The 57,059-nt window shown below is 59.7% G+C and carries 57 protein-coding genes, 6 tRNA genes and 3 rRNA genes (2 of these 66 running past the window's edge); 10 read left to right on the forward strand and 56 right to left on the reverse strand.

Annotated elements, in window-relative coordinates; all coding sequences use genetic code 11:
- The 52 genes from PPGU16_RS15060 to PPGU16_RS15315 form a co-directional block, all read right to left on the reverse strand.
- Window positions 1-127 carry the beginning of a DNA-directed RNA polymerase subunit alpha gene (locus tag PPGU16_RS15060; RefSeq protein ID WP_007730697.1) on the reverse strand. The gene continues 851 nt to the left of window position 1, outside the view, so the window shows 127 of its 978 coding nt (coding positions 1-127); its start codon is at window positions 125-127; its stop codon lies off the left edge, out of view.
- Between the two features lie 124 nt (window positions 128-251).
- Window positions 252-875: a 30S ribosomal protein S4 gene (gene rpsD / locus PPGU16_RS15065; RefSeq protein ID WP_180720759.1), complete on the reverse strand. Its 624-nt coding sequence runs from the start codon at window positions 873-875 to the stop codon at window positions 252-254.
- 146 nt (window positions 876-1,021) lie between these two features.
- The gene (gene rpsK, locus PPGU16_RS15070; protein ID WP_006052224.1) at window positions 1,022-1,426 is read right to left on the reverse strand and encodes a 30S ribosomal protein S11; all 405 of its coding nucleotides are present in this window, start codon (window positions 1,424-1,426) and stop codon (window positions 1,022-1,024) included.
- A 28-nt stretch (window positions 1,427-1,454) separates the two neighbouring features.
- On the reverse strand, window positions 1,455-1,820 hold the full coding sequence (gene rpsM / locus PPGU16_RS15075; RefSeq protein WP_006052223.1) for a 30S ribosomal protein S13: 366 nt from the start codon (window positions 1,818-1,820) through the stop codon (window positions 1,455-1,457).
- Window positions 1,821-1,861: 41 nt separating this feature from the next.
- Complete coding sequence (rpmJ, locus tag PPGU16_RS15080) at window positions 1,862-1,978, reverse strand: 50S ribosomal protein L36 (protein ID WP_004199844.1); 117 nt, start codon at window positions 1,976-1,978, stop codon at window positions 1,862-1,864.
- Window positions 1,979-1,998: 20 nt separating this feature from the next.
- Window positions 1,999-2,217, reverse strand: coding sequence for a translation initiation factor IF-1 (gene infA, locus PPGU16_RS15085; RefSeq protein ID WP_004521905.1), 219 nt, complete (start codon window positions 2,215-2,217; stop codon window positions 1,999-2,001).
- A gap of 8 nt (window positions 2,218-2,225) precedes the next feature.
- The gene (gene secY / locus PPGU16_RS15090; protein WP_012402182.1) at window positions 2,226-3,572 is read right to left on the reverse strand and encodes a preprotein translocase subunit SecY; all 1,347 of its coding nucleotides are present in this window, start codon (window positions 3,570-3,572) and stop codon (window positions 2,226-2,228) included.
- A gap of 46 nt (window positions 3,573-3,618) precedes the next feature.
- Window positions 3,619-4,053 (reverse strand): 50S ribosomal protein L15, encoded by a 435-nt coding sequence (gene rplO, locus PPGU16_RS15095; protein WP_180720761.1) that lies wholly within the window; start codon window positions 4,051-4,053, stop codon window positions 3,619-3,621.
- 30 nt (window positions 4,054-4,083) lie between these two features.
- A complete protein-coding gene (gene rpmD / locus PPGU16_RS15100; RefSeq protein ID WP_007730608.1) occupies window positions 4,084-4,266 on the reverse strand; it encodes a 50S ribosomal protein L30 in 183 nt (60 codons plus the stop codon).
- A 10-nt stretch (window positions 4,267-4,276) separates the two neighbouring features.
- Window positions 4,277-4,795: a 30S ribosomal protein S5 gene (gene rpsE / locus PPGU16_RS15105; RefSeq protein ID WP_007730604.1), complete on the reverse strand. Its 519-nt coding sequence runs from the start codon at window positions 4,793-4,795 to the stop codon at window positions 4,277-4,279.
- A 14-nt stretch (window positions 4,796-4,809) separates the two neighbouring features.
- Entirely contained in the window at window positions 4,810-5,175 is a 366-nt protein-coding gene (gene rplR, locus PPGU16_RS15110; RefSeq protein ID WP_008923336.1) for a 50S ribosomal protein L18, read from the reverse strand.
- 12 nt (window positions 5,176-5,187) lie between these two features.
- Entirely contained in the window at window positions 5,188-5,718 is a 531-nt protein-coding gene (gene rplF / locus PPGU16_RS15115; protein ID WP_180720763.1) for a 50S ribosomal protein L6, read from the reverse strand.
- Between the two features lie 19 nt (window positions 5,719-5,737).
- Entirely contained in the window at window positions 5,738-6,133 is a 396-nt protein-coding gene (rpsH, locus tag PPGU16_RS15120; protein ID WP_007730595.1) for a 30S ribosomal protein S8, read from the reverse strand.
- Window positions 6,134-6,147: 14 nt separating this feature from the next.
- Entirely contained in the window at window positions 6,148-6,453 is a 306-nt protein-coding gene (rpsN, locus tag PPGU16_RS15125; RefSeq protein ID WP_109478343.1) for a 30S ribosomal protein S14, read from the reverse strand.
- Between the two features lie 7 nt (window positions 6,454-6,460).
- Window positions 6,461-7,000 (reverse strand): 50S ribosomal protein L5, encoded by a 540-nt coding sequence (rplE, locus tag PPGU16_RS15130; RefSeq protein WP_006052214.1) that lies wholly within the window; start codon window positions 6,998-7,000, stop codon window positions 6,461-6,463.
- Window positions 7,001-7,016: 16 nt separating this feature from the next.
- Window positions 7,017-7,325, reverse strand: coding sequence for a 50S ribosomal protein L24 (gene rplX, locus PPGU16_RS15135; protein WP_180720765.1), 309 nt, complete (start codon window positions 7,323-7,325; stop codon window positions 7,017-7,019).
- 9 nt (window positions 7,326-7,334) lie between these two features.
- Window positions 7,335-7,703 (reverse strand): 50S ribosomal protein L14, encoded by a 369-nt coding sequence (rplN, locus tag PPGU16_RS15140; protein WP_012402188.1) that lies wholly within the window; start codon window positions 7,701-7,703, stop codon window positions 7,335-7,337.
- A 292-nt stretch (window positions 7,704-7,995) separates the two neighbouring features.
- Window positions 7,996-8,268 (reverse strand): 30S ribosomal protein S17, encoded by a 273-nt coding sequence (gene rpsQ, locus PPGU16_RS15145; RefSeq protein ID WP_007730563.1) that lies wholly within the window; start codon window positions 8,266-8,268, stop codon window positions 7,996-7,998.
- Entirely contained in the window at window positions 8,265-8,459 is a 195-nt protein-coding gene (rpmC, locus tag PPGU16_RS15150; protein WP_007180130.1) for a 50S ribosomal protein L29, read from the reverse strand. Before rpmC ends, rpsQ begins: the two co-directional genes overlap by 4 nt.
- Before the next feature lie 10 nt (window positions 8,460-8,469).
- The gene (rplP, locus tag PPGU16_RS15155) at window positions 8,470-8,886 is read right to left on the reverse strand and encodes a 50S ribosomal protein L16 (protein ID WP_007730545.1); all 417 of its coding nucleotides are present in this window, start codon (window positions 8,884-8,886) and stop codon (window positions 8,470-8,472) included.
- 2 nt (window positions 8,887-8,888) lie between these two features.
- Entirely contained in the window at window positions 8,889-9,683 is a 795-nt protein-coding gene (rpsC, locus tag PPGU16_RS15160; RefSeq protein ID WP_012402193.1) for a 30S ribosomal protein S3, read from the reverse strand.
- Between the two features lie 11 nt (window positions 9,684-9,694).
- The gene (gene rplV, locus PPGU16_RS15165; RefSeq protein WP_004199272.1) at window positions 9,695-10,024 is read right to left on the reverse strand and encodes a 50S ribosomal protein L22; all 330 of its coding nucleotides are present in this window, start codon (window positions 10,022-10,024) and stop codon (window positions 9,695-9,697) included.
- Window positions 10,025-10,036: 12 nt separating this feature from the next.
- Window positions 10,037-10,312, reverse strand: coding sequence for a 30S ribosomal protein S19 (gene rpsS / locus PPGU16_RS15170; protein ID WP_006998484.1), 276 nt, complete (start codon window positions 10,310-10,312; stop codon window positions 10,037-10,039).
- A 10-nt stretch (window positions 10,313-10,322) separates the two neighbouring features.
- Window positions 10,323-11,150, reverse strand: coding sequence for a 50S ribosomal protein L2 (rplB, locus tag PPGU16_RS15175; protein ID WP_035988807.1), 828 nt, complete (start codon window positions 11,148-11,150; stop codon window positions 10,323-10,325).
- A 2-nt stretch (window positions 11,151-11,152) separates the two neighbouring features.
- Window positions 11,153-11,467: a 50S ribosomal protein L23 gene (rplW, locus tag PPGU16_RS15180; protein WP_007730525.1), complete on the reverse strand. Its 315-nt coding sequence runs from the start codon at window positions 11,465-11,467 to the stop codon at window positions 11,153-11,155.
- Window positions 11,464-12,084 (reverse strand): 50S ribosomal protein L4, encoded by a 621-nt coding sequence (gene rplD / locus PPGU16_RS15185; protein ID WP_007730523.1) that lies wholly within the window; start codon window positions 12,082-12,084, stop codon window positions 11,464-11,466. The genes rplW and rplD overlap by 4 nt, the downstream gene beginning before the upstream one ends.
- Entirely contained in the window at window positions 12,084-12,743 is a 660-nt protein-coding gene (rplC, locus tag PPGU16_RS15190) for a 50S ribosomal protein L3 (protein ID WP_180720767.1), read from the reverse strand. The genes rplD and rplC overlap by 1 nt, the downstream gene beginning before the upstream one ends.
- A gap of 188 nt (window positions 12,744-12,931) precedes the next feature.
- Complete coding sequence (gene rpsJ / locus PPGU16_RS15195; RefSeq protein WP_006998489.1) at window positions 12,932-13,243, reverse strand: 30S ribosomal protein S10; 312 nt, start codon at window positions 13,241-13,243, stop codon at window positions 12,932-12,934.
- Window positions 13,244-13,370: 127 nt separating this feature from the next.
- On the reverse strand, window positions 13,371-14,561 hold the full coding sequence (tuf, locus tag PPGU16_RS15200; protein WP_028371383.1) for an elongation factor Tu: 1,191 nt from the start codon (window positions 14,559-14,561) through the stop codon (window positions 13,371-13,373).
- Window positions 14,562-14,609: 48 nt separating this feature from the next.
- Window positions 14,610-16,712, reverse strand: coding sequence for an elongation factor G (gene fusA / locus PPGU16_RS15205; protein ID WP_180720768.1), 2,103 nt, complete (start codon window positions 16,710-16,712; stop codon window positions 14,610-14,612).
- 130 nt (window positions 16,713-16,842) lie between these two features.
- Window positions 16,843-17,313 (reverse strand): 30S ribosomal protein S7, encoded by a 471-nt coding sequence (gene rpsG / locus PPGU16_RS15210; protein WP_006053291.1) that lies wholly within the window; start codon window positions 17,311-17,313, stop codon window positions 16,843-16,845.
- Window positions 17,314-17,498: 185 nt separating this feature from the next.
- Entirely contained in the window at window positions 17,499-17,879 is a 381-nt protein-coding gene (gene rpsL, locus PPGU16_RS15215; RefSeq protein ID WP_006053290.1) for a 30S ribosomal protein S12, read from the reverse strand.
- 219 nt (window positions 17,880-18,098) lie between these two features.
- On the reverse strand, window positions 18,099-19,946 hold the full coding sequence (gene recQ / locus PPGU16_RS15220; protein WP_180720770.1) for a DNA helicase RecQ: 1,848 nt from the start codon (window positions 19,944-19,946) through the stop codon (window positions 18,099-18,101).
- Between the two features lie 213 nt (window positions 19,947-20,159).
- Entirely contained in the window at window positions 20,160-24,401 is a 4,242-nt protein-coding gene (gene rpoC, locus PPGU16_RS15225; RefSeq protein ID WP_180720772.1) for a DNA-directed RNA polymerase subunit beta', read from the reverse strand.
- Window positions 24,402-24,422: 21 nt separating this feature from the next.
- Entirely contained in the window at window positions 24,423-28,529 is a 4,107-nt protein-coding gene (gene rpoB, locus PPGU16_RS15230; protein ID WP_180720774.1) for a DNA-directed RNA polymerase subunit beta, read from the reverse strand.
- A 369-nt stretch (window positions 28,530-28,898) separates the two neighbouring features.
- Complete coding sequence (gene rplL / locus PPGU16_RS15235; protein ID WP_035988792.1) at window positions 28,899-29,276, reverse strand: 50S ribosomal protein L7/L12; 378 nt, start codon at window positions 29,274-29,276, stop codon at window positions 28,899-28,901.
- Between the two features lie 75 nt (window positions 29,277-29,351).
- Window positions 29,352-29,849, reverse strand: coding sequence for a 50S ribosomal protein L10 (rplJ, locus tag PPGU16_RS15240; protein WP_035988790.1), 498 nt, complete (start codon window positions 29,847-29,849; stop codon window positions 29,352-29,354).
- A 302-nt stretch (window positions 29,850-30,151) separates the two neighbouring features.
- On the reverse strand, window positions 30,152-30,850 hold the full coding sequence (gene rplA, locus PPGU16_RS15245; protein ID WP_007578362.1) for a 50S ribosomal protein L1: 699 nt from the start codon (window positions 30,848-30,850) through the stop codon (window positions 30,152-30,154).
- Entirely contained in the window at window positions 30,851-31,282 is a 432-nt protein-coding gene (gene rplK / locus PPGU16_RS15250) for a 50S ribosomal protein L11 (protein ID WP_007578363.1), read from the reverse strand.
- Window positions 31,283-31,432: 150 nt separating this feature from the next.
- On the reverse strand, window positions 31,433-31,990 hold the full coding sequence (gene nusG, locus PPGU16_RS15255; RefSeq protein WP_007578364.1) for a transcription termination/antitermination protein NusG: 558 nt from the start codon (window positions 31,988-31,990) through the stop codon (window positions 31,433-31,435).
- Window position 31,991: 1 nt separating this feature from the next.
- Complete coding sequence (gene secE, locus PPGU16_RS15260) at window positions 31,992-32,372, reverse strand: preprotein translocase subunit SecE (protein ID WP_180720776.1); 381 nt, start codon at window positions 32,370-32,372, stop codon at window positions 31,992-31,994.
- A gap of 35 nt (window positions 32,373-32,407) precedes the next feature.
- Window positions 32,408-32,483 (reverse strand) — tRNA-Trp (locus PPGU16_RS15265).
- A gap of 62 nt (window positions 32,484-32,545) precedes the next feature.
- Window positions 32,546-33,736 carry an elongation factor Tu gene (gene tuf / locus PPGU16_RS15270; protein WP_028371383.1) on the reverse strand — a complete coding sequence of 397 codons (1,191 nt, stop codon included), beginning with the start codon at window positions 33,734-33,736 and terminating at the stop codon, window positions 32,546-32,548.
- Window positions 33,737-33,801: 65 nt separating this feature from the next.
- A tRNA-Thr gene (locus PPGU16_RS15275) sits at window positions 33,802-33,876 on the reverse strand.
- 20 nt (window positions 33,877-33,896) lie between these two features.
- Window positions 33,897-33,970: transfer RNA gene (locus PPGU16_RS15280), tRNA-Gly, on the reverse strand.
- Between the two features lie 46 nt (window positions 33,971-34,016).
- A tRNA-Tyr gene (locus PPGU16_RS15285) sits at window positions 34,017-34,102 on the reverse strand.
- Window positions 34,103-34,244: 142 nt separating this feature from the next.
- A 5S ribosomal RNA gene (gene rrf / locus PPGU16_RS15290) occupies window positions 34,245-34,358 on the reverse strand.
- 207 nt (window positions 34,359-34,565) lie between these two features.
- A 23S ribosomal RNA gene (locus tag PPGU16_RS15295) occupies window positions 34,566-37,446 on the reverse strand.
- 308 nt (window positions 37,447-37,754) lie between these two features.
- A tRNA-Ala gene (locus PPGU16_RS15300) sits at window positions 37,755-37,830 on the reverse strand.
- A 62-nt stretch (window positions 37,831-37,892) separates the two neighbouring features.
- A tRNA-Ile gene (locus tag PPGU16_RS15305) sits at window positions 37,893-37,969 on the reverse strand.
- Between the two features lie 65 nt (window positions 37,970-38,034).
- Window positions 38,035-39,565: ribosomal RNA gene (locus tag PPGU16_RS15310) — 16S ribosomal RNA — on the reverse strand.
- The 16S, 23S and 5S rRNA genes sit together here with 5 tRNA genes alongside, the layout of an rRNA operon.
- Window positions 39,566-40,012: 447 nt before the next feature.
- Window positions 40,013-41,281, reverse strand: coding sequence for an SGNH/GDSL hydrolase family protein (locus PPGU16_RS15315; RefSeq protein WP_180720778.1), 1,269 nt, complete (start codon window positions 41,279-41,281; stop codon window positions 40,013-40,015).
- A gap of 164 nt (window positions 41,282-41,445) precedes the next feature.
- Here PPGU16_RS15315 and paaA point away from each other — a divergent pair, with 164 nt between their 5' ends.
- From paaA to PPGU16_RS15355, 8 genes are all read left to right on the forward strand, one after another.
- Window positions 41,446-42,444 carry a 1,2-phenylacetyl-CoA epoxidase subunit PaaA gene (gene paaA / locus PPGU16_RS15320; protein WP_180720780.1) on the forward strand — a complete coding sequence of 333 codons (999 nt, stop codon included), beginning with the start codon at window positions 41,446-41,448 and terminating at the stop codon, window positions 42,442-42,444.
- 39 nt (window positions 42,445-42,483) lie between these two features.
- On the forward strand, window positions 42,484-42,768 hold the full coding sequence (gene paaB / locus PPGU16_RS15325) for a 1,2-phenylacetyl-CoA epoxidase subunit PaaB (protein ID WP_007733491.1): 285 nt from the start codon (window positions 42,484-42,486) through the stop codon (window positions 42,766-42,768).
- Between the two features lie 9 nt (window positions 42,769-42,777).
- Window positions 42,778-43,581 carry a 1,2-phenylacetyl-CoA epoxidase subunit PaaC gene (gene paaC, locus PPGU16_RS15330; RefSeq protein WP_180720782.1) on the forward strand — a complete coding sequence of 268 codons (804 nt, stop codon included), beginning with the start codon at window positions 42,778-42,780 and terminating at the stop codon, window positions 43,579-43,581.
- Window positions 43,582-43,609: 28 nt separating this feature from the next.
- A complete protein-coding gene (paaD, locus tag PPGU16_RS15335) occupies window positions 43,610-44,173 on the forward strand; it encodes a 1,2-phenylacetyl-CoA epoxidase subunit PaaD (protein ID WP_180720784.1) in 564 nt (187 codons plus the stop codon).
- Between the two features lies 1 nt (window position 44,174).
- Window positions 44,175-45,263: a 1,2-phenylacetyl-CoA epoxidase subunit PaaE gene (gene paaE / locus PPGU16_RS15340; protein WP_180720786.1), complete on the forward strand. Its 1,089-nt coding sequence runs from the start codon at window positions 44,175-44,177 to the stop codon at window positions 45,261-45,263.
- Window positions 45,264-45,466: 203 nt separating this feature from the next.
- A complete protein-coding gene (locus PPGU16_RS15345; protein WP_180720788.1) occupies window positions 45,467-46,282 on the forward strand; it encodes a DUF1835 domain-containing protein in 816 nt (271 codons plus the stop codon).
- 17 nt (window positions 46,283-46,299) lie between these two features.
- Window positions 46,300-46,926: a TetR/AcrR family transcriptional regulator gene (locus tag PPGU16_RS15350; RefSeq protein ID WP_180720790.1), complete on the forward strand. Its 627-nt coding sequence runs from the start codon at window positions 46,300-46,302 to the stop codon at window positions 46,924-46,926.
- Window positions 46,927-47,187: 261 nt separating this feature from the next.
- On the forward strand, window positions 47,188-47,853 hold the full coding sequence (locus PPGU16_RS15355; RefSeq protein ID WP_180720792.1) for a GNAT family N-acetyltransferase: 666 nt from the start codon (window positions 47,188-47,190) through the stop codon (window positions 47,851-47,853).
- Window positions 47,854-47,935: 82 nt separating this feature from the next.
- Here PPGU16_RS15355 and PPGU16_RS15360 read toward each other — a convergent pair whose 3' ends face one another.
- Window positions 47,936-48,451 carry an Lrp/AsnC family transcriptional regulator gene (locus PPGU16_RS15360; protein WP_180720794.1) on the reverse strand — a complete coding sequence of 172 codons (516 nt, stop codon included), beginning with the start codon at window positions 48,449-48,451 and terminating at the stop codon, window positions 47,936-47,938.
- Window positions 48,452-48,602: 151 nt separating this feature from the next.
- Here PPGU16_RS15360 and hppD point away from each other — a divergent pair, with 151 nt between their 5' ends.
- On the forward strand, window positions 48,603-49,700 hold the full coding sequence (gene hppD / locus PPGU16_RS15365) for a 4-hydroxyphenylpyruvate dioxygenase (RefSeq protein WP_180720796.1): 1,098 nt from the start codon (window positions 48,603-48,605) through the stop codon (window positions 49,698-49,700).
- Window positions 49,701-49,851: 151 nt separating this feature from the next.
- Here the strand turns inward: hppD and PPGU16_RS15370 are convergent, their stop codons facing one another.
- Window positions 49,852-50,037 (reverse strand): hypothetical protein, encoded by a 186-nt coding sequence (locus PPGU16_RS15370; protein WP_091778999.1) that lies wholly within the window; start codon window positions 50,035-50,037, stop codon window positions 49,852-49,854.
- Between the two features lie 344 nt (window positions 50,038-50,381).
- Here PPGU16_RS15370 and PPGU16_RS15375 point away from each other — a divergent pair, with 344 nt between their 5' ends.
- Window positions 50,382-53,987, forward strand: a complete 3,606-nt coding sequence (locus PPGU16_RS15375) for an indolepyruvate ferredoxin oxidoreductase family protein (protein WP_180720798.1) — start codon at window positions 50,382-50,384, stop codon at window positions 53,985-53,987.
- A 70-nt stretch (window positions 53,988-54,057) separates the two neighbouring features.
- On the opposite strand, the gene PPGU16_RS15380 is transcribed toward PPGU16_RS15375, so the two are convergent.
- Complete coding sequence (locus tag PPGU16_RS15380; RefSeq protein ID WP_180720801.1) at window positions 54,058-56,343, reverse strand: NADP-dependent malic enzyme; 2,286 nt, start codon at window positions 56,341-56,343, stop codon at window positions 54,058-54,060.
- Window positions 56,344-56,640: 297 nt separating this feature from the next.
- On the reverse strand, window positions 56,641-57,059 hold the final stretch of the coding sequence (locus tag PPGU16_RS15385) for an MFS transporter (protein WP_180720803.1). The gene runs 814 nt beyond the window's last position; the window shows 419 of its 1,233 coding nt (coding positions 815-1,233); its start codon lies beyond the right edge, outside the window; its stop codon occupies window positions 56,641-56,643.

A 57,059-nucleotide genomic window follows, 5' to 3' on the forward strand; every position in this document is an offset into this window, starting at 1 on the left:
CACGCCGAAGCGCGTTACCCAAGGTGTGGCCGTAACCGCGTTCAAACGGTTCCATGACCACTTTCGCGTGGCTTTCACCAAGCGATTCAACAGCGATGATCTTGGGCTTCAACAAACTGGTTTGCATAGGTTTTCCTTTTCAATACCCTCGGCTCGTTACACCGATAAGGCTGACCGGTAACAACCTGAAAATAAACAGCCGAGGCGCCCCCTTGCCTAACGCAATCAGGGAACCTCGGCCGTTAATCCGATTACCGCGAATACAATTCGACGATCAGGCTTTCGTTGATGTCGCCAGCGATGTCGCTGCGTTCCGGCATTGCCTTGAACGTGCCTTCGAACTTCTTCGAATCGACAGCAACCCACTGCGGCAGACCGCCTTGTTCGGCGAGCGACAGCGCTTCGAGAATACGCGCCTGCTTCTTCGCCTGTTCGCGCACTGCAACGACGTCACCAGCCTTGACTTGCAGCGACGGGATGTTCGCGACGACGCCGTTCACCGTGATCGACTTGTGGCTCACGAGCTGACGCGCTTCTGCGCGCGTCGAGCCGAAGCCCATGCGATACACGACGTTGTCCAGACGTGACTCGAGCAGCTTCAACAGGTTTTCGCCCGTGTTGCCCTTGCGACGGTCGGCTTCAGCGAAGTAACGGCGGAACTGGCGCTCGAGCACGCCGTAGATGCGCTTCACTTTTTGCTTTTCGCGCAGCTGCGTGCCGTAATCGGACGTACGTGCGCCCGAGGTGCGGCCATGTTGACCCGGCTTGCTGTCAAGCTTGCACTTGTCAGCGAGCGAACGACGGGCGCTCTTCAGGAAGAGGTCGGTGCCTTCACGGCGAGACAGCTTGGCTTTAGGGCCGATATAACGTGCCACTTTGCATTCCTTCTGTGATTGATCACGTGAACTTTCATTCACGCTAGTCCGAACCCTTTGGGTCGAACGGTGGGCTTAGTCAATTCAATAACGCAAGCAGCCTGTTACCGCCGTTAGCGGCAACAGGCGCAAGCGGCGCGAGCGTCTTAGATACGACGACGCTTCGGCGGACGGCAGCCGTTGTGCGGAACCGGCGTCACGTCGGAGATCGCGGTGATCTTGATACCAAGACCATGCAGCGCGCGCACCGCGGACTCACGGCCAGGGCCAGGGCCCTTGATCCGCACTTCGAGGTTCTTCACGCCGTATTCCATCGCCACGCGACCAGCCGATTCAGCGGCAACCTGAGCTGCAAACGGGGTCGACTTACGCGAACCCTTGAAGCCCTGGCCACCCGACGTCGCCCAGGCCAATGCATTGCCTTGACGATCGGTGATCGTGATGATGGTGTTGTTGAACGACGCGTGAACGTGAACCACGCCCTCGGCGACGTTCTTCTTGACCTTCTTGCGAACGCGTTGCGCCGCGGAGTTGTTCGAAGCCTTAGCCATTACGTTTTCCTGTAACTGTCAGTCCCGCTTACTTCTTCAGCGATTGCGCTGCACGACGCGGACCCTTGCGCGTACGGGCATTCGTACGCGTGCGCTGACCACGCAGGGGCAGGCCCTTGCGATGACGCACGCCACGATAGCAGCCCAGATCCATCAGGCGCTTGATGTTCATCGTCGTTTCACGGCGCAGATCGCCTTCAACGATGAACTTGCCGACTTCTTCACGCAGCTTTTCGAGGTCTGCGTCGTTCAGGTCCTTGACCTTCTTCGAAAATGCCACACCAGCTGCGACGCAGATGTCGCGCGAGCGCGTGCGGCCGATACCGTAAATTGCCGTCAAGCCGATTTCGGTATGCTGGTGATTCGGGATGTTAACCCCTGCGATACGAGCCATTGTTTTTCCTCAAACAAAAAGCGCAAACAAAAGCGCGGCGTTCAGCCTTGACGCTGCTTGTGGCGCGGATCAGAGCTGCAAATCACGCGAACGACGCCCTTGCGCTTGATGATCTTGCAATTGCGGCAAATGCGCTTAACCGATGCCATCACTTTCATGATATTACCCTTTTTTCAAATCACTTCGCCCGGAACACGATCCGCGCACGCGACAGATCGTAAGGCGTCAATTCAACCGTAACCTTGTCGCCCGGAAGGATACGGATGTAGTGCATCCGCATCTTGCCGGATATGTGTCCCAATACGACATGGCCGTTTTCCAGCTTCACCCGAAAGGTAGCATTGGGGAGGTTTTCGATAACCTCGCCTTGCATCTGGATTACATCGTCTTTGGCCATAAGTCCTTTCAACGCATCGGGACGCCGCCGCCCTTGAAGTTAGCCTTCTTCAGCAGCGACTCATACTGTTGCGACATAACGTACGACTGCACCTGCGCCATGAAATCCATTGTGACGACGACAATGATCAGCAGCGACGTTCCACCAAAATAAAACGGCACATTCCAGCGCAGCACCAGAAACTCGGGCAGCAAGCAAACGAACACGATGTAGATCGCACCAGCCAGCGTAAGACGCGTCAGGATGCGGTCGATATAGCGTGCCGTCTGGTCACCCGGACGAATACCCGGGACGAATGCACCACTCTTCTTCAGGTTGTCGGCCGTCTCCCTGCTGTTGAACACCAGCGCGGTGTAGAAGAAGCAGAAGAATACGATCGCCAACGCATACAGCAACACGTACACCGGTTGACCGGGCTTGAGCGCTTCAGCCACGTTGTGCAGCGTGTCCGCGAACCAACCAGTCCGCGACCCCGAACTGAACCAGTTCAGGATAGTTGCCGGGAACAGGATGATCGACGATGCGAAGATCGGCGGAATCACACCCGACATGTTCAACTTCAGCGGCAGATGCGACGACTGTCCACCGTAAATCTTGTTGCCAACTTGCCGCTTCGCGTAGTTCACAAGAATCTTGCGCTGGCCGCGTTCGATGAACACCACCAGATACGTCACAGCTGCAATCAGCGCGACCACGATGATCGCCGAAATGATGCTCATCGAGCCAGTACGAACCAGTTCGAAGAGACCACCGATCGCATTCGGGAAACCCGCTGCGATACCGCCGAAAATAATGATCGAAATGCCGTTACCGAGACCACGTTCCGTGATTTGCTCACCGAGCCACATCAGGAACATCGTACCGGTCACGAGCGTCACAACCGTCGTCAGCCGGAAGACCATGCCAGGATCGATCACCAGTGCCGGCTGATTCTCCAGCGCAACAGCGATACCGAAAGCCTGGAACGTCGCCAGAACCACCGTAAAGACACGCGTGTACTGCGTAATCTTCCGTTGACCTGCCTGACCTTCCTTCTTCAACGCTTCGAGCTGCGGCGAGACGATCGCCAGCAACTGCATGATGATCGACGCCGAGATGTACGGCATGATCCCAAGCGCGAAAATCGTGAACCGCGAAAGTGCGCCACCCGAGAACATGTTGAACATGCCAAGGATGCCGCCCGACTGGCTCTGGAACAACTTTGCCAGCTGGTCCGGGTCGATACCCGGCACCGGAATATGCGCGCCAATACGGTAGACGACCAGCGCCAGCAGCAGGAACACTGCACGCCGACGCAGATCGCCAAACTTCGCCGCGCTTCGACCGGGTTTTGCGAGACTCGGGCTGTTAGCCAAGAACCTTCTCCGATGCAAATGCTAGTGACGGCAATCGACTTGCACGTTACTCGGCGAAAGAACCGCCAGCTGCTTCGATCGCAGCGCGCGCGCCCTTCGTCGCACCCAGTCCCTTCACAACGACCTTGCGCTTCAACTCGCCCGTCGCAATGATCTTCGCGCTGGTCATCAGCTCGCCGATCAGACCGGCTTGCTTCAGTGCCAACAGATCGATCTCGTCGACCGGCAGCTTTTCCAGATCACCGAGACGCACTTCACCAACGAATTCCTTCGTCAGCGAGGTAAAGCCACGCTTCGGCAGACGGCGTTGCAGCGGCATCTGACCGCCTTCGAAGCCGACCTTGTGGAAGCCACCCGAACGCGATTTTTGACCCTTGTGACCACGGCCAGCGGTCTTGCCGAGGCCAGAGCCGATGCCGCGACCAACGCGACGCTTTGCGTGCTTCGCGCCTTCAGCCGGCTTCAGGTTATTCAATTCCATTATCAACTCCTTGAGTGCCCGAACGGCCGCTTAGCCGATGACCTTAACGAGGTACGAGACCTTGTTGATCATGCCGCGCACAGCCGGCGTGTCCTGCAGCTCGCTAACCGAGTTCAGACGACGCAGGCCAAGACCGCGCACCGTGGCGCGGTGCGATTCGCGGGTCCCAATCAGGCTCTTGACGAGCTGAACCTTGACAGTTTTATCAGACATGGTGACCACCTTAGCCCAGAATGTCTTCGACGGACTTACCACGCTTCGCGGCGATGTCAGCCGGCGTCGACTGCTTGCGCAGACCATCCAGCGTCGCACGAACGAGGTTGTACGGGTTCGTCGAACCGTGGCTCTTGGCCACAACGTTTTGCACGCCCATCACGTCGAACACTGCACGCATCGGGCCACCAGCGATCACGCCGGTACCGTCCTTCGCCGGAGCGAGGAGAACCGTCGATGCGCCGTGCTTGCCGTGCACTTCGTGTTGCAGCGTACCGTTCTTGAGCGGCACCTTGAACATGTTGCGGCGGGCTTGTTCCATTGCCTTCTGAACAGCGACCGGGACTTCCTTGGCCTTGCCCTTGCCCATGCCGACGCGGCCATCACCGTCGCCAACCACGGTCAGTGCGGCGAAACCGAGAATACGGCCACCCTTCACGACCTTGGTCACGCGGTTGACCGAAATCATCTTTTCGCGGAGGCCGTCGTCGCGTTCGTCAGCCTGAACTTTCGCTTGCATCTTTGCCATGACGAATTCCTTCCTTAGAACTTGAGCCCGGCTTCGCGCGCCGCATCAGCCAGCGCTTTCACGCGGCCGTGGTAGCGGAAACCCGAGCGGTCGAAGGCGACGGATTCGATGCCGGCAGCCTTAGCCTTTTCTGCGATGCGCTTGCCGATCAGGGTCGCAGCGGCAACATTGCCACCCTTGCCCGACTGGTCGGCCAGTTGCGCACGCACTTCGGCTTCGAGCGTCGACGCGCTGGCGAGCACCTTGGTGCCGCACGGCGAGAACACTTGCGCATAGATGTGCGTGTTCGTGCGATGCACGGCCAGACGCGCGACTTGCAGCTCAGCGATCTTGATACGCGTCTGACGAGCGCGGCGCAGGCGTGATTGAGTCTTATCCATGATTGCGCACCCTTACTTCTTCTTCGTTTCTTTGAGGATCACAACCTCGTTGGCATAGCGCACGCCCTTGCCCTTATAGGGCTCCGGCGGACGATAGCCGCGCACTTCTGCAGCGACCTGGCCAACTTGTTGCTTGTTGATCCCCTTGATCACGATTTCGGTTTGCGACGGGGTTTCGGCCTTGACGCCTTCCGGCATCTGGTGCACCACCGGGTGCGAGAAACCCAGCGACAGGTTCAGCTTGTCGCCTTGCGCTTGCGCACGATAACCAACGCCAACCAGCGTCAGCTTGCGCTCGAAACCCTTGGTCACGCCTTGCACCATGTTCGCGACCAGCGCGCGAATCGTGCCCGACATCGCATTTGCTTCGCGGCTTTCGTCAACCGGCTCGAACTTCAGCGTGCCGTTGTCGTTCACCACTTTCACCAGGCGGTTCGCGTTCTGCGAAATCGTACCCAGCGGGCCCTTGACGGTAATGCGCTCGTCGCTCAGGGCCACTTCTGCGCCTTGCAGCGCGATCGGGCTTTTACCTACTCGAGACATGTTTCTTCTCCCTTCGGTCTTAAGCGACGTAGCAGATGACTTCGCCGCCCACGCCAGTAGCGCGCGCCTTGCGGTCGGTCATCACACCCTTCGGCGTCGAAACGATCGCAACGCCCAGGCCATTCATCACCTGAGGAATGTCGTTGCGGCCGCGGTACACACGCAGACCAGGCTTCGAGACGCGTTCGAGACGCTCGATAACCGGACGGCCAGCGTAGTACTTCAACGCGATGTTCAATTCCGACTTCGCACCTTCAGCCTTCACTGCGAAATCGTCGATATAGCCTTCATCCTTCAGGACTTGCGCGATCGCAACCTTGACTTTCGACGAGGGCATCGTCACCGAAACCTTCTCAACCATCTGCGCGTTGCGGATGCGAGTCAGCATATCGGCGATAGGATCACTCATGCTCATTTACGTTTCTCCTATTACCAGCTCGCCTTGGTCAGGCCAGGGATCTCGCCGCGGAACGCGATTTCGCGAATCTTGTTACGCGCCAGCCCGAATTTACGGAACGTGCCACGCGGACGACCAGTGATAGCGCAACGGTTGCGCTTGCGGGTCGGGTTCGAATTGCGCGGCAGTTGCTGCAGTTCGAGGCGAGCTGCATAACGCTCTTCTTCCGACTTGCTTTGGTCGTCGATGACAGCCTTCAGCTCAGCACGCTTCGGTGCGAACTTTGCAGCCAGGCGCGCACGCTTCTTTTCACGTTCGATCAGTGCCAGTTTAGCCACGGTAACCTCAGTTTCTGAACGGGAACTTGAAGCTGGCGAGCAGTGCCTTTGCTTCGTCGTCAGTCTTCGCAGTCGTCGTGATGCTGATGTTCAGCCCACGCAGCGCGTCGATTTTGTCGTAGTCGATTTCGGGGAAAATGATCTGCTCTTTCACACCGATGTTGTAGTTGCCACGACCGTCGAATGCACGGCCCGACACGCCACGGAAGTCACGCACACGCGGGAGCGCAACCGTCACGAAACGATCGAGAAATTCGTACATTGCCTGGCCACGCAGCGTGACCATCGCACCGATCGGGTAACCCTGACGGATCTTGAAGCCCGCGATTGCCTTGCGTGCCTTCGTGATGACCGGCTTCTGGCCCGCGATCTTCGTCAGATCGCCAACGGCGTTCTCGATGATCTTCTTGTCAGCGACGGCTTCGCCAAGACCCATGTTCAGGGTGATCTTGGTGATGCGCGGCACTTCCATCACGGACTTGTAACCGAACTTCTCGATCAGGCCGGGAACAACCTTCTCTTTATAAAATTCTTGCAAACGTGCCATTTTTTACTCCGCAGCGTCAGGCGCTCAGCACAGCACCGGTCGTCTTGAGGAAACGTACTTTCTTTTCCCCTTCGACCTTGATGCCGACACGCGACGGCTTGCCATTCGCGTCGACCAGCGCGACGTTCGAAATTTGCAACGGCATTGCCTTCGCTTCCACGCCGCCCGTCGTACCCTTCATCGGGTTCGGCTTCACATGCTTCTTGGCGATATTGAGGCCTTCGACAGTCACACGGTCATCAGCAACAGCCAGCACAACACCACGCTTGCCCTTGTCTTTGCCGGTGATGACGATAACTTCGTCACCCTTGCGAATCTTGTTCATTTCGGCTCCTTACAGCACTTCCGGCGCGAGCGAAACGATCTTCATGAAACGTTCGCTGCGCAGCTCACGCGTAACCGGCCCGAAAATGCGGGTGCCGATAGGCTCAAGCTTGGTATTCAAAAGCACGGCTGCGTTACCGTCGAACTTGATCAGCGAGCCGTCTTGACGACGCACACCCTTGGCGGTGCGAACCACCACGGCGTTGTAGATTTCGCCTTTCTTCACGCGCCCGCGCGGCGTTGCCTCTTTGACGCTCACCTTGATGATGTCGCCAATGTTGGCATAACGACGCTTCGAGCCGCCGAGCACCTTGATGCACATGACTTCACGCGCACCCGTGTTGTCGGCCACTTCGAGCCGAGTTTCGGTCTGGATCATGGTTTATCTTTCCCAACTTAATCCGGTTGCACCACCATGATGCACTCGGTCAGTCTTGGTCCCGTCAGCCAACGGCTGCTTGGGTATGAACAGCAGCGACGGCAAACGAAACCCGCCATCGCAATCCGGTGATTCTGTCGACATGGACTGGCGCCCAAGTCGCTTCCCCCACCTACGACTTCGCCCGCGATGGGGCTCCCACAAAGAGGGAAGACCGAGATTATAACAAATAACCTCGGTCTTGCAAGCGAAATCTACTGCGATTTCAACTACTTCTTACAGCTCAGCCGCTTTAGATGATTCGAGCAGCTTCGATCAGACGCGACACCGCCCAAGCCTTCGTCTTCGACACCGGACGAGTTTCCTGGATTTCAACGAGGTCACCCTCGTTATAGGTGTTCGCTTCGTCGTGAGCGTGGTACTTCTTCGAACGTACGACGTACTTGCCGTAGATCGGGTGCTTCACGCGGTGCTCGACCAGCACGGTAACCGTCTTGTCCATCTTGTTGCTGACGACCTTGCCGACCAGCGTCCGCTTGAGCGAGGTTTTTACGCTATCGTTCATTTCTGGTTCGCCTTCTCAGTCAGGACGGTCCGTACACGTGCGATGTCGCGACGAACCTTCTTCAGCTGGCTCGTGTTCGTGAGCTGCTGGGTCGCGAGTTGCATGCGCAGGCCGAATTGCGCCTTCAACAGGTCCGACAGCTCCTTGTTGAGCGCGGCCTGATCTTTCTGGTGAAGTTCGGATGCCTTCATCATTCACTCCTTAGGCGCCGAGCTGGCGAACCATGAACGTCGTCTTGAGCGGCAGCTTGGCTGCAGCCAGACGGAACGCTTCACGTGCCAGTTCTTCGGTCACACCATCCATTTCGTACAGCATCTTGCCCGGCTGAATCTCGGCGACGTAGTACTCAGGGTTACCCTTACCGTTACCCATACGCACTTCCGCCGGCTTTTGCGAGATCGGCTTGTCCGGGAAAATGCGGATCCAGATACGGCCGCCGCGCTTGATGTGACGCGTCATTGCACGACGCGCTGCTTCAATCTGACGCGCGGTCAGGCGGCCGCGACCGATAGCCTTCAGACCGTACTCACCGAACGACACCGCGTTACCACGCGTTGCGACGCCCGTGTTACGACCCTTCTGCTCTTTGCGATACTTCCTGCGTTTCGGTTGCAGCATCGTTATTCTCCAGTCTTACCGTCGCCGGCACCGCCACGGCGCGGAGCACCACGGCGAGCACCTGCCGGTGCACCTTCACCATCGCGACGCGGGCGGCGATCGCCCGGACGTGCGTTGCGGCGCGGACGCTTTTCTTCGGCAACTTCTTCAACCACCGGAGCGTCGTTGCGGCCGAGCGTGTCGCCCTTGTAGACCCACACCTTCACGCCGATGATGCCGTACGTCGTCTTCGCTTCCGAAGTTGCGTAGTCGATGTCAGCACGCAGCGTGTGGAGAGGCACGCGACCTTCGCGATACCACTCGGTACGCGCGATTTCGATACCGTTCAGACGGCCCGCGCTCATGATCTTGATGCCTTGAGCACCCAGACGCATCGCGTTTTGCATCGCACGCTTCATCGCACGGCGGAACATGATCCGGCGCTCGAGCTGCTGGGTGATCGAATCAGCGATCAGCTGCGCATCCGTTTCCGGCTTGCGGATTTCTTCGATGTTGACGTGAACCGGAACGCCCATGCGCTTTTGCAGCTCGGACTTCAGCAGTTCAATGTCTTCACCCTTCTTGCCGATCACGACACCCGGACGCGAGCTGAAAATCGTGATGCGCGCGTTCTTTGCAGGACGCTCGATCACAACGCGGCCGACGGACGCGTTCTTCAGCTTCTTCTTCAGGTATTCACGAACACCGATGTCTTCCTGCAACATCGCCGCGAAATTGTTGTTGTTCGCGTACCAACGCGAAGCCCAATTGCGGCTGACGGCCAAACGGAAGCCAGTCGGATGAATTTTCTGTCCCATCGTATGGCTCCTTAATTCCCGACCGTCACAGTGATGTGACAGGATTGCTTCTCGATGCGGTTACCGCGACCCTTTGCGCGTGCGGTGAAACGCTTCAGCGAAGCAGCCTTGTCGACGTAAATGCTCTTGATCTTGAGCTCGTCGATATCGGCGCCTTCGTTGTGCTCCGCATTCGCGATCGCAGACAACACGACCTTCTTAACGATACCCGCCGCCTTCTTCGGCGAGAACGTCAGAACGTTCAGCGCCTTGTCGACCGGCAAACCACGAATCTGGTCAGCCACAAGGCGCGTTTTCTGCGCCGAGATGCGGGCACCGCGATGAATTGCTTTCACTTCCATCTTGATTGCCCCTTATTTCTTGGCCTTCTTGTCGGCCGCGTGACCCTTGAACGTACGGGTCAGTGCGAACTCGCCAAGCTTGTGGCCGACCATGTTTTCCGTGACGTACACCGGAACGTGTTGACGGCCGTTATGCACAGCGATCGTCAGACCAATAAAGTCCGGCAGGATCGTCGAGCGACGCGACCAGGTCTTGATTGGCTTCTTGTCGCGCGATGCTGCAGCCGCCTCAACTTTCTTCAGCAAATGGGCGTCGCAGAACGGACCTTTTTTAATAGAACGTGCCATTGCCTACTCCTTAACGCTTGTGACGGCGCTGGACGATCATGCTCGTCGTGCGCTTGTTGCTGCGGGTGCGATAACCCTTCGTCGGCGTGCCCCACGGGCTCACCGGATCGCGACCTGCAGCCGTCTTGCCTTCACCACCACCGTGCGGGTGATCGACCGGGTTCATAACAACGCCACGCACCGTCGGGCGGATACCGCGCCAGCGGTTCGCGCCAGCCTTACCGATTTGACGGAGGCTGTGCTCTTCGTTGCCCACTTCACCGATCGTCGCGCGGCATTCGATGTGAACGCGGCGGATTTCGCCCGAACGCAGACGAACCTGCGCGTAGGTGCCTTCACGAGCCAGCAGCATCGCCGACGTACCAGCCGAACGCGCCATTTGCGCGCCCTTGCCCGGCAGCATTTCGATGCAGTGAATCGTCGTACCAACCGGGATGTTGCGGATCGGCAGCGTGTTGCCTGCGCGGATCGGAGCTTCCGAACCCGACATCAGTTGCTGACCAACCGTCACACCCTTCGGAGCGATGATGTAGCGACGCTCGCCGTCTGCGTACACGACCAGCGCGATGTTCGCGCTACGGTTCGGATCGTACTCGAGGCGTTCGACCTTCGCGGGAATGCCATCCTTCGTGCGACGGAAGTCGACGATACGATAGTGCTGCTTGTGACCACCACCCTTATGACGCGTGGTGATGTGGCCGTTGTTGTTACGGCCGGCGGTCTTGCTCTGCGCGTCGAGCAGCGGTGCGTACGGCTTGCCCTTATGCAGATCCTTGTTGACCACCTTGACCATCGCGCGGCGGCCCGGCGAAGTCGGCTTAACTTTCACGATTGCCATGATTACTTGGCCTCCGCTTCAAAGTTGATTTCCTGGCCGGGCTTCAGGCAGACGTACGCCTTCTTCACGTCCTTACGCTTACCCATGAAACGGCCAAAGCGCTTGGCTTTGCCCTTCTGGACCAGCACGTTGACGGAATTGACTTCCACCTTGAACAGCAGTTCGACGGCAGCCTTCACTTCCTGCTTCGTAGCGTCCGGCGCAACTTCGAACACGACTTGCTCGTTCTTGTCAGCCACCAGCGTCGCCTTTTCGGAGATCACCGGCGCGAGCAGAACTTGCATCAAACGATGATCGTTTTTGCGAACTTCGCTCATGACAGCAACTCCTCGATCTGGGCGACCGCAGCCTTCGTGATCAGCACTTTCTTGAAGTAGATCAGCGACAGGGGGTCGGCGTAACGCGGCTCGACAACGGCCACGTGGGCCAGATTGCGCGACGCGAGGTACAGGTTTTCGTCAACCGTGTCGGTGATGACCAGCACGGAGTCGAGACCCATTGCCTTGAACTTTTCGGCCAGCAGCTTCGTCTTCGGCGCTTCGAGCGTCAGCTCGTCGACAACCGCGATGCGGCCTTCGCGGGCCAGCTGCGAGAAGATCGAGCAGAGACCTGCGCGATGCATCTTCTTGTTGACCTTGTGCGAGAAATTTTCTTCCGGCGAATTCGGGAAGATGCGACCACCGCCACGCCACAACGGGCTCGACGACATACCGGCACGAGCACGGCCCGTACCTTTCTGGCGCCACGGCTTCTTCGTGGTGTGCTTGACCTGCTCACGATCCTTCTGTGCGCGGTTGCCGCTACGTGCGTTCGCCTGATAAGCGACGACGATCTGGTGGATCAGGGCTTCGTTGTAGTCACGACCGAACACGACGTCCGATGCGTTGACTGCCGCGCCTTCCTGACCGTTGGCGTTCAGGAGCTTAAGTTCCATTATTTCGCTCCTTTCACGGCACGCGTCTTGACAGCCGGCGTCACGAAAACCTTGCCGCCCTTCGCACCCGGAACAGCACCCTTGACGAGCAGCAGCTTGCGATCTGCGTCGATACGTGCGATTTCGAGGTTCTGCACGGTGACCGTCTCGTCACCCATATGACCCGTCATGCGCTTACCCGGGAAAACACGACCCGGATCCTGCGCCATACCGATCGAACCCGGCACGTTGTGCGAACGCGAGTTACCGTGCGATGCACGGCCCGAAGCGAAGTTGTAGCGCTTGATGGTACCGGCGTAGCCTTTACCGATCGAGGTACCTTGCACGTCGACCTTCTGGCCCACTTCGAAGAGATCCACACCGATCACGGCGCCATTCGACAGCTCGGCAGCCTTAGCGGCTTCGATCTGGAATTCCTTGAGGATTTCACCGGCTTGAACGCCGGCTTTGGCGAGATGACCTGCCAGCGGCTTCGTCACGCGCGATGCACGGCGCGTACCGAAGGCAACCTGAACGGCCGTGTAGCCGTCGGTTTCAACAGTCTTGATCTGCGTCACGCGGTTGTCGGACACGTCCAGCACGGTAACGGGAATCGAATCCCCTTCAGCCGTGAAGATACGGGTCATGCCAACCTTGCGACCTACGAGTCCAAGGCTCATCGTTTTCTCCATTCCCGACTGCGATTGGTCGGGGCTAATTTACAAAATGCCTCGCGCTTCAGAGGCGAAACGCGACGGCTTTTTTACGCAATTGCGCGAAAAGCCTTGCATTATAGCGAGGCTTTTCGTTTTCCGCAAGCAATCAAAGACTTAGCGACACCCAATAACCTGGGTGCCGCCTGGAACCTTTACTGCAGCTTGATTTCGACGTCTACGCCAGCCGGCAAGTCCAGCTTCATCAGCGCGTCAACGGTCTTGTCCGTCGGATCGACGATGTCCATCAGGCGTTGGTGCGTGCGGATTTCGAGCTGGTCGCGCGACGTCTTGTTGACGTGCGGCGAACGCAGGATGTCGAAACGCTGTATACGGGTCGGCAGGGGCACCGGACCGCGAACGATTGCGCCAGTCCGCTTTGCCGTGTCGACGATCTCAGCTGCCGATTGATCGATCAGACGATAGTCGAAAGCCTTCAGGCGAATGCGGATTTTCTGGTTCTGCATGACGAATTCCTTGGAAAGAGCGAGGCGATATTGCACCGCCGATTAGAAAAAGAACGTAGGTCCGGGCGCCCGCTGGACGCGAGTGCCCGGACCCGGGCACTGCATACTGCTACAGCAATCTTCGATTTTACTCGATGATCTTGGCGACGACACCTGCGCCGACGGTACGGCCACCTTCGCGGATTGCGAAGCGCAGACCTTCTTCCATCGCGATCGGCGCGATCAGCTTCACCGTGATCGACACGTTGTCGCCCGGCATCACCATTTCCTTGTCCTTCGGCAGCTCGATCGAGCCCGTCACGTCCGTCGTACGGAAGTAGAACTGCGGACGGTAGTTGTTGAAGAACGGCGTGTGACGGCCGCCTTCGTCCTTGCTCAGCACGTACACTTCAGCCGTGAAGTGCGTGTGCGGCGTGATCGAGCCCGGCTTGGCCAGCACCTGGCCACGCTCCACGTCTTCACGCTTCGTGCCGCGCAGCAGGATACCGACGTTGTCGCCTGCCTGACCCTGGTCGAGCAGCTTGCGGAACATTTCCACGCCCGTGCAGGTCGTCTTCACCGTCGGCTTGATACCGACGATTTCGATTTCCTCGCCGACCTTGACGATGCCGCGCTCAACGCGACCCGTCACCACCGTGCCACGACCCGAGATCGAGAACACGTCTTCCACCGGCATCAGGAACGCGCCGTCCACTGCGCGCTCCGGCGTCGGGATGTACGTGTCCAGTGCGTCGGCCAGGTTCATGATCGCCACTTCGCCCAGCTCGCCCTTGTCGCCTTCGAGCGCCAGCTTCGCCGAACCCTTGATGATCGGCGTGTCGTCGCCCGGGAAGTCGTACTTCGACAGGAGTTCGCGCACTTCCATTTCGACCAGCTCGAGCAGCTCGGCGTCGTCGACCATGTCGCACTTGTTCAGGAACACGATGATGTACGGCACACCGACCTGACGCGCCAGCAGGATGTGCTCACGCGTTTGCGGCATCGGGCCGTCTGCAGCCGAGCACACCAGGATCGCGCCGTCCATCTGCGCGGCGCCCGTGATCATGTTCTTCACATAGTCAGCGTGGCCCGGGCAGTCGACGTGTGCGTAGTGGCGGTTAGCCGTTTCGTACTCGACGTGTGCCGTGTTGATCGTGATGCCGCGCGCCTTTTCTTCCGGCGCTGCGTCGATCTGGTCATACGCCTTTGCTTCGCCGCCGAACTTTGCCGTCAGCACCGTCGTGATCGCTGCCGTCAGCGTGGTCTTGCCGTGGTCAACGTGACCGATCGTGCCGACGTTCACGTGCGGCTTGGTCCGTTCGAATTTACCTTTAGCCATGTTTCTCTTCTTTCAAAAAAGTTGTTCGATGAATGACTATGCGAGGTCTTACTTCGACTTCGCGTTGATGATCGCTTCCGACACGTTACGCGGCGCTTCTGCGTAGTGCTTGAATTCCATCGTGTACGTTGCGCGACCTTGCGTCAGCGAGCGCAGCGACGTCGAGTAGCCAAACATCTCCGACAGCGGCACTTCAGCGCGGACGATCTTGCCGCCGCCCACCATGTCGTCCATGCCCTGGACGATACCGCGACGGCCCGACAGGTCGCCCATCACGTTGCCCATGTAGTCTTCCGGCGTTTCGACTTCGACAGCCATCATCGGTTCGAGGATGACCGGTTGAGCCTTGCGCATTGCTTCCTTGAACGCCATCGAGCCGGCCATGCGGAACGCATTTTCGTTCGAGTCAACGTCGTGGTACGAACCGAACGTCAGGTGAACCTTGACGTCGACGACCGGGAAGCCTGCCAGCACGCCTGCCTTCAGCGTTTCCTGAATACCCTTGTCGACCGCCGGGATGTATTCACGCGGAATCACACCACCCTTGATCTCGTCGAGGAACTCGTAGCCCTTGCCTTGTTCGTTCGGCTCGAGCGTGATGACCGCGTGACCGTACTGGCCGCGACCACCCGACTGCTTGACGAACTTGCCGTCAACGTCTTCCGCCTTACCGCGAATCGTTTCACGGTAAGCAACCTGCGGCTTGCCGACGGTCGCTTCAACGCCGAATTCGCGCTTCATACGGTCAACCAGAATTTCGAGGTGGAGCTCGCCCATGCCCGAAATAATGGTTTGACCCGATTCTTCGTCCGTTTGAACGCGGAACGACGGATCTTCCTGAGCCAGACGGTTCAGCGCCAGACCCATCTTTTCCTGGTCAGGCTTCGTCTTCGGCTCAACAGCCTGCGAAATCACCGGCTCCGGGAAAATCATGCGTTCAAGCACGATCGGGCTTTGCGGATCGCACAGCGTGTCGCCCGTCGTTGCGTCTTTCAGGCCGACTGCAGCAGCGATGTCGCCTGCGCGCACTTCCTTGATTTCTTCGCGCTGGTTCGCGTGCATCTGCAGAATACGACCGAGACGTTCCTTCTTGTCTTTGGTCGCGTTCAGCACGGTGTCGCCCGAATTCACAACGCCCGAGTACACACGGAAGAAGATCAGCTGGCCGACGAACGGGTCCGTCATGATCTTGAATGCCAGTGCCGAGAACTTTTCGTCGTCAGCAGCGCGGCGCTCACCCTTTTCGCCGTTTTCCAGTTCGCCCGTAACCGGCGGAATGTCGATCGGCGACGGCAGGAAGTCCAGAACGGCGTCCAGCATGCGTTGAACGCCCTTGTTCTTGAACGCGGTGCCGCACAGCATCGGCTGGATTTCGCAAGCGATCGTACGGTCGCGCAGACCCTTGATGATTTCCGCTTCCGTCAGCTCGCCTTCTTCGAGGTATTTGTTCATCAAGTCTTCGCTCGATTCAGCCGCGGCTTCGATCATCTTTTCGCGCCATTCATTGCACGAATCGACCAGTTCAGCCGGGATGTCTTCGTACGAGAACTTGGTGCCTTGCGACGCCTCGTCCCAAATGATCGCCTTCATCTTCATCAGATCGACGACGCCCGTGAAGTTCTCTTCCGCGCCGATCGGCACGACGACGGGAACCGGGTTCGCCTTCAGACGCAGCTTGAGCTGGTCATAGACCTTGAAGAAGTTCGCGCCGGTACGGTCCATCTTGTTGATGAACGCGAGACGGGGAACCTTGTACTTGTTCGCCTGGCGCCACACCGTTTCCGACTGCGGCTGCACGCCGCCCACGGCGCAGTAGACCATGCACGCACCGTCGAGCACGCGCATCGAGCGCTCGACTTCAATCGTGAAGTCGACGTGGCCCGGCGTGTCGATGATGTTGATGCGGTGCTCAGCGCGGTCGCCTGCCATGCCCTTCCAGAACGCCGTGGTAGCAGCGGACGTGATGGTGATACCACGCTCCTGTTCCTGCTCCATCCAGTCCATGGTTGCGGCGCCGTCGTGCACTTCACCGATCTTGTGGTTCACGCCGGTATAGAACAGGATGCGCTCGGTCGTCGTCGTTTTGCCGGCGTCGATGTGAGCGCTAATACCGATGTTACGGTAGCGCTCGATAGGTGTCTTGCGAGCCACTTTGATCCTCTATTGGGATAACACGATGGAAACCAGTCCATCGCGCTCTAACACAAACGGGCGAGGCGCTTGATAAGCGCACCCGCCCGGAATTTCTTTCCGCTTTACTGCCAGCCCGGGGACGGGATGCTTAGAAACGGAAATGCGAGAACGCCTTGTTGGCTTCTGCCATCCGGTGAACTTCGTCGCGCTTCTTCATCGCGCCGCCACGGCCTTCAGCCGCTTCGGAGAGTTCACCAGCCAGACGCAGAGCCATCGACTTCTCGCTGCGCTTCTTCGCGGCTTCACGCAGCCAACGCATCGCCAATGCCATACGACGCGACGGACGCACTTCGACCGGAACCTGATAGTTCGCACCACCAACGCGACGGCTCTTGACTTCGACCACCGGCTTCACGTTGTTGAGCGCTACCGTGAACACTTCCAGCGGGTCCTTGCCACCCTTGGTCTGGATCTGTTCGAAAGCGCCGTACACGATGCGCTCGGCAACCGACTTCTTGCCGGAGAGCATCAGCACGTTCATGAATTTTGCAACATCAACGTTACCGAACTTCGGATCCGGCAACACTTCCCGCTTGGGGACTTCGCGACGACGCGGCATGTTTCTTCCTTTGACTTTTCAGTTGGAGCGGTGCTTCGTGCACTCACCCCGCGGCCACCAACTAACCCGATTCATCTATTACGACTTACCAGCCTGGTCGGGTGACCACTTACTCGACAGCACCGGCTATCCGGCACCACCGCTAAACCGCTCCTGCGAGCGACCTGTTACTGCTGACTGGCTGCTTACTTGCCAGCCTTGGCACGCTTCGCACCGTACTTCGAGCGAGCTTGCTTACGATCCTTGACGCCCTGGGTATCCAGCGAGCCACGAACCATGTGGTAACGCACACCCGGCAAGTCCTTCACACGGCCGCCGCGAATCAGCACGACCGAGTGTTCCTGCAGGTTGTGGCCTTCACCACCGATGTACGAAATGACTTCGAAGCCGTTCGTCAGACGAACCTTGGCAACCTTACGGAGTGCCGAGTTAGGCTTCTTAGGCGTCGTGGTGTACACACGGGTGCACACGCCACGACGCTGGGGGCAGTCCTGCAAGGCCGGGCTCTTGCTCTTCGTCGTTTCCGACGTGCGGCCTTTGCGAACCAGTTGATTGATGGTTGGCATTGTTTATTCCTGAAATTGAACAAAATCGACGCGTTCTTTCTGGGCAAAGCAGAAAATGACGCGTTTTTGGCTACTGCTGACTTCCAGCCTCGACGTTTTGGCGACGAGCTTGCGCCGCACGCAATCCTGCCAAGAACCGGAACCTAGCATCATATTCCGAAAATCCCAAACGAGTCAACAGGTTGCACCGATCCGAAAGGGTTGGCGAACCGTGCTGGCTCAATCCGCAGCGACGACTTCGAGGAGTTCGTCGCCGAAACGGTCGAGCTTGCGCGCGCCCATGCCCGGGATGTGCCGCAAGTCGTCGAGGGATCCGGGGGAGTTGCGCGCGATTTCGGCCAGCGTCGCGTCGTGGAAAATGACGTACGCCGGTACGCCGTCGCTCCTCGCGGTTTCGGTGCGCCAGGCGCGCAGACGGTCCCAGCGCGCACGCTCACGTGAATTCATACCGGCGGTCGGATCGGCGCGCTCGCTTGTGCGTCCGGAAGATTGACGCGTGCGCACCGGCTTCACATAGCGGCGCATCGTCACTTGTTGCTCGCCTTTCAGAACAGGCTTGCTGGCTTCGGTCAGCACGAGTGCGCCGAAACCGTCGTGATCGACGGTGAGAAATCCGAATGCGACCAACTGGCGAAACACGGCGCGCCATTCATGCTCGGACAACGCCGCACCGATTCCGAATGTGCTCAGCTTCTCGTGCCCGCGCTGGAGAATCTTCTCAGTACGATTGCCGCGAAGGATGTCGATCAGATGTCCTGCGCCGAAATTGAATCCGCTGGCGCGCTGCGCGCGAAACGCGCATGACAGCGCCATCTGCGATTCACGCGTCGCATCCCACGACGCCGGCGGCTCGAGACAGGTATCGCAGTTGCCGCAGGGCTTGCCCTCTTCGCCGAAGTAAGCGAGCAGCCGCACGCGCCGGCACGTCGCCGTTTCGCATAAGCCGAGCAACGCATCGAGCTTGCCGGTTTGCACGCGCTTATGCGCATCGTCGGCTTCGGACTCGTCGATCATCTTGCGCTGCTGCACGACGTCGCCGAGACCGTAGGTCATCCACGCGTTTGCCGGCAAACCATCGCGGCCGGCACGGCCCGTTTCCTGGTAATAGCCTTCGACGCTCTTCGGCAAATCCAGATGCGCGACAAAGCGCACGTCCGGCTTGTCGATGCCCATGCCGAACGCGATCGTCGCGCACATCACGATGCCTTCTTCGCGCTGGAAGATTTCCTGATGCCGCTGACGCACTTCGAACTCCATCCCCGCGTGATACGGCAGCGCCCGCACGCCCTGCGCCTTGAGCCATTCGGCCGTCTCCTCGACCTTGCGGCGCGACAGGCAATACACGACACCCGCGTCAGTGGTGCCGTCAGTGCGCGTGTGTTCCGCGCGAATGAAGTCGAGCAGTTGCGAACGCGCGTTGTCCTTCTCGACGATACGGTATCGAATATTCGGCCGATCGAAGCTCGATACGAACACCCGCGCGTCGTCGAGCGCCAGGCGGTGGATGATTTCGTCGCGCGTGATCGCGTCGGCCGTGGCGGTCAAAGCGATGCGCGGCACCGAAGGGAACCGCTCGTGCAACACGGACAGCTGGATGTATTCAGGCCTGAAATCGTGGCCCCATTGCGACACGCAATGCGCTTCGTCGATTGCGAACAGTCCGATGCGCGCGCGTTCGAGCAGATCAAGAAAGCGCGGCGTCATCAGCCGCTCGGGCGCGACATACAGCAGATCGATTTCGCCTTCACGCAGCGCACGCTCCGTCGCGGCTGCATCGGCGCCCGACAGCGTCGAGTTCAGATACGCCGCGCGCACACCGACTTCCCTCAGCGCCGCCACCTGATCCTGCATCAGCGCGATCAACGGCGAGACGACGATGCCCGCGCCCAAGCCCGCCTCACGCCGCACCAGCGACGGAATCTGATAACACAGCGATTTGCCGCCACCCGTTGGCATCAACACCAGACAGTCGCCGCCCGAAGAAACGTGTTCGACGATTTCGCCCTGCTGCCCTCGAAACGCGGGATAACCGAAAACTTCGTTGAGGATCTGGAGCGAACGGGACATGAAGGAGAGAGTGAAGTGCGCGGAGCGGGTGACTCGAATTTTACCAACGCAATCGCACTTCGCCCGAGCTTTGTCGTGTAACTGACCATCCGGCAGAGTCCGAACGACATAGGCAAAAACGTGAATCCGATTGACGAAAAAAAACCGCCCGGTCGAAACCGGGCGGTTTTGCCAACAACCTTGCAGACATGGCGGCTTGCGCCGCCTGCCGGCTTACTCGTTGGTGTGCGGCGTTTGCTCGGCGGCCGGGGTTTCCGGCGTACCGAACTCGAAGGCCTCTTCTGCAGCGATCTGGTCGAAACGCTCGCGATCCGCCATTTCCTTGCTCTTGCGTGCCTTGTGGAACGCGAGCCCCGTACCGGCCGGAATCAGACGACCGACGATCACGTTTTCCTTCAGGCCACGCAGATCGTCGCGCTTGCCCATGATCGCCGCTTCCGTCAGCACGCGGGTCGTTTCCTGGAACGATGCCGCGGAGATGAACGAATCGGTCGAGAGCGACGCCTTCGTGATACCCAGCAGGATGTTCTCGTACGTTGCCGGACGCTTGTCTTCCGCGATCATGCGATCGTTTTCGTCCAGCATGTCCGAACGCTCGACCTGCTCACCCGGGATGAAGCGCGTATCGCCGTTGTCGCTGATCTGCACGCGACGCAGCATCTGACGCACGATCACCTCGATGTGCTTGTCGTTGATCTTCACGCCCTGCAGACGGTACACGTCCTGCACTTCGTCCACGATGTAACGCGACAGCGCTTCGATACCCTGCAGACGCAGGATGTCGTGCGGATCCGCCGGCCCGTCGACGATCATTTCGCCCTTGTTGACGACCTGACCATCGTGCACCAGAACCTGCTTTTCCTTCGCGATCAGGAACTCGTGCTGATTGCCTTCGAGGTCCGTGATAACGAGACGCTGCTTGCCCTTCGTGTCCTTACCGAACGACGTTGTACCCGTGACTTCCGCCAGGATACCTGCGTCCTTCGGCGAACGTGCTTCGAACAGTTCCGCCACACGCGGCAGACCACCCGTAATGTCACGCGTCTTCTGCGCTTCAGTCGGGATACGTGCGAGCACTTCACCCACCTGAACCTGCTGACCGTCCTTCACGGTGATCAGTGCGCCGACCTGGAAGCCGATCTGAACCGAGTGCTCCGAGTTCGGGATCTTGACTTCTTCGCCGTTCGCGTCGAGCAGCTTCACCTGCGGACGCACGCTCTTCGAAGCCTGCGAGCCGCGGCGCTTCACGTCGATCACGACCAGCGTCGAAAGACCCGTCACGTCGTCGATCTGCTTCGCGACCGTCACGCCTTCTTCGACGTTTTCGAACTTCACCGTACCGCCCCACTCGGTGATGATCGGACGCGTCAGCGGATCCCACGTGGCCAGTTGCGTGCCCGCCTTGATCTGCGCGCCGTCGAGTTGCAGCAGCGTCGCGCCGTACGGCACCTTGTGACGCTCGCGCTCGCGGCCGTGATCGTCGGTGATCATCGCTTCGCCCGAACGCGAAATGACGATCTGCTCGCCCTTCGCATTCGTCACGTAACGCATCGTCGACGTGAAACGCACCGTACCGTTCGACTTCGCTTCAACCGACGACGCCACTGCCGCACGCGATGCCGCACCACCGATGTGGAACGTACGCATGGTCAGCTGCGTGCCCGGCTCACCGATCGACTGTGCAGCGATCACGCCGACAGCTTCACCGACGTTCACCAGCGAGCCACGGCCCAGATCGCGGCCATAGCACGACGCGCACAGACCGTAACGCGTTTCGCAGGTCAGCGGCGTGCGCACGCGCACTTCGTCGATGCCCAGACGCTCGATCTCTTCAACCGAATCTTCGTCAAGCAGCGAGCCCGCTTCGTACAGCGTTTCCTGCGTTTCCGGATTGACGACGTCCGCCACCGCGACACGGCCGAGAATACGGTCACGCAGCGCTTCGACGACTTCACCGCCTTCCACGAGGGCCTTCATCGCCACACCGTTCGACGTGCCGCAATCGTCCTCGACCACCACGAGATCCTGCGTGACGTCGACCAGACGACGCGTCAGGTAACCCGAGTTGGCGGTCTTCAGTGCCGTATCAGCCAGACCCTTACGTGCACCGTGGGTCGAGATGAAGTACTGCAACACGTTCAGACCTTCGCGGAAGTTCGCGGTAATCGGCGTTTCGATAATCGAGCCGTCCGGCTTCGCCATCAGGCCGCGCATCCCCGCCAACTGACGGATCTGGACCGCGGAACCCCGCGCGCCCGAGTCGGCCATCATGTAGATCGAGTTGAACGATTCCTGACGCGTTTCGTTACCGTCGCGATCGACCACCGGTTCCGTGGCGAGCTGCTCCATCATCGCCTTGCCGACCGCTTCCGACGTTGCCGACCAGATGTCGACCACGTTGTTGTAGCGTTCCTGCGCGGTGACGAGACCCGACATGTACTGACGGTCGTATTCCTTCACCTTCTTCGCGGCGTCGCCGACGATCGTTTCTTTCTGCGGCGGCACGAGCATGTCGTCGACGCAGATCGAAATACCGGCGCGCGTTGCCAGGCGGAAGCCCGACTGCATCAGCTGGTCAGCGAAAATCACCGTCTCGCGCAGACCGCACTTGCGGAATGCCGTGTTGATCAGACGCGAGATTTCCTTCTTCTTCAGCGGCTTGTTCAGCACCGAGAACGGCAGGCCCGGCGGAAGGATTTCCGACAGGATTGCGCGGCCGACGGTCGTCGCGTACAGCGAGATCTTCGGCACGAACTTCGGTGCGCCTTCCGACGTGTCTTCGTTGTGGACCATTTCGGTGATCCGCACGTTGACGCGCGAGGCCAGCTCGACTTCCTTGTTCTCGTACGCGCGCAGCGCTTCCGACACGCCCGTGAACGTCAGGCCTTCGCCCTTGCCGTTGATCGCTTCGCGCGTCGCGTAGTACAGGCCGAGCACGATATCCTGCGACGGCACGATCGACGGATCGCCGTTGGCCGGGAACAGCACGTTGTTCGACGCCAGCATCAGCGTGCGCGCTTCCATCTGCGCTTCGAGCGACAGCGGAACGTGAACAGCCATCTGGTCACCGTCGAAGTCGGCGTTGAACGCCGCGCAAACGAGCGGGTGCAGCTGGATTGCCTTACCTTCGATCAGCACCGGCTCGAAAGCCTGAATGCCAAGTCGGTGCAGCGTCGGCGCACGGTTCAGCATGACCGGATGCTCGCGGATCACCTCTTCGAGGATGTCCCACACCACCGGCGTCTGGTTCTCGACTTCCTTCTTCGCAGCCTTGATGGTGGTAGCAACACCCATCACTTCCAGCTTGTTGAAGATGAACGGCTTGAACAGTTCGAGCGCCATCAGCTTCGGCAGACCGCACTGATGCAGCTTCAGCGTCGGGCCGACCACGATGACCGAACGGCCCGAGTAGTCGACGCGCTTACCCAGCAGGTTCTGACGGAAACGACCGCCTTTACCCTTGATCATGTCGGCGAGCGACTTCAGCGGACGCTTGTTCGCGCCCGTCATCGCCTTACCGCGACGGCCGTTGTCCAGCAGCGAATCGACAGCTTCCTGCAGCATCCGCTTTTCGTTGCGGACGATGATTTCAGGCGCCTTCAGTTCGAGCAGACGCTTCAACCGGTTGTTACGGTTGATCACGCGGCGATACAGGTCGTTCAGGTCCGAAGTCGCGAAACGACCGCCGTCCAGCGGAACCAGCGGACGCAGTTCCGGCGGCAGCACCGGCAGCACTTCGAGAATCATCCACTCGGGCTTGATGCCCGAACGCTGGAATGCCTCGAGTACCTTCAGACGCTTCGCGTACTTCTTGATCTTCGCTTCCGAACCCGTGTTCTTCAGCTCCGAGCGCAGCGTTTCGACCTGCTCGTCGATGTTGATCGCGCGCAGCAGTTCGCGCACGCCTTCCGCGCCCATTTCAGCGCGGAATTCGTCACCGTACTCTTCGACCTTATTGTAGTAATCCTCTTCCGTCATGATCTGACGCGCCTTCAGCGGCGTCATGCCCGGATCGATCACCACGTAGGCTTCGAAGTACAGCACGCGTTCGATGTCGCGCAGCGTCATGTCGAGCACCATGCCCAGACGCGACGGCAGCGACTTCAAGAACCAGATGTGCGCGACAGGCGAGGCCAGTTCGATGTGGCCCATGCGTTCGCGACGCACCTTCGCGAGCGTCACTTCGACGCCGCACTTCTCGCAGATCACGCCACGATGCTTCAAGCGCTTGTACTTGCCGCAAAGGCATTCGTAGTCCTTGATCGGACCGAAAATCTTCGCGCAGAACAGACCATCCCGCTCCGGCTTGAAGGTGCGGTAGTTGATCGTTTCCGGCTTCTTGACTTCACCGAACGACCACGAACGGATCTTGTCCGGCGAGGCCAGACCGATCTTGATCGCGTCGAAAACTTCTTCCTGTTGGACTTGCTTGAATAGATCGAGCAGAGCTTTCATTGCTTTCTCTCCGTAGTCCGATTAGTTGCGGTCGAGGTCGATGTCGATACCGAGCGAGCGGATTTCCTTCACCAGCACGTTGAAGGATTCCGGCATGCCCGCGTCGATCACGTGATCGCCCTTCACCAGGTTCTCGTAAACCTTGGTCCGGCCCGTCACGTCGTCCGACTTGACCGTCAACATTTCCTGCAGCACATACGATGCGCCGTAGGCTTCGAGCGCCCACACTTCCATTTCACCGAAGCGCTGACCACCGAACTGCGCCTTACCACCCAGCGGCTGCTGCGTGACCAGCGAGTACGGACCCGTCGAACGCGCGTGCATCTTGTCGTCGACCAGGTGGTGCAGCTTCAGGTAGTGCATGTAGCCAACCGTCACCGTACGTTCGAAGGCTTCACCCGTGCGGCCGTCATACAAACGCACCTGGTTCTTCGACTTCGTCATGCCAAGGTTCTGCGCGATGTCGTCCGGGTAGGCCAGATCCAGCATGCTGGACATTTCCTCTTCCGTTGCACCGTCGAACACCGGCGTTGCGAACGGCACGCCTTCGCGCAGGTTCTTCGCGAGCTCGAGGATTTCGTCGTCGGAGAAGCTTTCCAGCTCTTCCGCACGGCCCGACTCGTTGTAGATCTTGGTCAGGAACTTGCGAACTTCTTCGATCTTCGCCTGACGCTGCAGCATTTCGCCGATACGCCAGCCCAGACCCTTCGCGGCCCAACCCAGATGCACTTCGAGAACCTGACCCACGTTCATCCGCGACGGAACGCCCAGCGGGTTCAGCACGACGTCAGCCGGACGGCCATCGGCCATGTACGGCATGTCTTCGATCGGAACGATCTTCGACACGACACCCTTGTTACCGTGACGGCCTGCCATCTTGTCGCCAGGCTGCAGACGGCGCTTCACAGCCAGGTACACCTTGACCATCTTCAGCACGCCCGGCGGCAGTTCGTCGCCTTGCGTGAGCTTCTTGCGCTTCTCTTCGAACGCGAGGTCGAACTGGTGACGCTTCTGTTCGATCGAATCCTTGATGGCTTCGAGCTGGGCCGCTGCTTCTTCGTCCGCCAGGCGGATGTCGAACCAGTGGTAGTGATCCAGATCTTCCAGGTAAGCGCGTTCGATCTTCGTGCCCTTCGCGAGCTTCTTCGGACCGCCGTTCGCAACCTTGCCTTCGAGCATACGCGCGAGACGCTGGAACGCGTCGCCTTCCACGATACGCAGCTGGTCGTTCAGGTCGAGGCGATAGCGCTTCAGTTCATCGTCGATGATCTGTTGCGCACGCTTGTCGCGCTGGATGCCTTCACGCGTGAACACCTGCACGTCGATCACGGTGCCGCTCATGCCCGACGGCACGCGCAGCGACGTGTCCTTCACGTCCGACGCCTTCTCGCCGAAGATCGCGCGCAGCAGCTTTTCTTCCGGCGTCAGCTGGGTTTCGCCCTTCGGCGTGACCTTGCCGACCAGCACGTCGCCTGCTTCGACTTCCGCGCCGATGTACACGATGCCCGACTCATCGAGACGGCCAAGCTGCACTTCCGCGAGGTTCGAAATGTCGCGCGTGATTTCTTCCGGTCCGAGCTTCGTGTCGCGAGCTACGACATTCAGTTCTTCGATGTGGATCGACGTGTAACGGTCGTCCGCAACAACCTTCTCCGAGATCAGGATCGAGTCTTCGAAGTTGTAGCCGTTCCACGGCATGAACGCGACCAGCATGTTCTGGCCAAGCGCCAGTTCACCGAGGTCCGTCGAAGCGCCGTCAGCCAGCACGTCACCGCGCGCAACCTTATCGCCGACCTTCGCGATCGGACGCTGGTTGATGTTCGTGTTCTGGTTCGAACGCGTGTACTTGATCAGGTTGTAGATGTCGACACCGACGTCGCCAGCCACCGCTTCATCGTCGTTCACGCGAATCACGATACGGCCTGCGTCGACGTAATCGACCACACCGCCGCGCAGCGCTTGCACGGTCGTGCCCGAGTCGACAGCCACCGTACGCTCGATACCCGTACCGACGACCGGCTTTTCCGGACGCAGACACGGCACAGCCTGACGCTGCATGTTCGAGCCCATCAGTGCACGGTTCGCGTCATCGTGCTCGAGGAACGGAATCAGCGATGCTGCCACCGACACGATCTGCGACGGCGCCACGTCCATGTACTGGATGCGGTCCGGCGTGACCATCAGCGTTTCGCCCGCTTCACGCGACGAAACGAGTTCGTCGGTCAGCGTGCCGTCTTCAGCCACTGCCGCGTTCGCCTGAGCGATCACGTAACGGCCTTCTTCGATTGCCGACAGATAGTCGATCTGGTCCGTGACCTTGCTGTCCGTCACCTTGCGATACGGCGTTTCGAGGAAGCCGTATTCGTTCAGGTGCGCGTACAGAGCCAGCGAGTTGATCAGGCCGATGTTCGGACCTTCCGGCGTTTCAATCGGACACACGCGGCCATAGTGCGTCGGGTGCACGTCGCGGACTTCAAAGCCAGCGCGCTCACGCGTCAGACCGCCCGGGCCAAGTGCCGAGACACGGCGCTTGTGGGTGATTTCCGACAGCGGATTGGTCTGGTCCATGAACTGCGACAGCTGCGACGAACCGAAGAACTCGCGAATCGCCGACGAAATCGGCTTCGAGTTGATCAGGTCGTGCGGCATCAGGTTTTCGCTTTCGGCCTGGCCGAGGCGTTCCTTCACTGCACGTTCGACACGCACGAGACCCGCACGGAACTGGTTCTCCGCCAGTTCGCCGACGCAACGCACACGACGATTGCCCAAGTGGTCGATGTCGTCCACTTCGCCCTTGCCGTTACGCAGTTCGACGAGGATCTTGATCGTCGCGAGGATGTCGTCGTCCTGCAGCGTCATCGGGCCGACGATTTCGTCACGGCCGACACGGCGATTGAACTTCATACGACCCACCTTCGACAGGTCGTACGCTTCTTCGCTGTAGAACAGACGGTTGAACAGCGCCTCGACGGCTTCTTCCGTCGGCGGTTCGCCCGGACGCATCATCCGGTAAATCGCGATACGCGCGGCCATCTTGTCGGCCGTTTCGTCGATACGCAGCGTCGACGAGATGTACGGACCCTGGTCCAGATCGTTCGTGTAGAGCGTCTGGATGTCCTTGATCTTCGCTTCGCGCAGCTTTTCGAGCACGCTTTCGGTGACTTCGTCGTTCGCGTTCGCGATCACTTCGCCCGTGTCGCCATCAACGACGTTCTTCGCCAGCACGCGGCCGAGCAAATAATCTTCGGGGACCGAAATGTATTTCGTCTTCGCGTTTTCGAGGTCGCGAATGTGCTTCGCGTTGATACGCTTGTCCTTCTGGACGATGACCTTGCCGTCGCGATCCGTAATGTCGAAGCGCGCGACTTCACCGCGCAGACGCTCCGGCACGAACTCCATCTGCGCGCCTTCCGGCATCAGTGTGAAGTTATCGAACACGAAGAAGTTTGCGAGGATCTGTTCCGGCGTCAGGCCGATTGCCTTCAGCAGGATCGTGACGGGCATCTTGCGACGACGGTCGACGCGGAAGTACAGCACGTCCTTCGGGTCGAATTCGAAGTCGAGCCACGAGCCGCGGTAAGGGATGATCCGTGCCGAAAACAGCAGCTTGCCGGAGCTGTGCGTCTTGCCCTTGTCGTGCTCGAAGAACACACCAGGCGAACGGTGCAGCTGCGACACGATCACACGTTCCGTGCCGTTGATGACGAACGAGCCAGTCGGCGTCATGAGCGGAATTTCGCCCATGTACACTTCCTGCTCCTTCACTTCCTTGACGACGGGCTTGCTCGGCGATTCCTTGTCGAGCAGCACCAGACGCACCTTCGCTCGCAGCGCCGAGCAGTAAGTCAGACCGCGCTGCTGACATTCCTTGATGTTGAATGCCGGCGGCGACAGCATGTAGCTGACGAACTCTAGACGAGCGAAGCCGTTATGCGAAACAATGGGGAAAACTGAGGTGAACGCAGCTTGCAGACCTTCCGGTTTGCGCTGCACCGTGGGCACTTCTGCTTGCAGAAACGTGCTGAATGATTCAAGCTGGGTAGCCAGCAGGAAAGGTACTTGGTGAACGATGGGGCGCTTCGCGAAACTCTTGCGAATACGCTTCTTCTCGGTGAAGGAATATTGCATACGATCTCCGAATCACGGCGGGCATTGTTGTCGAGGCGGGATACCTTGATGTGACAACCCGAGTGTTCACCGACTGAGACCCGTTGGCCGTCCGATGGCTTGAACGAGCCTAGAAGCTTGGTGGTTGGCCGCTACCAACCGCTGGCTGACGGCAGCGGATGCCTGTGTTGCCCGCTACCCGACCAAACTTGCCTTCTGCAGTCGCTTCAGAAGACAAAGAGAAGCGCCAGTCGAACTTGCCGAACGGCGATTTTCTTTGGCTTCTGGGAGTACGTTTTTGCCGAAACTTGCGCGCCAAAACGTCGTTCCCACAAAGCACAAAAAGGCCGGCGGTGGAAAACCGCCAGCCTTCGCACAGCGCGCCGAAACTTACTTGATTTCAGCCTTCGCGCCGGCTTCTTCCAGCTTCTTCTTGGCTTCTTCAGCAGCAGCCTTCGGTACCGCTTCCTTAACAGGCTTCGGTGCACCGTCGACCAGGTCCTTCGCTTCCTTCAGGCCCAGGCCCGTCAGTTCGCGAACTGCCTTAATCACGGAAACCTTGTTTGCGCCCGTTTCGGTCAGGATAACCGTGAACTCGGTTTGCTCTTCAGCAGCAGCAGCGCCGCCGCCTGCGCCTGCGGGGCCAGCAACTGCAACAGCAGCAGCCGACACGCCAAACTTCTCTTCGAATGCCTTGACCAGTTCGTTCAGTTCCAGAACCGACATCGCGCCTACGGCTTCGAGGATGTCTTCTTTTGCGATTGCCATTTGAAATACTCCTAAATTGAATTCGGATACAGCCAGCGATCAATTACGCTCGACTGAAGTGCGTCGATGCACTGCTTACGCAGCTTCGCTTTCCTTCTTTTCTGCCAGCGCGGCCAGAGCACGCGCGAAGCCAGAAACAGGAGCTTGCATAACGAACAACAGCTTGGAGAGCAGTTCCTCGCGGCTCGGGATGTTGGCCAGCGCTTGCACGCCTGCCTTGTCCATCACCTTGCCTTCGTAGGAACCGGCCTTGATGACCAACTTGTCATTGCTCTTGCTGAAGTCATTGACGACCTTAGCAGCAGCAATTGCATCTTCCGAGATGCCGTAGATCAGCGGACCAGTCATCTGCTCAGCCAGCGGAGCAAACGGGGTACCTTCGACAGCGCGACGCGCCAGCGTGTTCTTCAACACGCGCAGATACACCTGTTGCTCGCGCGCTTTCGCGCGCAGCTTGGTCAGATCGCCAACCGTGATCCCACGATACTCAGCCAGAACCACGGTCTGAGCTTTCGCGACTTGCGCGGAAACCTCAGCTACAACGGCCTGCTTACTTTCTTTGTTGAGTGGCACGGTTAACCTCCAGATTCGATGCACTTGGCAAATGCCTCGCACATCGCGTTCAACAACGGCGTCCGACCAGTCAGGAGTACTTCGACCGCTCGAGATCCACATGGCTGTGGGGATCGAACGGCTTCACCACTTCAAAACTTTTTCGGGTTCGCCATCTGCGTTGGCTTGAATTAAGGAAGCACCCAACTGCTGCGCCTCCACCAACGGTCTTTGACAACCGGCCGCCAGATCGAGACTGCAATCTTGCGACCGCCCAAAGCCCTTAAATCCGCCCCGGCCTTCCGACCAGGGCGGCTAAAACTTTACTGTGCTGCCAGCGTTGCCTGGTCGACGCGAACGCCAACACCCATGGTGCTCGACAGTGCGATCTTGCGCAGGTACACGCCCTTGCTCGTTGCCGGCTTCGCCTTTTGCAGCGCTTCGACCAGCGCGCTCAGATTCGAACGCAGAGCCGTCGGCTCGAACGATGCGCGACCAATGGTTGCGTGGATGATACCGGCTTTGTCGACACGGAACTGAACCTGACCGGCCTTTGCATTCTTGACTGCCGTCGCGACGTCAGGGGTGACCGTACCGACCTTCGGGTTCGGCATCAGGCCGCGCGGGCCGAGGATCTGGCCCAGCGTACCGACAACGCGCATCGTGTCCGGCGAAGCGATCACGACGTCGAAATTCAGGTTACCGGCCTTGACCTGCTCAGCCAGGTCTTCCATACCGACGATTTCAGCGCCGGCTGCACGAGCCTGCTCAGCCTTTTCGCCTTGGGCGAACACAGCAACGCGGACCGACTTACCGGTACCAGCCGGCAGAACGACCGAACCACGAACGACCTGGTCCGACTTCTTCGCGTCGATGCCGAGCTGCACTGCAACGTCGATCGACTCGTCGAACTTCGCGCTTGCGCATTCCTTCACGAGCGACAGGGCCTCGTCGATCGCGTACAGCTTTTGACGATCAACCTTGTTTGCAAATGCTTGCAGACGCTTCGAAAGCTTAGCCATTTACACGCCCTCCACGGTGATGCCCATCGAGCGGGCGCTACCAGCGATCGTACGAACCGCCGCGTCCAGATCAGCTGCCGTAAGATCCGGCATCTTGGTCTTGGCGATTTCTTCAGCTTGAGCGCGCGTGATCTTGCCGACCTTGTCGGTGTGCGGCTTGCTCGAACCCTTGTCCAGCTTCGCGGCCTTCTTGATCAGGACGGTAGCGGGCGGCGTCTTCAGAACGAACGTGAAGCTCTTGTCCGCGAACGCGGTGATGACGACCGGAATCGGCAGACCCGGCTCCATCGCTTGAGTCTGCGCGTTGAACGCCTTGCAGAACTCCATGATGTTCAGGCCGCGCTGACCCAGAGCCGGACCGACCGGCGGCGACGGATTGGCTTTACCTGCAGGAATCTGCAGCTTGATAAAGCCGATGATTTTCTTTGCCATGTGAAAAACCTCTTTAGAACGCTAGTGCGTTCGATGAGTAGTAACGCGCCCTCGTCAAACTCCGACTACCGACGCTCCTCAACGGCCATTACGCGGACCGTAAGCGCGAAAGACGGACCGCGCCGTTTGGCGCGATCCGCGAAACCTGAGTTACAACTTTTCGACCTGACCGAACTCTAGTTCGACTGGCGTCGCGCGACCGAAAATCGTCACAGATACACGGACACGCGACTTTTCGTAATTCACTTCCTCGACGCTGCCGTTGAAGTCGGTGAAAGGACCGTCCTTCACGCGAACCATCTCGCCCACTTCAAACAGGGTCTTCGGGCGCGGCTTCTCGACGCCTTCCTGCATCTGCGACATGATTTTCTCGACTTCCCGCGGGGAAATCGGGCTCGGACGATTACGCGCACCGCCCACGAAACCAGTCACCTTCGCCGTGTTTTTCACGAGGTGCCACGTCTCGTCCGTCATCTCCATTTCAACGAGCACATAGCCCGGAAAGAAACGACGTTCGGTCACCGACTTGTGGCCACCCTTCACCTCGACGACTTCTTCCGTCGGGACGAGAATCTGGCCAAATTTGTCCTGCATGCCGGCACGCTCAATGCGCTCTTGAAGCGCACGTTGCACGCTCTTCTCCATGCCGGAGTAGGCGTGCACCACGTACCAACGTTTTCCGCTCGGGGATGCCGGAATATCACTCATATCATTTCCAACCCAGAATCGCCGAGAAAATTGTCCACTCGATGGATTTATCACAAATCCAGAGGAACACCGCCATGATCAGTACGAATCCGAAAACTACCAAAGTCGTTTGACTCGCTTCCTTGCGGGTCGGCCAGACAACTTTGCGGACTTCTTTGTATGAATCTTTGGCGAACGCGATAAAACCTTTGCCGGGCGCTGAGAGAAGACCGACTGCGACGCCTGCGATCAGCCCGACAGCCAGAGCTGCTCCGCGGACGTACCACTCTTGGCCATTCAGCCAGAAGAACCCCACGAACCCAGCCAAGACCAACAATACGCCGGCGACGAGCATGAGCTTGTCGTTGGAAGTATTAACAGTTTCGACGGAAGGATTCGCCATAACACCTTAACGAGCGTCACATACGACGCGAGAGTTGGCAGGGGCAGAGGGAATCGAACCCCCAACCTTCGGTTTTGGAGACCGACGCTCTGCCAGTTGAGCTATACCCCTAAACCATTGGGGTTGGCGGCATCGCCAACCCCGAAACAACCGATCAACGAGAACTAGCTGGCTTACTCGATGATCTTGGCGACGACACCTGCGCCGACGGTACGGCCACCTTCGCGGATTGCGAAGCGCAGACCTTCTTCCATCGCGATCGGCGCGATCAGCTTCACCGTGATCGACACGTTGTCGCCCGGCATCACCATTTCCTTGTCCTTCGGCAGCTCGATCGAGCCCGTCACGTCCGTCGTACGGAAGTAGAACTGCGGACGGTAGTTGTTGAAGAACGGCGTGTGACGGCCGCCTTCGTCCTTGCTCAGCACGTACACTTCAGCCGTGAAGTGCGTGTGCGGCGTGATCGAGCCCGGCTTGGCCAGCACCTGGCCACGCTCCACGTCTTCACGCTTCGTGCCGCGCAGCAGGATACCGACGTTGTCGCCTGCCTGACCCTGGTCGAGCAGCTTGCGGAACATTTCCACGCCCGTGCAGGTCGTCTTCACCGTCGGCTTGATACCGACGATTTCGATTTCCTCGCCGACCTTGACGATGCCGCGCTCAACGCGACCCGTCACCACCGTGCCACGACCCGAGATCGAGAACACGTCTTCCACCGGCATCAGGAACGCGCCGTCCACTGCGCGCTCCGGCGTCGGGATGTACGTGTCCAGTGCGTCGGCCAGGTTCATGATCGCCACTTCGCCCAGCTCGCCCTTGTCGCCTTCGAGCGCCAGCTTCGCCGAACCCTTGATGATCGGCGTGTCGTCGCCCGGGAAGTCGTACTTCGACAGGAGTTCGCGCACTTCCATTTCGACCAGCTCGAGCAGCTCGGCGTCGTCGACCATGTCGCACTTGTTCAGGAACACGATGATGTACGGCACACCGACCTGACGCGCCAGCAGGATGTGCTCACGCGTTTGCGGCATCGGGCCGTCTGCAGCCGAGCACACCAGGATCGCGCCGTCCATCTGCGCGGCGCCCGTGATCATGTTCTTCACATAGTCAGCGTGGCCCGGGCAGTCGACGTGTGCGTAGTGGCGGTTAGCCGTTTCGTACTCGACGTGTGCCGTGTTGATCGTGATGCCGCGCGCCTTTTCTTCCGGCGCTGCGTCGATCTGGTCATACGCCTTTGCTTCGCCGCCGAACTTTGCCGTCAGCACCGTCGTGATCGCTGCCGTCAGCGTGGTCTTGCCGTGGTCAACGTGACCGATCGTGCCGACGTTCACGTGCGGCTTGGTCCGCTCAAACTTACCTTTGGCCATTTTCGACTCCTAAGAGGATTTTTCCGTACGTTGCGCCGGGCGCAAACCATCACTTTGGTACTAGCTGGTGCCCATGGGCAGGATCGAACTGCCGACCTCTCCCTTACCAAGGGAGTGCTCTACCACTGAGCCACATGGGCGCTACATCTACTTTGCTTGCTGGAGCGGGTGAAGGGAATCGAACCCTCGTCGTAAGCTTGGAAGGCTTCTGCTCTACCATTGAGCTACACCCGCAAGGATCTATCGATTCCCGACAACTGCCTTACAGCACTTTGAAATCTGGTGGAGGAGGTTGGATTCGAACCAACGTAGGCGTAAGCCAACAGATTTACAGTCTGCCCCCTTTAGCCACTCGGGCACCCCTCCGCAGAGAACTGATGATTATGGGGGAGCGATTACATCTTGTCAAGTGGCTCTTGACCGCTCGAAACCCATAGGCTCTCACTTATAGTAGAGAGCAAACGCCAAGACCCCGCTTTTGAGGGCGGGGTCCTGGTTGATATAGGGAGCCTGACGATTACCTACTTTCACACGGGCAATCCGCACTATCATCGGCGTGGAGTCGTTTCACGGTCCTGTTCGGGATGGGAAGGGGTGGGACCGACTCGCTATGGTCATCAGGCTTTGACGGGTTGCTGCGTCGCGGTTTTGCGCGCCACAGCCAATCTGGAAGAAGCGTAAAGAGGGGGGTTGTGTTGTTTAATCTGGCACAACACTGATCTCAACCTGTGTGTCCTGATACCTCCTCTGGAGGTTCACAGTATCCCCTTCGGGGATCGGACCAGCGTAAGCGCTGAAGCGCTAACGCTGGTCGAGACACACCTGTTATAGGATCAAGCCTTACGGGCAATTAGTATCAGTTAGCTTAACGCATTACTGCGCTTCCACACCTGACCTATCAACGTCCTGGTCTTGAACGACCCTTCAAGGGGCTCGAAGCCCCGGGGATATCTCATCTCAAGGCGAGTTTCCCGCTTAGATGCTTTCAGCGGTTATCTCTTCCGAACATAGCTACCCGGCGATGCCACTGGCGTGACAACCGGTACACCAGAGGTTCGTCCACTCCGGTCCTCTCGTACTAGGAGCAGCCCCCTTCAAATATCCAGCGCCCACGGCAGATAGGGACCAAACTGTCTCACGACGTTTTAAACCCAGCTCACGTACCTCTTTAAATGGCGAACAGCCATACCCTTGGGACCGGCTACAGCCCCAGGATGAGATGAGCCGACATCGAGGTGCCAAACACCGCCGTCGATATGAACTCTTGGGCGGTATCAGCCTGTTATCCCCAGAGTACCTTTTATCCGTTGAGCGATGGCCCTTCCATACAGAACCACCGGATCACTATGACCTGCTTTCGCACCTGCTCGACTTGTCGGTCTCGCAGTTAAGCACGCTTATGCCATTGCACTATCAGCACGATTTCCGACCGTACCTAGCGTACCTTCGTACTCCTCCGTTACACTTTGGGAGGAGACCGCCCCAGTCAAACTGCCCACCATGCACTGTCCCCAACCCGGATCACGGGCCAAGGTTAGAACCTCAAACAAACCAGGGTGGTATTTCAAGGACGGCTCCACGCAAACTGGCGTTCACGCTTCATAGCCTCCCACCTATCCTACACAGATCGGTTCAAAGTCCAATGCAAAGCTACAGTAAAGGTTCATGGGGTCTTTCCGTCTAGCCGCGGGGAGATTGCATCATCACAAACACTTCAACTTCGCTGAGTCTCGGGAGGAGACAGTGTGGCCATCGTTACGCCATTCGTGCAGGTCGGAACTTACCCGACAAGGAATTTCGCTACCTTAGGACCGTTATAGTTACGGCCGCCGTTTACCGGGACTTCAATCAAGAGCTTGCACCCCATCATTTAATCTTCCGGCACCGGGCAGGCGTCACACCCTATACGTCCACTTTCGTGTTTGCAGAGTGCTGTGTTTTTATTAAACAGTCGCAGCCACCAGTTTATTGCAACCCCTTCACCCTTTGCCCGCAGGGGCATCAAGCTACAGGGGCGTACCTTATCCCGAAGTTACGGTACCAATTTGCCGAGTTCCTTCTCCCGAGTTCTCTCAAGCGCCTTAGAATACTCATCTCGCCCACCTGTGTCGGTTTGCGGTACGGTCAATGTGAAACTGAAGCTTAGAGGCTTTTCCTGGAACCCCTTCCGATTGCTTCGCTTCCGAAGAAGCTCGCGCCACGCCCTTGAATTCCGTGCCCGGATTTGCCAGAGCACCTTCTCCAACGCAGCGACCGGGACTTCCAACACCCGGACAACCTTCCGCGATCCGTCCCCCCATCGCATTTCACACTGGTGCAGGAATATTGACCTGCTTCCCATCAGCTACGCATTTCTGCCTCGCCTTAGGGGCCGACTCACCCTACGCCGATGAACGTTGCGTAGGAAACCTTGGGCTTACGGCGAGGGGGCCTTTCACCCCCTTTATCGCTACTCATGTCAGCATTCGCACTTCCGATACCTCCAGCACGCTTTTCAACGCACCTTCGCAGGCTTACGGAACGCTCTCCTACCATGCACATAAATGTGCATCCGCAGCTTCGGTATATGACTTAGCCCCGTTACATCTTCCGCGCAGGACGACTCGATCAGTGAGCTATTACGCTTTCTTTAAAGGGTGGCTGCTTCTAAGCCAACCTCCTGACTGTTTTAGCCTTCCCACTTCGTTTCCCACTTAGTCATATTTGGGGACCTTAGCTGGCGGTCTGGGTTGTTTCCCTCTTGACACCGGACGTTAGCACCCGATGTCTGTCTCCCGTGATTGCACTCTTCGGTATTCGGAGTTTGCTATGGCGAAGTAATCCGCAATGGACCCTTCAACCATGACAGTGCTCTACCCCCGAAGGTGATACACGAGGCACTACCTAAATAGTTTTCGGAGAGAACCAGCTATTTCCAGGTTTGTTTAGCCTTTCACCCCTATCCACAGCTCATCCCCTAACTTTTCAACGTTAGTGGGTTCGGACCTCCAGTACGTGTTACCGCACCTTCATCCTGGCCATGGATAGATCACCTGGTTTCGGGTCTACACCCAGCGACTGAATCGCCCTGTTCGGACTCGCTTTCGCTACGCCTGCCCTAATCGGTTAAGCTCGCCACTGAATGTAAGTCGCTGACCCATTATACAAAAGGTACGCCGTCACCCCTTGCGAGGCTCCGACTGTTTGTATGCATGCGGTTTCAGGATCTGTTTCACTCCCCTCCCGGGGTTCTTTTCGCCTTTCCCTCACGGTACTGGTTCACTATCGGTCGATCACGAGTATTTAGCCTTGGAGGATGGTCCCCCCATCTTCAGACAGGATTTCACGTGTCCCGCCCTACTTGTCGTACACCTAGTTCTTCCTCGCTGTTTTCGCCTACGGGGCTATCACCCACTATGGCCGCACTTTCCAGAGCGTTTGGCTAACAACGAAGATAAAGAGTACAGGCTGGTCCCATTTCGCTCGCCACTACTTTGGGAATCTCGGTTGATTTCTGTTCCTGCGGTTACTTAGATGTTTCAGTTCACCGCGTTCGCTTCACATGGCCTATGTATTCAGCCATGGATGACCCATACGGGCCGGGTTTCCCCATTCGGATATCGGAGGATCAAAGCTCGTTTGCCAGCTCCCCTCCGCTTTTCGCAGGCTACCGCGTCCTTCATCGCCTGTGATCGCCAAGGCATCCACCACATGCACTTGTTCGCTTGACCCTATAACGGGTGTGTCTCTCAGTGATTGCTCACCGGATAACATCCGCTACAGGTTGAGTATTCGCGTTGTGCCGTATTCCAGGTTCGTCTTTCGATGAACTCAAAAAATACATTGATACAATCACAACCCTGATTCACCTACTCACGCGCCCATCTCTAAGCACGCTTTCGTGAATCTCTTTACTACTTCTTCCTGATTGTTAAAGAACGACAGCCGATATAAGGCGCTATGCCTTAAATCACTTGCTGACTGGCTCAATTGCCAATGCTTAATGCTCAGTTCGCACTGAACGCTAGGCATTGGGAATTGGTGGAGGATGACGGGATCGAACCGACGACCCCCTGCTTGCAAAGCAGGTGCTCTCCCAGCTGAGCTAATCCCCCAGTCATACAGCGCACAGGGCATATCCAGCCAGCTACATCAGCAACCACACCAGACAAGGCAATGGTGGGTCTGGATGGATTCGAACCATCGACCCCCGCCTTATCAAGACGGTGCTCTAACCGACTGAGCTACAGACCCCTGAGCCTGTCTTCAATTAACAGCCGACAAGTGTGAGCGCTCAACTTTGAGACGCGAAGCTCTGGAAAGGAGGTGATCCAGCCGCACCTTCCGATACGGCTACCTTGTTACGACTTCACCCCAGTCATGAATCCTACCGTGGTGACCGTCCTCCTTGCGGTTAGACTAGCCACTTCTGGTAAAACCCACTCCCATGGTGTGACGGGCGGTGTGTACAAGACCCGGGAACGTATTCACCGCGGCATGCTGATCCGCGATTACTAGCGATTCCAGCTTCACGCAGTCGAGTTGCAGACTGCGATCCGGACTACGATCGGTTTTCTGGGATTGGCTCCACCTCGCGGCTTGGCAACCCTCTGTTCCGACCATTGTATGACGTGTGAAGCCCTACCCATAAGGGCCATGAGGACTTGACGTCATCCCCACCTTCCTCCGGTTTGTCACCGGCAGTCTCCCTAGAGTGCTCTTGCGTAGCAACTAGGGACAAGGGTTGCGCTCGTTGCGGGACTTAACCCAACATCTCACGACACGAGCTGACGACAGCCATGCAGCACCTGTGTTACGGCTCCCTTTCGGGCACCCTCACCTCTCAGCAAGGTTCCGTACATGTCAAGGGTAGGTAAGGTTTTTCGCGTTGCATCGAATTAATCCACATCATCCACCGCTTGTGCGGGTCCCCGTCAATTCCTTTGAGTTTTAATCTTGCGACCGTACTCCCCAGGCGGTCAACTTCACGCGTTAGCTTCGTTACCAAGTCAATGAAGACCCGACAACTAGTTGACATCGTTTAGGGCGTGGACTACCAGGGTATCTAATCCTGTTTGCTCCCCACGCTTTCGTGCATGAGCGTCAGTATTGGCCCAGGGGGCTGCCTTCGCCATCGGTATTCCTCCACATCTCTACGCATTTCACTGCTACACGTGGAATTCTACCCCCCTCTGCCATACTCTAGCCCGCCAGTCACCAATGCAGTTCCCAGGTTAAGCCCGGGGATTTCACATCGGTCTTAGCGAACCGCCTGCGCACGCTTTACGCCCAGTAATTCCGATTAACGCTTGCACCCTACGTATTACCGCGGCTGCTGGCACGTAGTTAGCCGGTGCTTATTCTTCCGGTACCGTCATCCCCCCACCGTATTAGGACGGAGGTTTTCTTTCCGGACAAAAGTGCTTTACAACCCGAAGGCCTTCTTCACACACGCGGCATTGCTGGATCAGGGTTGCCCCCATTGTCCAAAATTCCCCACTGCTGCCTCCCGTAGGAGTCTGGGCCGTGTCTCAGTCCCAGTGTGGCTGGTCGTCCTCTCAGACCAGCTACAGATCGTCGCCTTGGTAGGCCTTTACCCCACCAACTAGCTAATCTGCCATCGGCCGCCCCTTGAGCGCGAGGTCCGAAGATCCCCCGCTTTCCTCCATAGAGCGTATGCGGTATTAATCCGGCTTTCGCCGGGCTATCCCCCACTCCAGGACACGTTCCGATGTATTACTCACCCGTTCGCCACTCGCCGCCAGGGTTGCCCCCGCGCTGCCGTCCGACTTGCATGTGTAAGGCATGCCGCCAGCGTTCAATCTGAGCCAGGATCAAACTCTTCAGTTCAAACCTGTTACTGTTTTTCGGTTCCGTTAAGAACCGGTCGCTCACTCAAAATCACTGACGAAAGATCTGATTGCTCAAACCTTCCTCAATTACTTCTGTGTGAGACTCGATTACTTTCGCTATATCAGTGATCCGAAGATCACCGCGCGCCGCCATCGAGCACCCACACTTATCGGCTGTTGATTGTTAAAGAACATTCGCGGGAAGCGCCTTGCTTTCACCGCGTTGCTGCGTCAGCAGCAGAGAAACGAGATTATGAAGAACCTTTTTCGTTTCGTCAACCGGTTTTTTTAGCATCGCCTGAAAAACCCTGCTGACTTCACGACCGCGCCGTTTCTGCCGCGGCCCCGTTGCGTCGCATCCAACTGCCTGCTGCTCAACGAGGACGCGAATCTTAGGCCATCCCGCGCCCCGTGACAAGGGTATGGCGCAAAGTTTTTTTCGGGGTCACTTCCTTGTCGAGTTCACCACCGGTTGCAGTGGAATCGCATCCGCCATCGCTGAATAGCCTGCGTCGCTGGGATGAATCTGGTCTCCGCTGTCGAACGAGCGTCGCAGGCGCGTCGGATCGGCGGGGTCACGCAGCGCAGCGTCGAAATCCACGACGCCATCGAACGCATGGCTCGTCCGGATCCACTGGTTCACCTCCGTGCGAATCGCTTCGCGCTGCGGCGGCAGCGCCGCCGGCGTCAACGTGGCACCGAAAATCCGCACCCCGCGCGCATGCGCCGCCGCAATCACGCGCTTGTAACCCGCGATCAGCCCATCCACTGTCACCTGCGTATGCGGTGCGTCGCAATCCAGGCCGCCGTGCGGCGGCATCGCTGCGAAGTTGATGTCATTGATGCCGATCAGCAGGATTACCGTCTTCACGCCCGGTTGGGCCAGCACGTCCCGCCCGAAGCGCGACGCGAGCGCATCTCCGTAGCACGGCGAATCCGTCAATAGCCGGTTTCCGCTGATTCCCAGATTGACGACCGCCACCGACTTGTCGCCACTCTGCGCCACCCGTCGCGCCAGTGCATCCGGCCAACGTCGGTTCTGATTCAGACTGGAGCGCATTCCGTCCGTGATCGAATCGCCGATTGCCGCAATCGTCGCCGACGAAGGCGCCTCGACCTGCACACCCGTTACCCACGCGAACTGAGTGACGCGCTGCCGGTAAGCGTCGGCGGAGGCGTCGCCGGTGTGGTTGCCTGGCATCGACAGATAGTTGACCTGGCTCGACACACGATGCCACGCGACCAGGTTTTGCTCGCGCCCCATATAGCTGCTGACGGCATATGGCACGCCGGCCGCAATCCCGACGCGGACGGGATCGCTATCGATTTCTCCGCCCGGCGGCACGCTGACTGCCGGCTTCCCGCCGAAAGTCACCCGCGCCTCCGTTCCAACCTGAATAGCCGCGCCGGCACCCGACCGCGCGATCCGCAGATCCTCGATGACCAGCGGCGCTTTCCCATATGCATTACTTATATGGATGCGCGCGACCTCGCCCGACAACGTCGGATACACGATCTGCCGAAACGTCCGCCCCGCAACCTCAGGCGCCCGGTACAACGGAGGTGGACTGGATATTTGCGGAATCGGCTGGAGCGCGGTCGCCCAGGCGGTGACCCAGGGCGACGGATTATCGGCGGCCGAAACGGGAGCCGACGCCAGCAAAAAGGAAGACAGAACCGCGCCACACACGACGGCGAGAGAACGATTGGTCATTGCGACTGATTGATCGGTGAAAAATGGTTAAAGACACAAGCCGCTCATTGTGCACGATTGCATAGTGCAAACCCCTACCGGCCTATCTCGAAAAATTTATTAACCGACCGGACGGTTGGTTTATACTGCCGAACACACACTTACTCATGACGAGAGCGTTCGATATGTACACGCAATCCCTCGACATCCCCGGCAACGTTGCCCCGCTCGACGCGGCTGCCAGTTCGCCCGAGCAGGCCCGTTTCGACGCGGTCATGACCGCCGACGGCAAGATCGAACCGCAAGACTGGATGCCCGACGCGTACCGCAAGACGCTGGTCCGTCAAATCTCTCAGCATGCGCACTCGGAAATCGTCGGCATGCTGCCGGAAGGGAACTGGATCACGCGCGCGCCGAGCCTGAAGCGCAAGGCGATCCTGCTGGCCAAGGTGCAGGACGAAGGCGGCCACGGTCTCTATCTGTATAGCGCGGCTGAAACGCTCGGCGTCACGCGCGACCAGATGATCGACGGGCTGCACTCCGGCAAGGCGAAGTACTCGAGCATCTTCAATTACCCGACGCCGACCTGGGCGGACGTCGGCGTGATCGGCTGGCTGGTCGACGGCGCGGCGATCATGAACCAGATTCCGCTGTGCCGCTGCACGTACGGCCCGTATGCCCGCGCGATGATCCGCATCTGCAAGGAAGAGTCGTTTCACCAGCGTCAGGGTTTCGACGCCCTGCTCGCGATGATGAAAGGCACCGACGCGCAGCGCGAGCTGGTCCAGCAGGCTGTGAACCGCTGGTGGTATCCGGTGCTGATGATGTTCGGTCCGAGCGACAAGGATTCCGTCCACAGCAACCAGTCGGCGAAGTGGGGCATCAAGCGCATCACGAACGACGATCTGCGTCAGAAATTCGTCGACGCGACGGTCGAACAAGCCAAGGTGCTGGGCGTCACGCTGCCGGACCCGAATCTGAAGTGGAACGAAGAGCGCGCCCACTACGACTACAGCGACCTCGACTGGGATGAATTCTGGCGCGTCGTCAACGGCGACGGCCCGTGCAACAAGGAACGCCTCGCCACGCGCGTGAAGGCGCACAACGACGGCGCCTGGGTCCGCGAAGCCGCCCTCGCCCATGCCGAAAAACAGCGCCAGCGCGCGCAGCAACACGCCGCCTGAGTGGCGCCCCGAATCTGGAAGGACTGGAAGGAGATAGCGATGAACAAGGAATGGCCGATCTGGGAAGTCTTCGTGCGCAGCAAGCAGGGACTCGACCACAAGCATTGCGGCAGCCTGCACGCGTCGGACGCGTCGATGGCACTGCGCATGGCACGCGACGTCTACACGCGCCGCCAGGAAGGCGTGAGCATCTGGGTGGTGCCGTCGTCGGCGATTACGGCATCGGCGCCTGACGACAAGGCAGAACTGTTCGAACCGGCGGCAGACAAGATCTATCGCCATCCGACGTTCTATCAGCTGCCCGACGAAGTCAACCACATGTAAGCGCGAGTCATGGATATCACACCCCAACACCTCGCCTACGTGCTGCGCCTCGCCGACACCGCGCTGATCCTCGGTCAGCGCAACGCCGAATGGTGCGGCCACGGCCCGATTCTCGAAGAAGACATCGCGCTGTCGAACATGAGCCTCGACCTGGTCGGTCAGGCGCGCCTGCTTTACACGCACGCCGCCGATCTGGAAAAGACGCTGACCGGCCAGAGCCGCACGGAAGACGACTACGCGTTCTTCCGCGCCGAGCGCGAGTTCGCGAACTACACGCTTGCCGAGCTGCCGCATGTCGGGCCGCTCGCGGGCACGGCGCGCGCAGACAAGGACTACGCGGTCACGATCGTGCGCAACTTCCTTTACTCGACGCTGATGTTGCACGTTTGGTCGGCTCTGACGGGTTCGTCGGACGAACAGCTGGCCGCCATTGCCGCAAAGTCGATCAAGGAAACGCAGTATCACGTGCATCACTCTCACGAGTGGCTCGTGCGTTTCGGCGACGGCACGGACGAATCCCATCGCCGCGCGCAGGCTGCGCTCGATTATCTGATGCCGTACACACGCGAATTTTTCAGCGCCGACGCGACGGAAGACGCAATCGCCGCCGCCGGCATCGGTCCGAAGACGTCGGAACTGGAAGCACTGTGGCTGGAAGACGTGCGCGCCGCGCTCGACGAAGCGACGCTTACGCTACCCGAACCCGTCAGGCACATCACGACGGGCAAGCATGGCGAGCATTCGGAGCACATGGGCTTCCTGCTCGCCGAAATGCAAAGCCTCGCGCGCCAGCATCCGGGCGCAAGCTGGTAATCCGTCGATCCAACAGGTGAGATCCACGATGATGTCGACCGCTCAAACAGCCGCCCTTGCACCGGATCACGCGCTCGCCCAGGCGTGGGCCGTGCTCGAAGCCGTGCCCGACCCGGAAATCCCCGTCGTGTCGATTCGCGAACTGGGCATTTTGCGCGACGTGCGCCACGCCGCCGATGGCGCGCTCGAAGTCGTCATCACGCCGACTTACTCGGGCTGCCCGGCGATGTCGCAGATCGCGGAAGACATCGGCCATGCACTCGACGCGGCCGGATTTGCGCCGTATCGCGTCCAAACCGTGCTCGCACCCGCCTGGACCACCGACTGGATCACCGACGACGCCCGCGACAAGCTGCGCGCCTACGGCATCGCGCCGCCGACGGGCAACTGTGGCAGCGGCGAGCCCACCGCGAACGCTGGATCGAAAGAGAAAGTGATCCGCTTCGTCCCGCGCTCGCTGCCCGCGCCCGCCTGCCCGCGTTGCGGCTCGAAGCACACGGAACGCCTCGCGCAATTCGGCTCGACTGCCTGCAAGGCACTGTACCGCTGCGTCGACTGCCGCGAACCCTTCGACTATTTCAAACCGTACTGATATGGCTACCCCGCAATTTCATCCGCTGCGCATCCGGGAAGTGCGGCCCGAAACCGCCGATGCGGTCTCCGTCGCCTTCGAAGTTCCCGCCGAACTGCGCGAGCAGTATCGCTTCACGCAGGGCCAGTTCGTCACGCTGAAGACGCATATCGACGGCGAAGAAACGCGCCGTTCGTATTCGATCTGTGTCGGCGTCACCGATTACGACCGCGACGGCGAGTTGCGCATCGGCATCAAGCGCGTACGCGGCGGCCGCTTCTCGAACTTCGCGTTCGATACGCTGCAGCCCGGCCACACGATCGACGTGATGACGCCGGACGGCCGCTTCTTCACGCACCTGAACGCCGACCACGGCAAGCAGTACGTCGCGTTCTCGGGCGGCTCGGGTATCACGCCCGTGCTGGCCATCGTCAAATCGACGCTCGAACTCGAGCCGCGCAGCGCGTTCACGCTGATTTACGGCAACCGCAGCGTCGATCAGATCATGTTCGCGGAAGAGCTCGAAGACCTGAAGAACCGGTTCATGAACCGCTTCGTGCTGTACCACGTGCTGTCCGACGATATCCAGGACGTCGAGTTGTTCAACGGCGCGCTCGATCAGGCGAAGTGCGAGTCGTTCCTCGAGACGCTCGTGCCTTCGGATTCGATCGACGAAGCTTTCATCTGCGGCCCCGGTCCGATGATGGACGCCGCCGAAGCCGCGCTGAAGGCAGCGGGCGTGCCGCAGGCGAAGGTGCATGTCGAGCGCTTCGGCACGCCGCTGCCGCAGGCGGGCGTGCCCGTCGCGGAAATCACCGACGATACGCCGACCGCCGATCTCGAAATCGTCCTCGACGGCAAGAAGCGCAAGCTGCGTCTGCCGTATCAGGGCTTGAGCGTGCTCGACGTCGGCCTGCGCGCCGGACTCGCGCTGCCGTATGCGTGCAAGGGCGGCGTCTGCTGCACCTGCCGCGCGAAGGTGCTGGAAGGCGAAGTGAAGATGGAAAAGAACTACACGCTGGAAGAGCATGAAATCCGCGACGGCTACGTGCTGACCTGCCAGTGCCATCCCGTCAGCGACAAGATCGTGGTCAGCTACGACGAACGTTGATGCCCGCATGGCGCCGTGCGCCATGCACCGAACGTGCGCATCGTCGCTTTCGGCACACACGCGATCCGCTTACACTAGGGGCCGCCTGTCACGGGAAACGCATTCCCCGGACGGGCGGCCTTTTCCGTTATCTGACTGAACCATGTAATCAAACCACGCTTCGTATTGCGCTCGAAGCGCGTGCGAATCGACCGTCAATGACCATGAGCACGATCCACATCACCAATGGCGACGTCGCCGCCGATTCTCTGCGCAAGGCGCTCGACCAGGCGCGCCGTGCGGACGTCGTGCTGGCTTTGCGCGACGATCTGGCCGCCGGACCGTTGCACGGTATCGACGATACGCCGCAGGTACGTGCCGATTTCTGGCAAGGCGTCATTGGCGACAGCACACGCGATTTTCTCGCCGGACTCGAACAGCAGGCGGACGAACTGAAAGCGGTGGTCGACGGAACGACGCATGTGGTCGTGTGGCACGGCCAGAGTGCCGCCGATCAACTGACGCTGCGCCGCGTGTGCTTCCATCTGCGCGAGATGCCCGAGCGGCTCAACGAAGTACGTCTGTCGATCGACGATCTCACGGGCGACGCCAGCGCCCCGCTGCGCCGTCCCGACCGCGCGACTTCCGTGGGCATGTTCGCGCCCGATCTGCTGCAAAAGCGCCTGCGCAGCGCCGCGCCGATTTCGGTGTTGCGCATCGGCAGGCTTGCGCTCGAATGGCAGGAAGTAAAAGTTGTCGACGCCGACCTGCGCCGCTGGCGTGACAACACTTTTACGACCGGCACGTTCGCCGAACTGGACGCCCGAATCTTCGAACACGCTGTGGAGGGCTGGCAGCCCGCTGGCCGCGTCGCCGCTTACGTGATGGCGGCGGATAACGGCTTGCTGGTCAGCGACAGCCTCGTGCTATGGCGGCTGCGCGAACTCGCGGCGGCTGGCCAGTTGCAGTTGCGCGGCGACGCGGATGACTGGCGTTCGCTCGAAATGAACGTCACGCGCGCGACCCTTTCTCCCGCTTAAGACCAAACAGAATAATCATGGCCCGTACACGAGCCCCAGATCATGAAAGCCAGCGCGACCAGATTCTCGACCTGGCCGCCGAAAAATTCGCTCAAACGAGCTATCCGAGCACGTCGATGGCCGATCTGGCCGCGGCGAGCGGCACGTCGAAAGCGCGCCTCTATCACTATTACGAGAGCAAGGAAGCGATTCTCTTCGACCTGCTCGACCGCTACACGAAGCGACTGATGCTGATCATCGCCGAGGTCGAAGGCGCGAGCCAGCGGCGCGGACTCACCGAGCGCGAAACCTTCGCCGAGCTGATTCGCGCATTCCTGTCCGAGTACGAGACCTCGCACAGCCGGCACGTCGCGTTGCTGAACGACGTCAAATATCTGGTCGAGTCGCAGCGGGAGATCGTCCTGAACCGTCAGCGCGACGTGGTTGCCGCGTTCGCGCGGCAACTGGCGCGCGCGTACCCCGAGCGCGTCGCGCGTGAAAACCAGACGGCCCTCACGATGATGGTGTTCGGCATGATCAACTGGACGTTCACCTGGCTGAAGCCGGGCGGCCGGATGGGCTACCGGGAATTCGCGGAACAGGTCGTCGCGATGGTGGATCACGGACTGGCCACGAGTGCACCGGAGGGTGGTGCTGGCAGTTGAGGTGCGCGCCGCCACACGTTCGGCGTCGATTGGATGCTGTCGCGCAGCAAATACCGTGCCGTCGTTGTGGCAAGACGACGCACTGGTTGTGCGCGACAACCAAGAATATTTCTCTTAAAAATCAACTACATATAACACAGGCTGCATATTTTTAGACTGCACTCTCGGCTCACATAAGGGTTTTCCCGAGTGCTGATTCGGGTTTTCCATTAGAATGCTTATTGCGGCGCGTCATGCCGCATAGCTAAAGGAGAACCCACCATGAATCAGCAAACCGTCCGCGCCGCCGAGCCGATCGTTGTCGATCGCTTGCTGAATGTCGCCGGCCGCGCGCCTGTTCTGATCCGGGAACTCAGCGAGAAAGACCGCGAGCGTCTGCTCGCTCACTTCCTCGAACTCGACGAAGACGATCGCCTGCTGCGCTTCGGCCAGGTCACGCCGGACCACGTCATCGAAAACTACGTTCGCATGCTGGATTTCAGCCGCGACACCGTGTTTGGCGTGTTCGACCGTCATTTGGAACTGGTCGGCGTCGGCCATCTGGCGTATCTGCCGGCTGAAGGCGATACGCGCACCGCGGAATTCGGCGTGTCGGTGTCGGAAAGCGTGCGCGGCCAGGGCATCGGCACGAAGCTCTTCGAGCGCGCCGCCATCCGCAGCCGCAATACGCACGTCACCACGCTGTATATCCACTGCCTGTCGCGCAACACGACGATGATGCACATCGCCAAGAAGGCGGGCATGAAGATCGAATACGCGTACGGCGAGGCGGATGCCTACCTGACGCTCGCGCCGGCAGATCAAAACAGCATCATCTCGGAGATGCTGCAGGAACAGGCCGCCGTGTTCGACTACGTGCTCAAGCGCCAGGCGCGCAACACGTCGAAGCTGATCGAGTCGTTCATTCCGACCGCGATCGCCGCGTAAGCTTCGGCGCAAAAGAACATTCGCCAAAGGGCGGCTCCTCAACGGGCCGCCCTTTTCATTTGGGCGATGCGCCGCCCGTCGTTCAAAGCGGCAGCGCGGTCGTCTCCTTGAATTTCTCCAGCGAGAAGCTCGACTTCACGTCGATCACCGACGGATGCCGCAGCAACTGGTCCTGCACGAATCGCGAAAAGTGCGCCATGTCGCGCACCTGCACGCGCAGCAGGTAGTCCATGTCGCCCGTCATCGCGTAGCACGCGACCACTTCCGGCCAGCCCTGCACCGCCACGCGGAACAGTTCCGAATGCGTCGCGCCCGCACGGCCTTGGGTGCCGTCGGCGCGCGCGCTGAGCGCCGGGCCGCCGCGCTTTTCCAGCCGCACGTTGATGTAGGCAAGCAGATCGAGCCCGAGCATCTGGGAATCCAGCAGCGCGACATATCCGCGAATCACGCCGATTTCCTCCAGTCTGCGGATACGCCGCAAACACGGACTCGGCGAGAGGTTCACCCGGTCGGCGATTTCCTGATTCGACAGGCGCCCATTTTCCTGAAGGATCGCGAGAATGCGCCGGTCGATCGCGTCTATCTCAATTTGAGCCATGTTCTGCCGTCCAAGGCTGATTAAGCGCCAGAAAATAGCCCGAGCGTAGTATTCGCCGATTAATTTCGCAAGTTTTCTTCTCCAACCGGCAACTACACTGTTCTTCATCAGATCGCGCGACGCGCCCCCGCACACAGTCGAGGAGACAGACATGAAGGTTTCAACCTGGGAAAATCCCGTCGGCACCGACGGCTTCGAGTTCATCGAGTACACCGCGCCGGACCCGGTCGCGCTCGGCAAGCTGTTCGAGAGCATGGGTTTCACGGCGGTGGCGAAGCATCGCCACAAGAACGTGACGCTGTACCGTCAGGGTGAGATCAACTTCATCGTCAATGGCGAGCCCGATTCGTTCGCGCAGCGCTTTGCGCGTCTGCACGGCCCGTCGATCTGCGCGATCGCGTTCCGCGTGCAGGACGCGGCGAAGGCGTACCAGCGCGCGCTCGAGCTCGGCGCATGGGGCTTCGACAACAAGACGGGCCCGATGGAACTGAACATTCCCGCCATCAAGGGAATTGGCGATTCGCTGATCTATTTCGTCGACCGCTGGCGCGGCAAGAACGGCGCGGCGCCGAACAGCATCGGCGACATCAACATCTACGACGTCGACTTCGAACCGATTCCGGGCGCGAACCCGAATCCCGTCGGCCACGGCCTCACCTACATCGATCACCTGACACACAACGTCCATCGCGGACGCATGCAGGAATGGGCCGAGTTCTACGAGCGCCTGTTCAATTTCCGCGAAGTGCGCTACTTCGATATCGAAGGCAAGGTGACGGGCGTCAAATCGAAGGCGATGACGTCGCCGTGCGGCAAGATCCGCATTCCGATCAACGAAGAAGGTTCGGAGACGGCGGGCCAGATCCAGGAATATCTCGATGCGTACCACGGCGAAGGGATCCAGCATATCGCGCTCGGCACCAACGACATTTACGCGACGGTCGACGGCCTGCGCGGCGCGAACATCTCGCTGCTCGATACGATCGACACGTATTACGAACTCGTCGACCGCCGCGTGCCGAATCACGGCGAGCCGCTGGACGAACTGCGCAAACGCAAGATCCTGATCGACGGTGCACGCGAAGACTTGCTGCTGCAAATCTTCACCGAGAACCAGATCGGACCGATCTTCTTCGAGATCATCCAGCGCAAGGGCAACCAGGGTTTCGGCGAGGGTAATTTCAAGGCGCTGTTCGAATCGATCGAACTCGATCAGATTCGTCGCGGAGTCGTGCAGGACAAGGCCTGACACGCTACTCAAAAGTCAGAGCCAAATAAGAAAAGGCGAGGAATCGTACGATCCTCGCCTTTTGCATTCAAGAACCGGCGTTTCTCTCCTTCAGCCGGCTCTCATCTGTTCATGCGCCGCGGAAGATCATTTGATCAACCGCCAGAGCGCGTCAGCCACGCTGCTCCGTATCGTCGGATTCGCGCCGCTGGTTCACGGCGACCGTTGTCGCTGCGACCTGCGTGGTGCGCGTAACGGCATTCGCGAGCGCATTGGCGCTATTGGGGCGCATCGGCGCGCTCATCGCGAAGAATGCCGCCGAGACCATCAGGAAGGTCTGGATGTGTTTCGTGTTCATGCGTACTCCTTTTTCGACTGCACAGCGAAGCTCCGCAGCATGCGGAACGTTGCGATTCATGCAGTTGGGGAGTTTAGACCGACATTTCAAGACCAGTTCCACGCGTTGCAAGCTTTTACACCCTGTAACAGCGAAAAACGAAAAACCCTGCGCACGGTCATACGCATGACTTTTCTTTTGTGATTTGTTCCGCATCGTGGTGTTTCCGACGATAGGCGGCGGGTTTTTACCAGTGCTACCATCGATCAAAAGCCGTCAACATGGCGACCCCGGCCGAAGCATTCACAAGATGCCGAGGCCAAGCAGATTTTGGCGATCCCAAACTGGGTGGAGGAGTACACATAATGAATGCCCCGCTAGACGCCGGTCAGCGAGCCTCGCTCGAAGCCGCGCTGACGTCCGTCACGCTCGACGACAAATACACGCTTGAACGCGGCCGCGCGTACATGAGCGGCATCCAGGCGCTGGTCCGCCTGCCGATGCTGCAGCAGGAACGCGACCGGGCCGCCGGGCTCAATACGGCCGGGTTCATCTCGGGCTATCGTGGATCGCCGCTCGGCGGTCTCGACCTGTCGCTGTGGAAGGCGAAGAAGCATCTCGCCGCGCACCAGGTCGTGTTCCAGCCAGGCGTCAACGAAGACCTCGCCGCCACCGCCGTGTGGGGCTCGCAGCAGGTCAACCTGTATCCCAGCGCCAAATACGACGGCGTGTTTTCGATGTGGTACGGCAAGGGTCCGGGCGTCGACCGTTCCGGCGACGTATTCAAGCACGGCAACTCGGCAGGTTCGTCGCGACATGGCGGCGTCCTGGTGCTGGCCGGCGACGATCACGCCGCCAAGTCGTCGACACTCGCGCACCAGTCCGAACACTTGTTCAAGGCATGCGGCCTGCCCGTGCTGTTTCCGTCGAACGTGCAGGAATATCTGGACTTCGGCCTGCACGGCTGGGCGATGAGCCGCTACTCCGGCCTGTGGGTCGCAATGAAGTGCGTGACCGACGTGGTCGAGTCATCGGCATCCGTCGATATCGATCCTCACCGCACGCAAATCATTCTGCCGACCGACTTCGCGATGCCCGAAGGCGGCCTCAACATTCGCTGGCCCGATCCGCCGCTCGTGCAGGAAGCGCGTCTGCTCGACTACAAGTGGTACGCCGCGCTCGCCTATGTGCGCGCGAACAAGCTCGACCGCGTCGAGATCGATTCGCCGCTTGCGCGCTTCGGCATCATGACGGGCGGCAAGGCTTATCTGGACGTGCGCCAGGCGCTGACCGATCTCGGCCTCGACGACGAAACCTGCTCGCGCATCGGCATTCGCCTGTACAAGGTCGGCTGCGTGTGGCCGCTCGAGGCGCAAGGCGCGCAGGCTTTCGCGCGTGGCCTCGAAGAAATTCTCGTGGTCGAAGAGAAACGCCAGATTCTCGAGTACGCGATCAAGGAAGAGCTGTACAACTGGCCCGACGCGCAGCGTCCGCGCGTGTTCGGCAAGTTCGACGAGAAGGACGGCGCAGGCGGCGAATGGTCGGTGCCGATGGGCAACTGGCTGCTGCCCGCGCACTATGAACTCTCGCCCGCGCTGATCGCAAAGGCGATTGCCACGCGGCTCGACAAGTTCGACCTGCCGTCCGACGTGCGCGCGCGCATCGCCACGCGCGTCGCGGTGATCGAAGCGAAGGAAAAGGCGCTCGCGCGCCCGCGCGTTCAGGCGGAGCGCAAGCCGTGGTTCTGCTCCGGCTGTCCGCACAACACGTCGACGAATGTGCCCGAAGGCTCGCGCGCGATGGCGGGCATCGGCTGCCACTACATGACCGTGTGGATGGACCGCAGCACCAGCACGTTCAGCCAGATGGGCGGCGAAGGCGTCGCGTGGGTCGGCCAGGCGCCGTTCACGAACGACAAGCACGTGTTCGCCAACCTCGGCGACGGCACGTACTTCCATTCGGGTCTGCTCGCGATTCGCGCGGCGATCGCGTCGAAGGCGAACATCACCTACAAGATTCTCTATAACGATGCCGTCGCGATGACGGGCGGCCAGCCCGTCGACGGCGTGCTGACGGTGCCGCAGATCACGCATCAGCTTGCCGCCGAAGGCGCGAAAAAAATCGTCATCGTCACCGACGAGCCCGAGAAGTACAACGCGAACGTCGGCCTTGCGCCGGGCATCGACATTCATCATCGCGACCAGCTCGACGACGTGCAGCGCGAACTGCGCGAGATCGAAGGGACGACGATCCTGATCTACGACCAGACCTGCGCAACCGAGAAGCGCCGCCGTCGGAAACGCGGCGCCTATCCCGATCCGGCGAAGCGCGTCGTGATCAACGAGGCGGTGTGTGAAGGCTGCGGCGATTGCTCGGTGCAGTCGAACTGCCTGTCCGTCGAACCGCTCGAAACCGAGTACGGCACGAAGCGGCAGATCAACCAGTCGACCTGCAACAAGGACTACTCGTGTCTGAAGGGCTTCTGCCCGAGCTTCGTGACGGTCGAGGGCGGGCAACTGCGCAAGCCGAAAGCGTCGGGTGTCGCGGGCGACGCGATGCCGCCCGTTCCTGATCCTGACGTTCCCGCCATCGCGAGGCCGTATGGCGTGCTGGTGACGGGCGTTGGCGGCACGGGCGTCGTGACGATCGGCGCGTTGCTCGGCATGGCCGCGCACCTCGAAAGCAAGGGTGTCACCGTGCTCGACGTGACGGGCCTCGCGCAGAAAGGGGGCGCCGTGATGAGCCACGTGCAGATCGCGAACCAGCCCGCCGACATCCACGCGACACGGATCGCGATGGGCGAAGCGGATCTGGTGATCGGCTGCGATTCGCTCGTGACGGCCAGCGACGAATGTGTGTCGCGGATGCAGGCCGGTCAAACGCACGTCGTGTTGAACAGCGCGCCGACACCGACTGCGGAGTTCATCAAGAACCCGAACTGGCGCTTCCCAGGCGCGAACGCCGATGCGGACGTCCGCGTGGCAGCGGGCGACGAGAATGTCGCCGCCGTCGACGCGAATCACTTCGCGGTCGCGCTGCTCGGCGACGCGATCTACACGAACCCGTTCGTGCTCGGCTACGCATGGCAGAAGGGCTGGCTGCCGCTCACGCACGAGTCGCTGATTCGCGCGATCGAGTTGAACGCAGTGCAGGTCGAGAAGAATCGCGCGGCGTTCGAATGGGGCCGCCGCGCGGCGCACGATCTGGCTGGCGTGCGCAAGCTCGCGCAGATGCAGGATCGAATCGATGACGGCAACACGGCGAATGCCGCGAGCGGCAAGATCGTTTCGCTGCATACGCCGAAGGCACTCGATACGCTGATCGACAAACGCGCACAGTATCTCGCCGCCTACCAGAACGAAGCGTACGCGACGCGTTACCGCAAGCTAGTCGAAACCGTGCGCGCCGCCGAAACGAAGCTCGATGCCGTCGACGGCCAGATGCCGCTGACGGAAGCCGTCGCGAAGAATCTGCACAAGCTGATGGCGTACAAGGACGAGTACGAAGTGGCGCGGCTCTATTCGGACCCGGCGTTCGTCGAGAAGCTAAAGGCGAATTTCGAGGGTGACTGGAAGCTCAAGTTCCACCTCGCGCCGCCCGCTACCTCGAAGAAGGATGCGCATGGGCATCTGGTGAAGAAGCAGTACGGTCCGTGGATGCTCAACGCAATGCACGTTCTCGCGAAGATGAAGTTCCTGCGCGGCACGGCGCTCGATGTGTTCGGCAAGACGGAAGAGCGTCGCACCGAACGGGCGCTGATCGTCGAGTACGAGACGTTGGTGCATGAGCTGGTCGGCGGGCTGACCACGGAGAAGCGTGCGCTGGCTGTCGAGCTTGCGAATCTGCCGGATGGGATTCGCGGGTATGGTCACGTCAAGGAGAACAACCTGAAGGGCGTGCGGTCGAAGTGGGCGTCGTTGCTCGCCAAGTGGCGTTCGCCGGTAGGTGGTGTGGAACGGCACGTGGCATAACGTTCAGCCAATCCCGAAGTAAAAAGGGCACCTCGCGGTGCCCTTTTTTCATCGCATCAACGAACGAAGATTACTTCGCGACGTTGCGCTCCACGTTGGCATTCGCCGAAGCGACAGCCGTCATGTTGATGATCCGGCGCACGGTGGCCGCCGGCGTCAGGATGTGCACCGGCTTCGCCGCGCCGAGCAGGAACGGACCGACCGTCACGCCTTCGCCGCCGATCATCTTCAGCAGGTTGTACGTGATGTTCGCCGCTTCGACGTTCGGCATGATCAGCAGGTTCGCTTCGCCCGTCAGCGTCGTTCCGGGGAACGCGGCCTTGCGCACCGCTTCCGACAACGCGGCGTCGCCGTGCATTTCGCCATCCACTTCGAGGTGCGGCGCGCGTTCGGCGATCAGCTTGCGTGCGGCCGCCATGCGTGCCGACGACGACGACGGGACGCTGCCGAAGTTCGAGTTCGACAACAGCGCCACCTTCGGCGCAATGCCGAACTTCTCGATCTCGCGTGCGGCGAGGATCGTCATGTCGGCGAGCTGTTCGGCCGTCGGCACTTCGTTCACGTACGTGTCGCTGATGAAGAGATTGCGGCCCGGCAGCATCAGCAGGTTCATCGCGGCGAAGTTGTCCACCTTCTCTGCCTTGCCCAGCACCTGCTCGACGAACTTCAGATGCTCGTGGTACGTGTCGATCAGACCGCAGATCATGCCGTCCGCATCGCCGAGGTGCACGAGAATCGCGCCGATCAGCGTGTTGAACTTGCGCATTGCCGCCTTCGCGACTTCCGGCGTGACGCCTTCGCGCGCGCCGATCTCGTGATACGCCTGCCAGCTTTTCTGATAACGCGGATCGTCTTCCGGATTGACGATCTCGACGTCTTCGCCGCACTTGAGCTTCGAGCCCATCTTCTTCAGACGCATCTCGATGACGCTCGGGCGACCAACCAGAATTGGCTTCGCGATCTTTTCCAGCAGCACGAATTGCGCGGCGCGCAGCACACGTTCGTCTTCGCCTTCCGCGAACACGATGCGCGCCGGTTGGGCCTTCGCCGCCGCGAACACCGGGCGCATCACCATGCCCGTGCGGTAGACGGTTGCGCCGAGTTGCTCGCGATACGCGTCCATGTCCTGGATCGGGCGCGTGGCGACCCCCGAATCCATCGCCGCCTGCGCGACGGCGGGCGCAATCTTGATGATCAGACGCGGATCGAAGGGCTTCGGAATCAGGTAGTCGGGGCCGAATTCGAGCGAGTGGCCTTCGTACGCCTTCGCGACTTCATCGCCCTGATCGGTTTCTTCCGCCAGTTCAGCGATCGCGCGCACGCACGCGAGCTTCATTTCTTCCGTGATCGTCGTGGCGCCGACATCCAGCGCGCCGCGGAAGATGAACGGGAAGCACAGCACGTTGTTGACCTGGTTCGGATAGTCCGAACGGCCCGTCGCGACGATGCAGTCCGGCCGCACCTTCTTTGCTTCTTCGGGGCGAATTTCCGGCTCCGGGTTCGCCAGCGCGAGAATCAGCGGCTGCGTGCCCATTTCCTTGACCATCTCAGGCTTCAGCACACCCGCGCTCGAGCAGCCGAGGAACACGTCCGCGCCCTTGATCGCGTCAGCCAGCGTGCGCGCTTCGGTGTTCGCTGCGTAGCGCTCCTTCGACGGGTCCAGGTTGCCGCGGCCTTCGTAGATCACGCCCTTCGAATCGACGACGAGCACGTTCTTCTTCGACAGGCCCAGATTGACGAGCAGGTCCAGACAGGCGATAGCCGCCGCGCCCGCACCCGAGCACACCAGCGTGACCTCTTCGAGCTTCTTGCCGACCACTTTCAGGCCGTTGAGGATCGCCGCCGACGCGATGATCGCCGTGCCGTGCTGGTCGTCATGGAAAACGGGAATCTTCATGCGCTCGCGCAGCTTCTTCTCGATGTAGAAGCATTCGGGCGCCTTGATGTCTTCGAGATTGATGCCGCCGAGCGTCGGCTCCAGCATCGCGATCGCGTCGACGAGTTTGTCGGGATCGGACTCGTTCAGCTCGATATCGAACACGTCGATGCCGGCGAACTTCTTGAAGAGACAGCCCTTGCCTTCCATCACCGGCTTCGCGGCGAGCGGCCCGATGTTGCCGAGACCCAGGACGGCCGTGCCGTTCGTGATCACACCGACGAGGTTGCCGCGCGACGTGTACTTCTGCGCGTCGAGCGGCTCGTCGAAGATGGCCATGCACGCGGCTGCAACACCCGGCGAATACGCCAGCGACAGGTCGAGCTGATTCGAAAGCGGCTTGGTCGGAGTGACCGAAATCTTGCCGGGCTTCGGATTCTGGTGGTACGCGAGAGCGCTTTGCTTCAGTTGTTCGTCCATTTTCTAACCTGCGAGACGTTAATAATTGGACCCGGCTCAATGTCACGTGCTGCGCTGGCCAATGTCGACGGGTGACTCGACGGCGGCGATTCTCGCGTGCGCCGGTTGGGCGCGGCGTCAAACCTCAGCGGAAAGCAGGCGGCGCTGAGCTTTTTCGGGCCGATCAGTGTACACCCCGGATGCGTCAATTCGGGCCAGGTTTTGTACCGGCTGGATAAGCCGCAGCCGCGCCAGTGCTTGCTGCGGCGCGGCATGAAAGCACTTCCACCCTGCCCGCCACCCCGTGGCGGCAAGGCCTCATTCGAGCATTGCGCCGCGGCGTTCCGGGATCAAAAAGAGCGTAGCGAGAATGTCGAGGATATAGATCGAAGCGAGCACGCCGAGCGCCGCCGCGAACGAAAACCGCGCGGCCAGCGCGCCGACGGCAACGGGCCCGAATCCGCCGACCGCGCGGCCGATGTTGAACAATACGTTTTGTGCAGTGGCACGAGCTTCCGTCGGATACAACTCGGAGATCAGCGCGCCATAGCCGCCGATCATCCCGTTGACGAACATGCCCATCACCGCGCCTCCGATCAGCAGCGCGAACGGCGTGCTCAACTGCGAGTAGACGAACACCATCAACACGGCGCCCGCCTGGTAGAACAGGAACGCGGGCTTGCGGCCGAAGCGGTCGGCGGCGACGCCGAATAGCCAGATCCCGGCAGCCATGCCGA

This window comes from Paraburkholderia largidicola (assembly GCF_013426895.1).
In the GTDB taxonomy this organism is placed as follows: domain Bacteria; phylum Pseudomonadota; class Gammaproteobacteria; order Burkholderiales; family Burkholderiaceae; genus Paraburkholderia; species Paraburkholderia largidicola.

Bases quoted from the DNA above. Each gene is read 5' to 3' on its own strand.
- rpsK (WP_006052224.1), bottom strand. From the start codon at position 1,426: ATGGCTAAGGCTTCGAACAACTCCGCGGCGCAACGCGTTCGCAAGAAG.
- rpsM (WP_006052223.1), bottom strand. From the start codon at position 1,820: ATGGCTCGTATCGCAGGGGTTAACATCCCGAATCACCAGCATACCGAA.
- rpmJ (WP_004199844.1), bottom strand. From the start codon at position 1,978: ATGAAAGTGATGGCATCGGTTAAGCGCATTTGCCGCAATTGCAAGATC.
- infA (WP_004521905.1), bottom strand. From the start codon at position 2,217: ATGGCCAAAGACGATGTAATCCAGATGCAAGGCGAGGTTATCGAAAAC.
- rplO (WP_180720761.1), bottom strand. From the start codon at position 4,053: ATGGAATTGAATAACCTGAAGCCGGCTGAAGGCGCGAAGCACGCAAAG.
- rpmD (WP_007730608.1), bottom strand. From the start codon at position 4,266: ATGTCTGATAAAACTGTCAAGGTTCAGCTCGTCAAGAGCCTGATTGGG.
- rpsE (WP_007730604.1), bottom strand. From the start codon at position 4,795: ATGGCAAAGATGCAAGCGAAAGTTCAGGCTGACGAACGCGACGACGGC.
- rplR (WP_008923336.1), bottom strand. From the start codon at position 5,175: ATGGATAAGACTCAATCACGCCTGCGCCGCGCTCGTCAGACGCGTATC.
- rplF (WP_180720763.1), bottom strand. From the start codon at position 5,718: ATGTCTCGAGTAGGTAAAAGCCCGATCGCGCTGCAAGGCGCAGAAGTG.
- rpsH (WP_007730595.1), bottom strand. From the start codon at position 6,133: ATGAGCATGAGTGATCCTATCGCCGATATGCTGACTCGCATCCGCAAC.
- rplE (WP_006052214.1), bottom strand. From the start codon at position 7,000: ATGGCACGTTTGCAAGAATTTTATAAAGAGAAGGTTGTTCCCGGCCTG.
- rplX (WP_180720765.1), bottom strand. From the start codon at position 7,325: ATGAACAAGATTCGCAAGGGTGACGAAGTTATCGTCATCACCGGCAAA.
- rplN (WP_012402188.1), bottom strand. From the start codon at position 7,703: ATGATCCAGACCGAAACTCGGCTCGAAGTGGCCGACAACACGGGTGCG.
- rpsQ (WP_007730563.1), bottom strand. From the start codon at position 8,268: ATGAACGATAGCGTAAAAACCTCGCTCAAGCGGACGCTGGTCGGCAAG.
- rpmC (WP_007180130.1), bottom strand. From the start codon at position 8,459: ATGAAGGCATCCGAACTTCACCAGAAAGATCAGGCCGCGCTCAACAAG.
- rplP (WP_007730545.1), bottom strand. From the start codon at position 8,886: ATGCTGCAACCGAAACGCAGGAAGTATCGCAAAGAGCAGAAGGGTCGT.
- rpsC (WP_012402193.1), bottom strand. From the start codon at position 9,683: ATGGGACAGAAAATTCATCCGACTGGCTTCCGTTTGGCCGTCAGCCGC.
- rplV (WP_004199272.1), bottom strand. From the start codon at position 10,024: ATGGAAGTGAAAGCAATTCATCGCGGTGCCCGCATCTCGGCGCAGAAA.
- rpsS (WP_006998484.1), bottom strand. From the start codon at position 10,312: ATGGCACGTTCTATTAAAAAAGGTCCGTTCTGCGACGCCCATTTGCTG.
- rplB (WP_035988807.1), bottom strand. From the start codon at position 11,150: ATGGCAATCGTGAAAGTTAAGCCGACTTCGCCGGGCCGCCGCGCGATG.
- rplW (WP_007730525.1), bottom strand. From the start codon at position 11,467: ATGAGCGAAGTTCGCAAAAACGATCATCGTTTGATGCAAGTTCTGCTC.
- rplD (WP_007730523.1), bottom strand. From the start codon at position 12,084: ATGGAACTTAAGCTCCTGAACGCCAACGGTCAGGAAGGCGCGGCAGTC.
- rplC (WP_180720767.1), bottom strand. From the start codon at position 12,743: ATGAGCCTTGGACTCGTAGGTCGCAAGGTTGGCATGACCCGTATCTTC.
- rpsJ (WP_006998489.1), bottom strand. From the start codon at position 13,243: ATGCAGAACCAGAAAATCCGCATTCGCCTGAAGGCTTTCGACTATCGT.
- tuf (WP_028371383.1), bottom strand. From the start codon at position 14,561: ATGGCTAAAGGTAAATTCGAACGGACCAAGCCGCACGTGAACGTCGGC.
- rpsG (WP_006053291.1), bottom strand. From the start codon at position 17,313: ATGCCGCGTCGTCGCGAAGTCCCCAAGCGGGAAGTGTTGCCGGATCCG.
- rpsL (WP_006053290.1), bottom strand. From the start codon at position 17,879: ATGCCAACCATCAATCAACTGGTTCGCAAAGGCCGCACGTCGGAAACG.
- recQ (WP_180720770.1), bottom strand. From the start codon at position 19,946: ATGTCCCGTTCGCTCCAGATCCTCAACGAAGTTTTCGGTTATCCCGCG.
- rpoC (WP_180720772.1), bottom strand. From the start codon at position 24,401: ATGAAAGCTCTGCTCGATCTATTCAAGCAAGTCCAACAGGAAGAAGTT.
- rpoB (WP_180720774.1), bottom strand. From the start codon at position 28,529: ATGCAATATTCCTTCACCGAGAAGAAGCGTATTCGCAAGAGTTTCGCG.
- rplL (WP_035988792.1), bottom strand. From the start codon at position 29,276: ATGGCAATCGCAAAAGAAGACATCCTCGAAGCCGTAGGCGCGATGTCG.
- rplA (WP_007578362.1), bottom strand. From the start codon at position 30,850: ATGGCTAAGCTTTCGAAGCGTCTGCAAGCATTTGCAAACAAGGTTGAT.
- rplK (WP_007578363.1), bottom strand. From the start codon at position 31,282: ATGGCAAAGAAAATCATCGGCTTTATCAAGCTGCAGATTCCTGCAGGT.
- nusG (WP_007578364.1), bottom strand. From the start codon at position 31,990: ATGAGTGATATTCCGGCATCCCCGAGCGGAAAACGTTGGTACGTGGTG.
- secE (WP_180720776.1), bottom strand. From the start codon at position 32,372: ATGGCGAATCCTTCCGTCGAAACTGTTAATACTTCCAACGACAAGCTC.
- tuf (WP_028371383.1), bottom strand. From the start codon at position 33,736: ATGGCCAAAGGTAAGTTTGAGCGGACCAAGCCGCACGTGAACGTCGGC.
- PPGU16_RS15315 (WP_180720778.1), bottom strand. From the start codon at position 41,281: ATGACCAATCGTTCTCTCGCCGTCGTGTGTGGCGCGGTTCTGTCTTCC.
- paaA (WP_180720780.1), top strand. From the start codon at position 41,446: ATGTACACGCAATCCCTCGACATCCCCGGCAACGTTGCCCCGCTCGAC.
- paaB (WP_007733491.1), top strand. From the start codon at position 42,484: ATGAACAAGGAATGGCCGATCTGGGAAGTCTTCGTGCGCAGCAAGCAG.
- paaC (WP_180720782.1), top strand. From the start codon at position 42,778: ATGGATATCACACCCCAACACCTCGCCTACGTGCTGCGCCTCGCCGAC.
- paaD (WP_180720784.1), top strand. From the start codon at position 43,610: ATGATGTCGACCGCTCAAACAGCCGCCCTTGCACCGGATCACGCGCTC.
- paaE (WP_180720786.1), top strand. From the start codon at position 44,175: ATGGCTACCCCGCAATTTCATCCGCTGCGCATCCGGGAAGTGCGGCCC.
- PPGU16_RS15345 (WP_180720788.1), top strand. From the start codon at position 45,467: ATGAGCACGATCCACATCACCAATGGCGACGTCGCCGCCGATTCTCTG.
- PPGU16_RS15350 (WP_180720790.1), top strand. From the start codon at position 46,300: ATGGCCCGTACACGAGCCCCAGATCATGAAAGCCAGCGCGACCAGATT.
- PPGU16_RS15355 (WP_180720792.1), top strand. From the start codon at position 47,188: ATGAATCAGCAAACCGTCCGCGCCGCCGAGCCGATCGTTGTCGATCGC.
- PPGU16_RS15360 (WP_180720794.1), bottom strand. From the start codon at position 48,451: ATGGCTCAAATTGAGATAGACGCGATCGACCGGCGCATTCTCGCGATC.
- hppD (WP_180720796.1), top strand. From the start codon at position 48,603: ATGAAGGTTTCAACCTGGGAAAATCCCGTCGGCACCGACGGCTTCGAG.
- PPGU16_RS15370 (WP_091778999.1), bottom strand. From the start codon at position 50,037: ATGAACACGAAACACATCCAGACCTTCCTGATGGTCTCGGCGGCATTC.
- PPGU16_RS15375 (WP_180720798.1), top strand. From the start codon at position 50,382: ATGAATGCCCCGCTAGACGCCGGTCAGCGAGCCTCGCTCGAAGCCGCG.
- PPGU16_RS15380 (WP_180720801.1), bottom strand. From the start codon at position 56,343: ATGGACGAACAACTGAAGCAAAGCGCTCTCGCGTACCACCAGAATCCG.